At 65.5% G+C, this 55,116-nt stretch carries 54 protein-coding genes and 1 tRNA gene (1 of these 55 only partly in view); 27 read left to right on the forward strand and 28 right to left on the reverse strand.

All coding sequences use genetic code 11. From position 1 onward, the window contains the following. The 7 genes from AC6LJ2_RS06755 to AC6LJ2_RS06785 all read left to right on the forward strand — a co-directional run. A partial coding sequence (locus tag AC6LJ2_RS06755; protein WP_498151058.1) for a type III secretion system chaperone family protein occupies positions 1-248 on the forward strand: 248 nt, incomplete at its 5' end. Between the two features lie 20 nt (positions 249-268). Beyond that, complete coding sequence (gene sctX / locus AC6LJ2_RS06760) at positions 269-676, forward strand: type III secretion apparatus assembly protein SctX (protein WP_263914231.1); 408 nt, start codon at positions 269-271, stop codon at positions 674-676. An 8-nt stretch (positions 677-684) separates the two neighbouring features. Next, complete coding sequence (gene sctY, locus AC6LJ2_RS06765) at positions 685-1,044, forward strand: type III secretion apparatus assembly chaperone SctY (protein ID WP_498151059.1); 360 nt, start codon at positions 685-687, stop codon at positions 1,042-1,044. Positions 1,045-1,052: 8 nt separating this feature from the next. Next, positions 1,053-3,146 (forward strand): type III secretion system export apparatus subunit SctV, encoded by a 2,094-nt coding sequence (gene sctV / locus AC6LJ2_RS06770; RefSeq protein WP_025137561.1) that lies wholly within the window; start codon positions 1,053-1,055, stop codon positions 3,144-3,146. A 25-nt stretch (positions 3,147-3,171) separates the two neighbouring features. Beyond that, on the forward strand, positions 3,172-4,539 hold the full coding sequence (gene sctD, locus AC6LJ2_RS06775) for a type III secretion system inner membrane ring subunit SctD (protein ID WP_445658153.1): 1,368 nt from the start codon (positions 3,172-3,174) through the stop codon (positions 4,537-4,539). Between the two features lie 17 nt (positions 4,540-4,556). Further along, the gene (locus tag AC6LJ2_RS06780) at positions 4,557-4,826 is read left to right on the forward strand and encodes a hypothetical protein (protein WP_445658152.1); all 270 of its coding nucleotides are present in this window, start codon (positions 4,557-4,559) and stop codon (positions 4,824-4,826) included. A gap of 10 nt (positions 4,827-4,836) precedes the next feature. Then, positions 4,837-5,103: an EscF/YscF/HrpA family type III secretion system needle major subunit gene (locus AC6LJ2_RS06785; RefSeq protein WP_025137564.1), complete on the forward strand. Its 267-nt coding sequence runs from the start codon at positions 4,837-4,839 to the stop codon at positions 5,101-5,103. Positions 5,104-5,134: 31 nt separating this feature from the next. Here AC6LJ2_RS06785 and AC6LJ2_RS06790 read toward each other — a convergent pair whose 3' ends face one another. From AC6LJ2_RS06790 to AC6LJ2_RS06800, 3 genes are all read right to left on the reverse strand, one after another. Then, a complete protein-coding gene (locus tag AC6LJ2_RS06790) occupies positions 5,135-5,578 on the reverse strand; it encodes a type III secretion system chaperone (RefSeq protein WP_263914234.1) in 444 nt (147 codons plus the stop codon). Positions 5,579-5,747: 169 nt separating this feature from the next. Then, positions 5,748-7,223 (reverse strand): glutamate-cysteine ligase family protein, encoded by a 1,476-nt coding sequence (locus tag AC6LJ2_RS06795; RefSeq protein WP_498151060.1) that lies wholly within the window; start codon positions 7,221-7,223, stop codon positions 5,748-5,750. Positions 7,224-7,325: 102 nt separating this feature from the next. Beyond that, entirely contained in the window at positions 7,326-8,231 is a 906-nt protein-coding gene (locus AC6LJ2_RS06800) for a LysR substrate-binding domain-containing protein (RefSeq protein ID WP_263914235.1), read from the reverse strand. A gap of 142 nt (positions 8,232-8,373) precedes the next feature. Here AC6LJ2_RS06800 and AC6LJ2_RS06805 point away from each other — a divergent pair, with 142 nt between their 5' ends. Further along, complete coding sequence (locus tag AC6LJ2_RS06805; protein ID WP_498151061.1) at positions 8,374-9,366, forward strand: Bug family tripartite tricarboxylate transporter substrate binding protein; 993 nt, start codon at positions 8,374-8,376, stop codon at positions 9,364-9,366. Between the two features lie 21 nt (positions 9,367-9,387). After that, a complete protein-coding gene (locus AC6LJ2_RS06810; RefSeq protein ID WP_498151062.1) occupies positions 9,388-10,662 on the forward strand; it encodes a hypothetical protein in 1,275 nt (424 codons plus the stop codon). An 88-nt stretch (positions 10,663-10,750) separates the two neighbouring features. Here the strand turns inward: AC6LJ2_RS06810 and AC6LJ2_RS06815 are convergent, their stop codons facing one another. Together AC6LJ2_RS06815 and AC6LJ2_RS06820 are read right to left on the reverse strand one after the other, a co-directional pair. Then, a complete protein-coding gene (locus AC6LJ2_RS06815) occupies positions 10,751-11,401 on the reverse strand; it encodes a DsbA family oxidoreductase (RefSeq protein ID WP_498151063.1) in 651 nt (216 codons plus the stop codon). Positions 11,402-11,499: 98 nt separating this feature from the next. Then, positions 11,500-12,393 carry a LysR family transcriptional regulator gene (locus AC6LJ2_RS06820; RefSeq protein ID WP_263914240.1) on the reverse strand — a complete coding sequence of 298 codons (894 nt, stop codon included), beginning with the start codon at positions 12,391-12,393 and terminating at the stop codon, positions 11,500-11,502. Positions 12,394-12,539: 146 nt separating this feature from the next. Between AC6LJ2_RS06820 and AC6LJ2_RS06825 the strand changes: the two genes are divergently transcribed. From AC6LJ2_RS06825 to AC6LJ2_RS06850, 6 genes are all read left to right on the forward strand, one after another. Next, a complete protein-coding gene (locus AC6LJ2_RS06825) occupies positions 12,540-13,484 on the forward strand; it encodes a 3-hydroxyacyl-CoA dehydrogenase family protein (protein WP_498151064.1) in 945 nt (314 codons plus the stop codon). Positions 13,485-13,650: 166 nt separating this feature from the next. After that, positions 13,651-14,190 carry a TRAP transporter small permease gene (locus tag AC6LJ2_RS06830; protein ID WP_263914243.1) on the forward strand — a complete coding sequence of 180 codons (540 nt, stop codon included), beginning with the start codon at positions 13,651-13,653 and terminating at the stop codon, positions 14,188-14,190. Next, positions 14,187-15,458: a TRAP transporter large permease gene (locus AC6LJ2_RS06835; protein ID WP_263914244.1), complete on the forward strand. Its 1,272-nt coding sequence runs from the start codon at positions 14,187-14,189 to the stop codon at positions 15,456-15,458. Before AC6LJ2_RS06830 ends, AC6LJ2_RS06835 begins: the two co-directional genes overlap by 4 nt. 73 nt (positions 15,459-15,531) lie before the next feature. Further along, on the forward strand, positions 15,532-16,524 hold the full coding sequence (locus AC6LJ2_RS06840; protein ID WP_263914246.1) for a TRAP transporter substrate-binding protein: 993 nt from the start codon (positions 15,532-15,534) through the stop codon (positions 16,522-16,524). A gap of 38 nt (positions 16,525-16,562) precedes the next feature. Continuing rightward, positions 16,563-17,396, forward strand: a complete 834-nt coding sequence (locus tag AC6LJ2_RS06845; RefSeq protein ID WP_498151065.1) for an NAD-dependent epimerase/dehydratase family protein — start codon at positions 16,563-16,565, stop codon at positions 17,394-17,396. Between the two features lie 59 nt (positions 17,397-17,455). Continuing rightward, complete coding sequence (locus tag AC6LJ2_RS06850) at positions 17,456-18,370, forward strand: SMP-30/gluconolactonase/LRE family protein (protein WP_498151066.1); 915 nt, start codon at positions 17,456-17,458, stop codon at positions 18,368-18,370. Here the strand turns inward: AC6LJ2_RS06850 and AC6LJ2_RS06855 are convergent. From AC6LJ2_RS06855 to AC6LJ2_RS06875, 5 genes are all read right to left on the reverse strand, one after another. Further along, positions 18,351-19,151, reverse strand: a complete 801-nt coding sequence (locus AC6LJ2_RS06855; RefSeq protein WP_263914251.1) for a putative nucleotide-diphospho-sugar transferase — start codon at positions 19,149-19,151, stop codon at positions 18,351-18,353. The two genes, AC6LJ2_RS06850 and AC6LJ2_RS06855, sit on opposite strands and share 20 nt — an antisense overlap. A gap of 200 nt (positions 19,152-19,351) precedes the next feature. Further along, a tRNA-Ser gene (locus AC6LJ2_RS06860) sits at positions 19,352-19,442 on the reverse strand. Positions 19,443-19,600: 158 nt separating this feature from the next. Next, positions 19,601-21,154, reverse strand: coding sequence for a SpoVR family protein (locus tag AC6LJ2_RS06865; RefSeq protein ID WP_498151067.1), 1,554 nt, complete (start codon positions 21,152-21,154; stop codon positions 19,601-19,603). Then, complete coding sequence (locus AC6LJ2_RS06870) at positions 21,151-22,410, reverse strand: YeaH/YhbH family protein (protein ID WP_263914307.1); 1,260 nt, start codon at positions 22,408-22,410, stop codon at positions 21,151-21,153. The genes AC6LJ2_RS06865 and AC6LJ2_RS06870 overlap by 4 nt, the downstream gene beginning before the upstream one ends. Positions 22,411-22,422: 12 nt before the next feature. After that, on the reverse strand, positions 22,423-24,339 hold the full coding sequence (locus AC6LJ2_RS06875) for a PrkA family serine protein kinase (RefSeq protein ID WP_498151084.1): 1,917 nt from the start codon (positions 24,337-24,339) through the stop codon (positions 22,423-22,425). Between the two features lie 839 nt (positions 24,340-25,178). Between AC6LJ2_RS06875 and AC6LJ2_RS06880 the strand changes: the two genes are divergently transcribed. Then, the gene (locus AC6LJ2_RS06880; protein WP_498151068.1) at positions 25,179-26,441 is read left to right on the forward strand and encodes a DUF3142 domain-containing protein; all 1,263 of its coding nucleotides are present in this window, start codon (positions 25,179-25,181) and stop codon (positions 26,439-26,441) included. Continuing rightward, positions 26,428-28,944, forward strand: coding sequence for a hypothetical protein (locus tag AC6LJ2_RS06885; RefSeq protein ID WP_498151069.1), 2,517 nt, complete (start codon positions 26,428-26,430; stop codon positions 28,942-28,944). The genes AC6LJ2_RS06880 and AC6LJ2_RS06885 overlap by 14 nt, the downstream gene beginning before the upstream one ends. A 63-nt stretch (positions 28,945-29,007) precedes the next feature. Here AC6LJ2_RS06885 and ribD read toward each other — a convergent pair whose 3' ends face one another. Beyond that, positions 29,008-30,159: a bifunctional diaminohydroxyphosphoribosylaminopyrimidine deaminase/5-amino-6-(5-phosphoribosylamino)uracil reductase RibD gene (ribD, locus tag AC6LJ2_RS06890; RefSeq protein WP_498151070.1), complete on the reverse strand. Its 1,152-nt coding sequence runs from the start codon at positions 30,157-30,159 to the stop codon at positions 29,008-29,010. Positions 30,160-30,373: 214 nt separating this feature from the next. Here ribD and AC6LJ2_RS06895 point away from each other — a divergent pair, with 214 nt between their 5' ends. Next, positions 30,374-30,940, forward strand: a complete 567-nt coding sequence (locus tag AC6LJ2_RS06895) for a cysteine hydrolase family protein (RefSeq protein WP_445658141.1) — start codon at positions 30,374-30,376, stop codon at positions 30,938-30,940. 28 nt (positions 30,941-30,968) lie between these two features. Continuing rightward, positions 30,969-31,928 carry a GlxA family transcriptional regulator gene (locus AC6LJ2_RS06900; protein ID WP_445658140.1) on the forward strand — a complete coding sequence of 320 codons (960 nt, stop codon included), beginning with the start codon at positions 30,969-30,971 and terminating at the stop codon, positions 31,926-31,928. 42 nt (positions 31,929-31,970) lie between these two features. Here the strand turns inward: AC6LJ2_RS06900 and nrdR are convergent, their stop codons facing one another. Both nrdR and glyA read right to left on the reverse strand, forming a co-directional pair. Then, entirely contained in the window at positions 31,971-32,450 is a 480-nt protein-coding gene (gene nrdR / locus AC6LJ2_RS06905; protein ID WP_263914316.1) for a transcriptional regulator NrdR, read from the reverse strand. Between the two features lie 127 nt (positions 32,451-32,577). After that, positions 32,578-33,828, reverse strand: a complete 1,251-nt coding sequence (glyA, locus tag AC6LJ2_RS06910) for a serine hydroxymethyltransferase (RefSeq protein ID WP_263914317.1) — start codon at positions 33,826-33,828, stop codon at positions 32,578-32,580. 206 nt (positions 33,829-34,034) lie between these two features. On the opposite strand from glyA, the gene AC6LJ2_RS06915 reads away from it, so the two are divergent. Beyond that, complete coding sequence (locus tag AC6LJ2_RS06915) at positions 34,035-34,673, forward strand: LysE family translocator (RefSeq protein WP_445658139.1); 639 nt, start codon at positions 34,035-34,037, stop codon at positions 34,671-34,673. Positions 34,674-34,742: 69 nt separating this feature from the next. Here AC6LJ2_RS06915 and AC6LJ2_RS06920 read toward each other — a convergent pair whose 3' ends face one another. Next, the gene (locus AC6LJ2_RS06920; RefSeq protein ID WP_263914319.1) at positions 34,743-35,399 is read right to left on the reverse strand and encodes a YbhB/YbcL family Raf kinase inhibitor-like protein; all 657 of its coding nucleotides are present in this window, start codon (positions 35,397-35,399) and stop codon (positions 34,743-34,745) included. 96 nt (positions 35,400-35,495) lie between these two features. Then, entirely contained in the window at positions 35,496-36,725 is a 1,230-nt protein-coding gene (gene tyrS / locus AC6LJ2_RS06925; RefSeq protein ID WP_445658138.1) for a tyrosine--tRNA ligase, read from the reverse strand. A 259-nt stretch (positions 36,726-36,984) separates the two neighbouring features. Here tyrS and AC6LJ2_RS06930 point away from each other — a divergent pair, with 259 nt between their 5' ends. Together AC6LJ2_RS06930 and AC6LJ2_RS06935 are read left to right on the forward strand one after the other, a co-directional pair. Continuing rightward, positions 36,985-38,394 (forward strand): M23 family metallopeptidase, encoded by a 1,410-nt coding sequence (locus AC6LJ2_RS06930; protein ID WP_498151071.1) that lies wholly within the window; start codon positions 36,985-36,987, stop codon positions 38,392-38,394. 82 nt (positions 38,395-38,476) lie between these two features. Beyond that, positions 38,477-39,595, forward strand: a complete 1,119-nt coding sequence (locus AC6LJ2_RS06935; RefSeq protein ID WP_498151072.1) for an anhydro-N-acetylmuramic acid kinase — start codon at positions 38,477-38,479, stop codon at positions 39,593-39,595. Positions 39,596-39,796: 201 nt separating this feature from the next. Here AC6LJ2_RS06935 and erpA read toward each other — a convergent pair whose 3' ends face one another. The 13 genes from erpA to pmbA form a co-directional block, all read right to left on the reverse strand. Further along, entirely contained in the window at positions 39,797-40,168 is a 372-nt protein-coding gene (gene erpA / locus AC6LJ2_RS06940) for an iron-sulfur cluster insertion protein ErpA (protein ID WP_006388644.1), read from the reverse strand. An 86-nt stretch (positions 40,169-40,254) separates the two neighbouring features. After that, a complete protein-coding gene (locus AC6LJ2_RS06945; RefSeq protein WP_498151073.1) occupies positions 40,255-41,001 on the reverse strand; it encodes a DUF6776 family protein in 747 nt (248 codons plus the stop codon). A 40-nt stretch (positions 41,002-41,041) separates the two neighbouring features. Next, complete coding sequence (argC, locus tag AC6LJ2_RS06950; RefSeq protein WP_498151074.1) at positions 41,042-42,106, reverse strand: N-acetyl-gamma-glutamyl-phosphate reductase; 1,065 nt, start codon at positions 42,104-42,106, stop codon at positions 41,042-41,044. Positions 42,107-42,276: 170 nt separating this feature from the next. Next, entirely contained in the window at positions 42,277-42,489 is a 213-nt protein-coding gene (locus AC6LJ2_RS06955) for a hypothetical protein (protein WP_263914323.1), read from the reverse strand. A gap of 269 nt (positions 42,490-42,758) precedes the next feature. Continuing rightward, positions 42,759-43,151 (reverse strand): 30S ribosomal protein S9, encoded by a 393-nt coding sequence (gene rpsI / locus AC6LJ2_RS06960; protein WP_006388641.1) that lies wholly within the window; start codon positions 43,149-43,151, stop codon positions 42,759-42,761. Between the two features lie 9 nt (positions 43,152-43,160). Further along, on the reverse strand, positions 43,161-43,589 hold the full coding sequence (gene rplM, locus AC6LJ2_RS06965; protein ID WP_006217309.1) for a 50S ribosomal protein L13: 429 nt from the start codon (positions 43,587-43,589) through the stop codon (positions 43,161-43,163). A gap of 323 nt (positions 43,590-43,912) precedes the next feature. Beyond that, the gene (locus tag AC6LJ2_RS06970; protein ID WP_025137591.1) at positions 43,913-44,626 is read right to left on the reverse strand and encodes an ABC transporter ATP-binding protein; all 714 of its coding nucleotides are present in this window, start codon (positions 44,624-44,626) and stop codon (positions 43,913-43,915) included. Continuing rightward, positions 44,623-45,411, reverse strand: coding sequence for an ABC transporter ATP-binding protein (locus AC6LJ2_RS06975; protein ID WP_263914325.1), 789 nt, complete (start codon positions 45,409-45,411; stop codon positions 44,623-44,625). Before AC6LJ2_RS06975 ends, AC6LJ2_RS06970 begins: the two co-directional genes overlap by 4 nt. Next, complete coding sequence (locus tag AC6LJ2_RS06980; protein WP_175193386.1) at positions 45,404-46,279, reverse strand: branched-chain amino acid ABC transporter permease; 876 nt, start codon at positions 46,277-46,279, stop codon at positions 45,404-45,406. Before AC6LJ2_RS06980 ends, AC6LJ2_RS06975 begins: the two co-directional genes overlap by 8 nt. Before the next feature lie 3 nt (positions 46,280-46,282). After that, entirely contained in the window at positions 46,283-47,164 is an 882-nt protein-coding gene (locus AC6LJ2_RS06985; protein WP_025137594.1) for a branched-chain amino acid ABC transporter permease, read from the reverse strand. Positions 47,165-47,248: 84 nt separating this feature from the next. Beyond that, on the reverse strand, positions 47,249-48,403 hold the full coding sequence (locus tag AC6LJ2_RS06990) for an ABC transporter substrate-binding protein (RefSeq protein WP_263914326.1): 1,155 nt from the start codon (positions 48,401-48,403) through the stop codon (positions 47,249-47,251). Positions 48,404-48,669: 266 nt separating this feature from the next. Beyond that, positions 48,670-49,767, reverse strand: coding sequence for a twin-arginine translocation signal domain-containing protein (locus AC6LJ2_RS06995; protein ID WP_445658135.1), 1,098 nt, complete (start codon positions 49,765-49,767; stop codon positions 48,670-48,672). 185 nt (positions 49,768-49,952) lie between these two features. Beyond that, entirely contained in the window at positions 49,953-51,317 is a 1,365-nt protein-coding gene (gene pmbA, locus AC6LJ2_RS07000) for a metalloprotease PmbA (protein ID WP_263914328.1), read from the reverse strand. 58 nt (positions 51,318-51,375) lie between these two features. Here pmbA and yjgA point away from each other — a divergent pair, with 58 nt between their 5' ends. From yjgA to AC6LJ2_RS07025, 5 genes are all read left to right on the forward strand, one after another. After that, positions 51,376-51,927 carry a ribosome biogenesis factor YjgA gene (gene yjgA, locus AC6LJ2_RS07005; RefSeq protein WP_445658134.1) on the forward strand — a complete coding sequence of 184 codons (552 nt, stop codon included), beginning with the start codon at positions 51,376-51,378 and terminating at the stop codon, positions 51,925-51,927. A 16-nt stretch (positions 51,928-51,943) separates the two neighbouring features. After that, positions 51,944-52,627: an alpha/beta hydrolase gene (locus tag AC6LJ2_RS07010; RefSeq protein ID WP_263914332.1), complete on the forward strand. Its 684-nt coding sequence runs from the start codon at positions 51,944-51,946 to the stop codon at positions 52,625-52,627. A 304-nt stretch (positions 52,628-52,931) separates the two neighbouring features. Further along, positions 52,932-53,948: an ABC transporter substrate-binding protein gene (locus AC6LJ2_RS07015; RefSeq protein WP_263914333.1), complete on the forward strand. Its 1,017-nt coding sequence runs from the start codon at positions 52,932-52,934 to the stop codon at positions 53,946-53,948. After that, positions 53,948-54,760 (forward strand): ABC transporter ATP-binding protein, encoded by an 813-nt coding sequence (locus AC6LJ2_RS07020; protein WP_263914335.1) that lies wholly within the window; start codon positions 53,948-53,950, stop codon positions 54,758-54,760. Before AC6LJ2_RS07015 ends, AC6LJ2_RS07020 begins: the two co-directional genes overlap by 1 nt. A 3-nt stretch (positions 54,761-54,763) precedes the next feature. Then, positions 54,764-55,116, forward strand: the beginning of a protein-coding gene (locus AC6LJ2_RS07025; RefSeq protein WP_263914336.1) for an ABC transporter permease. It continues 484 nt past the right edge of the window; the window shows 353 of its 837 coding nt (coding positions 1-353); the start codon lies at positions 54,764-54,766; its stop codon lies beyond the right edge, outside the window.

A 55,116-nucleotide genomic window follows, 5' to 3' on the forward strand; every position in this document is an offset into this window, starting at 1 on the left:
ACGAGGTGCTGGTGTACGTGTCCGAACCGGTGCCCTACGACGCACCGCAACGCCTGCTGCAAGCCTGGAAGCGGGCCCACCATTCGCGCCTGGAAGGTTATGCCGTACAGGCCGCGCTGCGCGAACAGGACGGCTTGCCGCGCCTGCTGGCCGTCACACGGTTGCCGGCCGCCCAGGCCAGCGCCCCGGCGCTCAAGCAGGCGGTCCAGGCGCTGTCGCGTTGGCTTGACGACGCGCGCGCCGACTGACCAGGACGGAGACCCACACCATGTCCGACATGCGCATCAACGGCTACGCCTTCGACCGGGGGCTGGACGGCATTTCCTACACCAGCCGCGAAGCCACCGGCCAGCATCTGCCCGATCGCCAGGAACTGGCGCCGCCCACCGACGGCGTCAAGGCGCAACTGGCCCAACTGCTGGACACCCCCGGCACCGATCGCTACCTGGACAGCCAGTTGCGCCCGCCGCTGGCCAACCGCGACCTGCTGCTGCCCGGCAAGTTCGGCCAGGCGTTGCAGGCGGCGCTGGACGGGCTGGCCACGGCGGCCGAACAGGCACAGGGCAGCAGCCCGGAAGACGCCCGCGCGTTGAACCGCGCCGTGCGGCTGCTGAAGGACGAAGCCGGCCTGCGCGACCTGGTGGCCATGTACCGCAGCGCGTTGTACCAGGGATGAACACCGCCATGCCCCTGACGCCCGAAGCCCGCGAACTGCTCAGCCTGCTGGCGTACGTGTACCTGGAGAACAACCGGCCCGAGAAGACCGCCGTCGTGCTGCGTGCCTTGCAGACCCTGGGGCTGGCCGACGCGCGCCAGCTTGCCACCCTGGCGCTGGCGCAACTGCGCGCCGGCAAGGCCGACGCGGCGCTGTCGACGCTGGACCTGCTGGCCATGCAAGGCGGCGTCGATGCGCCGTTCCACCTGATTCGCGCCCAGGCCCTGCTGGCCCTGGCGCGCCGCGACGAGGCCGCCGCGGCCATGCGCGCCTATGTTGCCCTGCGCCCCGCCCCGGCGCCCGCGACCACCGAGACGGAAACGCTTTGAGCCGCCCCATGCAAGCCCTGAACCGCGCCGTCGCCGTCGCCACCAGCCGCAACGATATCGTCCTGGCGATCTTGATCGTCTCGATCATCTTCATGATGATCCTGCCGTTGCCCACCACCCTGGTCGACGTGCTGATCGGCGCCAACATGACGCTGTCGGCGATCCTGCTGATGGTGGCCATGTACCTGCCGTCCCCGCTGGCGTTCTCGTCGTTTCCGTCGGTGCTGCTGGTCACCACGCTGTTCCGGCTGGGCATCTCCATCGCCACCACCCGCCTGATCCTGCTGCAGGGCGATGCCGGCCACATCATCGAGACCTTCGGCAACTTCGTGGTGGGCGGCAACCTGATCGTGGGCCTGGTGGTGTTCCTCATCCTCACCATCGTGCAGTTCGTCGTCATCACCAAGGGCGCCGAGCGGGTGGCCGAAGTGGCGGCGCGCTTCTCGCTGGACGCCATGCCGGGCAAGCAGATGTCGATCGACGCCGACCTGCGCGCCGGCACCATCGACATGGACGAGGCCCGCAAGCGCCGCTCGGTGGTGGAAAAGGAAAGCCAGCTGTACGGCGCCATGGACGGCGCGATGAAGTTCGTCAAGGGCGACGCCATCGCCGGGCTGATCATCGTAGCGGTCAACCTGCTGGGCGGCATTCTGATCGGCACCATGCAGCGCGGCCTGACCGCCGGCGAAGCGGTGCAGGTGTATTCCATCCTGACCATCGGCGACGGCCTGATCGCGCAGATCCCGGCGCTGTTCATCGCCATCTGCGCCGGCATCATCGTGACCCGCGTGCAGACCGGCGACGGCCCCTCCAACGTCGGCAAGGACATCGGCGCGCAGGTGCTGGCGCAGCCGCGCGCGCTGCTGATCGCCGCCGCCATCGCCGTCGGCATGGGCCTGATCCCCGGCATGCCCACCCTGACCTTCCTGGCGCTGGCCGCCGTGGTGGGCACCATCGGCTTCGTGCTGCTACGGGGCACCCGCAAGGTGGTGGACGAAAAGACCGGCGAGATCACCGAAATCCCCGCCCTGGCCGCCGACGGCCAGAAGCCCCAGGCCAAGCCGCGGGCCGATGGCAGCGCCGAATTCGCGCCGACCCTGCCGCTGATGATCGACGTGGCCGCCGCGCTGCAACGCAGCTTCAATGCCGACGAGCTGAACGACGAACTGCTCAAGATCCGCCGCGCGCTGTATTTCGACCTGGGCGTACCGTTCCCCGGCATCCAGCTGCGCTTCAACGACGCGCTGGCGCCGGACACCTACAACATCCTCCTGTCCGAAGTGCCGGTGTCGCAAGGCAAGCTGCGGCCCGGCGCGGTGCTGGTGCGCGACACCGAGCAGAACCTGCAGGCGCTGCAAGTGCCGTACGACACCGACAAGCGCTTCCTGCCCAACATCCCCACTCTTTGGGTCGACGCCGCGCTGGCGCCCACCTTGTCCGCGGCCGGCATTCCGTTCCTGGACCCGCACCAGGTGCTGACCTGGCACCTGGCCTTCGTGCTGAAGAAGTATTCGTCGGACTTCATCGGCATCCAGGAAACCCGCTTCCTGCTGACCGCGATGGAAGACCGCTTCCCCGACCTGGTCAAGGAGGCGCTGCGCGTGATGCCAGTGCAGAAGATCGCCGAGATCCTGCAGCGGCTGGTGTCCGAAGACATCTCGGTGCGCAACCTGCGCGCCGTGCTGGAAGCGCTGATCGAATGGGGCCAGAAGGAAAAGGATTCGGTGCTGCTGACCGAATACGTGCGGGTCTCGCTCAAGCGCCACATCAGCTACAAATATTCCAGCGGCCAGAACATTTTGCCCGCCTACCTGCTGGCGCCGAACGTCGAAGAAACCGTGCGCGGCGCCATCCGCCAGACCTCGGCCGGCAGCTACCTGGCCCTGGACCCGGGTGCTTCGAAGAAGCTGGTCGACAACATCAAGCGCGCCACCGGCGATCTGACGGCCGCGGCGCAGAAACCCGTGCTGCTGACGTCGATGGACATTCGCCGCTACCTGCGCAAGATGATCGAGCAGGACCTGTACGAGCTGCCGGTGCTGTCCTACCAGGAACTGACGCAGGAAATCAACGTGCAGCCGCTGGCCCGGGTGGACCTGTGACCCTGCGCGCAACCGGAGCCCCGACATGAGCGAAGCGCTGGAACTGCGGGTCCTGTCCGGGCTGCACCGCGACGCCCGCTGCCTGGTCGAAGACGGCTCGGTGCTGGGCGCCGACCCGGCCTGCGACATCGTGCTGGCCGACGACGGCATGGGCCCGCGCGCCGCACGCGTGCGCATCGGCGCGGGCGGCTGGGACCTGGCGGTGGACGACGGCCAGGCCGGCGCGCAAGCCGATGCCCCGCCCGGCACGCCCTTCAATCGCCCGGTACCGCTGGGTCCGGTGTGGATCACCGTGGCGCGACGCGGCGACCCCTGGGCCAACGTGCCGGACGCCGCCAACGATGCCGTGGCGCCGGCAGCGGAACCGGCGGCGGGCCTGGCCGCCGCCGCGGTGTCGGCCACCGACGCCACGCCATCCCCGTCGGCCGCCCCCAACGACGAAGATCGCCAACTGGAACAGCGCCTGCCCCTGCCGCCCACGCAAGGGCGGCGCCGCAAACGCGATTCGTGGCCCATGGTGCTGGGCCTGGCTGCCGTGGTGCTGACCATACTCGTGGCCATCGGCCTGGCGCTGATGCCCACGTCCACCGCCACCCGCGCGCCGCAGGTCGACCCGCGCCTGGCCGCCGCGGAAAAATCGGTGGGCCAGATTTCCGCCGTGTTCGACCGCATGGGCCTGGCCTCGCGGCTGCACGTGTCGATGTCGCGCGACGGCACGGTGACGGTCTCGGGCTGGGTGCGCAACGCCGCCGAACAGGACGCGGTGGCGTCGGCCTTGTCGCAGATCTGGCCAATGCCGGCCATGCGCGTCAGCAACGAAGACGAGGTCGTGCGCACGGCCCGCGGCGCGCTGCGCGCCTTCAACGTGCGCTACGAGCCGCGCTACGAAGGCGATGGCCGCCTGAACATCGCCGGCATCGCCAGCAGCGCCCGCGAACGCGCCTCCGCCCTGGATGCGCTGCGGGCGCAACTGCCCGGCATGACGGTGCTGGGCAACGACATCGCGCTGACGCAGCAACTGAGCGACACGCTGTCCAGTCAACTGGTCGACGCCGGCCTGTCGGGCGTGACATTGGCCTGGAAACCCGATCACCTGGAAATCGCGCCCGGCGCGCTGGACGACGACCAGCAATCGCGGTTGCAGGAACTGGTGGACGACTTCAACAAGCATTACCTGGGCGTGGCCAGGCTGGCCGCCGCCAGCGCCGCACCGGCCGCCGACAGCGTGCCGTTCGTGATCCGCAGCGTAGTGGGCGGCCCCCAGCCCTTTGTGGTGCTGGAAGATGGCAGTAAGCTCCTGGTGGGCGGCGTCTACCGCAAGTACCGCCTGATCTCCGTGGAGAACACCCGCATCATCTTCGAAGGCCCCCGCTCGGCCATCGTCACCCGTTGACACCCCCCCTCGCCCGCATGAACGCCTCGACCGCCCTCACCGAACTGGAACAACGCCTGGCCGCCCCCGGTGGCGCAGACCTGCGCGCCAGCCTGATGCAGCAGCTTGCCACGCTGGAACAATCCGCGCGCACGCGACTCGATTCCGGCCTGGTGCCGGTGGCGTTCCAGCAATGCCAGGCCGTCGCGCAAGCGGCCGCCGCCGCGCGCGAGGTGCTGGCAGAGATTGCGCTTGACCCCCAGGCCGACGCCCCGGCGGCGCCGGCCTTCTCTCCCTTGACCCGCTAGGAGACGCACCATGGCACTGAACGGTTTGACCGGCTCGTCCGGCCTGAATTTCAACAGCGTGAACAACACCATCTACGACAGCATCCGCTCGCAGGAAAGCAATCTGCAGACGACGCTGTCGAACATGCGCACCAACGCCGACGGCAGCGTGTCGCAGGCGGACATGCTGAAGATGCAGCAGCAGGTCCAGCAATGGACCATGCTGATCGAAATCCAGAGCACGATCACCAAGCAGATCGCGGATTCGCTCAAGGGCGTGATCCAGAAGGCCAGCTAAGGCCCTGGCATCCAGGGTGTGGGGCGGCCGGCTAGACCGACCGCATCATGAAGGCGGGATCGCGCCGCAGCGCGTTGACGTCGGGTTCGGCGCGCGCGCTGCGTTTTTCCCAGGCCTCGACCTGGCCCAGCAGCGCGTCGATGGCGGCCAGCAACGCCGGCGCGCCGCACTGTTCGCGCGGCACGCCCAGTTGCAGATGCAGGCGTCCATCGGGGGCCGCGCAGGCCACCACGCCGCCGCCGGCCTGCAGGAAATTGCTTTGCGCCGCGTGCAGCGCCTGGGCGCCATCCATCTTGCCCCCCGCCACCGCGCACGACAGCAGCACTTGCCCGCGCGCCCCGTGCAGCATCAACTGCACCAGGTGGCGCCCGTCGAACGCCAACTGACACAGGCCGCCATCGGCCGGCGCCAAGGCGGGAATGCCCAGCGCAATGCCGAGTTCGGAGAGTATCCGGGCGAAATGGGGATCTGACACGATTGAGGTTCTGCAAGGCCGGGCACCGCCTGGGCGGCCCGGCATGCGGGAGATGAACGAGCCGGCATTATGGCATTCGTTGCCCACCCCGCCCAAGCCCCGCAACGTAACCGACGGGCCGGGCCGCGCTCGTGGCCACCGCGCCCCGGCCCGATATCCACACCGCCGTTCAGAGCGGCACGGCCGCGCGTTGCCGGCCGACCTTGGCCAGGCGCTGCGCATCCCCTTCCAGGCTGCGCCAGAGCCGCAGCAGACGGTCCGCGCCCGTGCTGCGCGACTCGATCGCGTAGCGCGCATACGCCAGCCAGTGCCGTTCGTCCGGCGCCAGGCCGCCTTCTGCCACCGCCAACACCTCGCCAGCCAAGGCCCGCACGGCATCGTCGTCCAGGGCATCGCGCATCGCGTCGGCGCGCATGGCGCGCAGCCGCAGCCAGCCCCACGATCGCAACAGGTCTTCAGCCTGCGCCAGATTGCGCATCAGGCCCAGTTGCAAGGCCGACGGCGCCATCACCAGCGTCGCGGCAATGGCCGGGCCGGCCTCATCGATCAACTGCGCGTCGGCAAAACCCGCCCCCGGGCCACGGCCTTCGATGTAGCCGCTGGCCCCCAGGCCTGCGTAGAGTTCTTCAATGCCGCCGGGCCGCCGCCAGGCCGCGCGCAGCGCCTCCAGCGAGGGCGGCTCGGCCAGGCGATAGCGCCAGCGCGCGTCAAGGAAATGCGCAAACTGCGAATATTCGAAATGGCCGCCTTCGGGCGCAATCGTCACGGCCTCGCCGGTATCCGTGCGCCGGCCCGGCCAACCGCCCGACGCCAGGAATTCGGACAGCGACGGCGAACCCGCCAGGCGCACGCCCGTGGCCGACTTGTAGCCGTCGTCCATCGCCAGCGGCAGGTAGCGGCTGGCGGTGCCCGGCGCGAACATCCAGCGGAAATAATCGCCCAGGTCCACGAACGGCCGTTCGGGCAAGCGTTGCAGGTAATGGTCGCCCGCATAGCGTGCATGGCGGAACATGCGGTCCCAGACCGTCAGCCGGTTTTCCTTCAGGCCGGTGACGCGGCCGCCTTCCAGCGGGCTGTTCGCGAAGATCGCGATGCCGGCCGGCGCCAGCGCCAGCACCACGTTCAACGCGCGCGCCGCCTGCGACACCTGCACCGACGTGCACGGGCTGTTCTGCGCCTTCGCGTCGATGCCCACGCGGTGCAGCCATTCACGGTGGCCCACCAGTTCGCGGTAGATCGGCCGCGGCACGTGCACCGAGGCATACCAGGACGGGTCCAGCGTGCATTGCGGATGCTCGGAGGCGTTCAGCACCATCGCGTCTTCGGCGGCCAGCGCCGTGCTGGCGTCGTGCAGCTCGCGCGATACGCGCCGCGCCAGCTCGTTCAGGCCGCCTTCGGCATCGGACACCGGCGCAAACGCGGTCTCGAGCAGATTGAAGCCGTTGTCCAAGCCGCTTTCGCCAGCCGCGACCGATACCCCCACCGCCCGCGTGCCGATGCACACCCGCTCCGGCGCCTCGCCACGCGCTGCCTTGATGGCGGCCAGCGCATCGAAATAGCCGGCCACGGGGTGGCTCGCGCCGGTCGCGCGGTGCGCCACCGCCATCTCCATTTCCAGCCCCAGCGTCTGCCCCGCCACCGTCACTGCCGTCTCCTTGTTCTTGTGCGCCGTGCGCGCCGGGCGCGAACCGCGCCCGCCCCCTGCTTGGTAACCGCCATGCCGCCCCGCGTTCCCTGCGACAGGGCGTCAGGCAAATTCCGCCACGCCCTGGAAGCGCCGCGTCAGGATACCGACGAACGCTTCCGTCACCACCGACGGCGCCGTCTGCGCCGGATACGCCATGCACACCCGCACCGGCAACCTGGGTTTGAAAGGCCGTATCGCCAGCTGCTGCGAGAACACGTCCGCGATGTACGGGTTGACGATGCCCAGCCCCGTGCCCGCCGCGGCCAGCGCGCAGATCGTCGACGAATACGTGGTTTCGATCTCGGACACCGGCTGCACCTGGTGCGCCAGCATCGCGCCCCGCAATTGCAGGTAGACGTCATCGTCGGCGTTCAGCACCAGCAGCCGGCGCTCGTTCAGGTCGGCAATGCCGATGGACGCCAGTTCGGCCAGCGGATGGTCCGGCCGCATCACGCACACCGCCGCGCTTTCATGCAGGCTGGTCAAGGACAGGTGCGCGCCTTCCAGCGGCACCGTCGTCACCACCACGTCGTAGGTGCCGTGCAGCAGCCCTTCACGCAGATACTGGCTGCCCACGGTCTGCATGTTGATGTGCACGTCGGGGTAGCGCTGAGCGAATTCCTCGACCGCGCCCGGCAGCATGCCCAGGCCCAGCGCTGGCGTGCACGCCAGCCGCAGCACGCCGCTGCCGCTGCGGCGCATGGCGGCCACGCGGTCTTCGATGCGTTCCAGGCCGACGAAATGCCGCTTGACGGTATCGAACAGGTCCTTCGCCTCGCGCGTGGGCCGCAGCCGGCCGCGCTCCATATCGAACAGCTTCAGGCCGCTGGCCTGCTGCGCCTGCGACAGCAGCCGGCTGATCGACGGTTGCGTGGTGCGCAGCATCTGCGCGGCGCCGGTCGTGGTGCCGGTCAGCATTACCGCGTGGAAGGCTTCGATCTGACGGAAATTCAGCGGTCGGCTCATGGGCTCACAGGGTATGGCAAATCTGCATAGCCTATGCCTAAAAAAGAATTTTTTCAAATACTTGGCGACTCCTACACTCGTGGCTCCCAAGGTGCCGTGCTCCAGCACCGCCCTTGAAATCCAACCGCTGTAGGGAAACACCATGAATGCATGCCGTCCCTGGCGCCGCCGCGTCCTGCAAGCCCTTTGCCTGACCCTGGCCGGCTCCGCCCTGCCGTTTGCCGCCCAAGCCCAAGCCAATTATCCGGACCGTCCGTTACGGATCATCGTGCCCTTCACCGCCGGCGGCAGCTCGGATATCCAGGGGCGCCTGCTGGCCGAACACCTGGGCAAACTCTACGGCCAATCCGTCGTGGTGGAAAACCGCCCCGGCGCCGGTGGCCACATCGGCGGCAAATACGTGGCCGACTCCGGGCCCGACGGCTACACCCTGTTGCTCGGCTCCATCGGCCTGCACGCCACCTACGGCGTCTACAAGACCCTGAACTACCGCCCCGCCGACGACCTGAAACTGATCACCATCGTCGCCGAAATGCCGCACGTGGTGGTCGCCAACCCGGAACTGTCGGCCAACACCCTGGGCGAACTGACCGCCCTGGCCCGCGCCAATCCGGACACCGTCCACTTCGGCTCGGCCGGCGTGGGCTCGTCGGTGCATATGGTAGGCGAACTGTACAAGATGGCGGCCCAGGCGCCGATCGTGCACATTCCGTACCGCGGCAGCTCGGCGGCCACCAACGACCTGCTCGGCGGCCAGATCCAGCTGCTGTTCGAGAACGTGCCCACCACCATCGGCTACATCCAGACCGGCAAGCTTCGTGCCCTGGCCATCACCGGCGCCACCCGTTCGCCCGCCCTGCCCAACGTGCCCACCGCCGCCGAGGCCGGCCTGCCCGGCCTGACGGTCACCTCGTGGACCACGCTGGCCGCCAGCAAGGACGTGCCCGACGCCCTGATCCAGAAGATCAGCGCCGACCTGCGCCGCGTCTACGCCGACCCCGCGTTTCGGGCCGGTCTCGAACGCCTGGGCATGACGCCCGTGGGCAACAGCCCCACCGAAGCGCGCGAATTCGTCGAACGCGAGCGCGCCCGCTGGAACAAGGTCATCGAAACCGAGCACATCAGCGCAGGCTGATCCTTTCCCTCTTTACGATTGATGATTCGCATGACGCAATCCGACATCCCCTGCCGCCGCCTGGGGGCCCCGCCGGGCCACCACTTCTTCGGCTACTACAACAAGACCGTCTGGCACCGCGGCGGCCGCTATCTGCTGGCCAACCGCACGCCGGTCAAGGACGCCGTGCTGACGCCCGCGCTGCGCGCCGAGGTCGGCTACTTCGACCTGCAGGATGGCGAGCGCTACCACCCCGTCGGCGCCACCACGGCGTGGAACTGGCAGATGGGCTGCCAGCTGCAATGGCTGGACGGCAAGGCCGAACCGCAACTGATCTACAACTGCCGCCGCGACGACGACAGCGGCTTCTATCCCGGTTTCCGCTCGGCGGTGCACAACGTCATCACCGGTGAAACCCGCTATCTGCCGCTGCCCATCTACGTCGCCGCGCCCAGCAGCCGCTACGCGCTGTGCGTGGACTACCGGCGCCTGTACATCACCCATCAGACCATCGGCTACAGCGAACATGCGCCCGGCCCCGTTGCCAATGCGCCCGCCGACGACGGCATCCACACGCTGGACCTGAACAGCGGCGAACACCGCCTGCTGGTCAGCTACGCGGACCTGGCCGCCTTTCACCCGCGCACCTCGATGCAACGCGCCATCCATTGGGTCAGCCACATCGAGGTCAACCCGTCGTCCACCCGCATCCTGTTCCTGCACCGCTGGACCGAACGCGTCAAGGACGAAACCTGCTTCCTGCACCGGCTCATCACCATGAACCCGGACGGCAGCGACATGCGCCTGCTGGAATGTTCCGACCACCCGCTGCCGCAACTGGCCGACGACTTCGACCCCAACGCCGTCGGCACCTTCGACTACGAAAAGTCCGAATACCAGATCTCGCATCCGCTCTGGCGTGACGACCGCTCGATCATTGTCTGGGGTCCGCACGACGGCAGCATCCACTACCACCTCTATGAAGACGCCCCCGGCGGCGCAGTGCAGGTGGTGGGCGATGGCGTACTGACCGAGAACGGCCACATGACCTTCTCGCCCGTCGACACCCGCTGGCTGCTCAGCGACACCTATCCCGACCCCGTCACGCACGAACGCATCCTGTTCCTGTACGACATGCAGACGGGCCGGCGCCACGACCTGGGCAGCTTCTACGCCGACCCCACGCTGTCCAAGGAAAACCGCTGCGACCTGCACCCGCGCTGGAGCCGTGACGGCACGCAAGTCTGCATCGACTCGGTGCACGAAGGCGAACGCCAGATGTACGTGCTGGACGTCGGGCCGATCGTGAAGGGATAAAAGAACAGGGCCGCTCTGGGCGGCCCCGCTTCTCTTCGACAGGTGATGCGTAACGCGCACGCAGGACCCGGGCCGGACCGCCCCGAGGTCAGCCCTCTTGCGCCACTTGCCGCAACGCCTGCTCGAACACGTCCGCCGGCTGTCCGCCCGACACCAGGTACTTGCCGTTCAGGATCACCGACGGCACCGAGGTGATGCCGCGGTCGCGCCATTCGGCCTCTTCCTTGCGCACCTCGTCGGCATAGCGGCCCGAGGCCAGCACCTCGCGGGCCTCGGTTTCGTCCAGCCCCGCATCCGCGGCCGCGCGCGCCAGCACGTCGGCTTCCGCCGTGTCCTGGTTGTCGTAGTGATAGGTTTCCAGCAGGCGCTTCTTCAGCGCCGTCTGGCTGGCCTGGCCCTGCAATCCAGCCCAGTGCAGCAGGCGATGGGCGTCGAAGGTATTGAACGAGCGGTTGTCCTCGGCCATGCGCATGCGCATGCCGACCGTCGCCGCACGCTCGGTAATGACCTTGCGGTTGGCCTGCACCTGCTCGCGATCGTAGCCATACTTGGCCATCAGGCGCTCGATGGTGTTCTGCCCGCCCTTGGGCATGTCGGGATTCAACTCGAACGGCCGGAACCGCAGCTCGACGTCGGCCTCGCCTTTCACCCGCTCCATCGCGGCCAGCAGGCCGCCCAGGCCCACCGCACACCAGGGGCAGGCAACGTCGGACACGAAATCGATAGTGACTTTGGACATGGAAATCTCCGGAGATCAGGCGTCCAGCGTAGACCAAAGCGGCACGGTGGCGCACAAAAGCCCTGAATGCGGCAAGGATTCCCCGTCGAGGCTGACCCTCAATCCGCGCTGGCGACTTCCCGCAGGGCATCGATGAACAGCTCGGCCGGCCGGGACAACGAGCGCCCCGACCGCCGCAAGATACCGATGAATCGAGACAGCGAAGGATTCTCGATCGAAATGCGCCGCAACCGGCTCGTGTCACCTCCCCGCACGACCAGTTCGGAAAGAACGGCCACCCCGAGGCCCTGGGCCGCCATCGCCATGATGGTCGAGTTATAGACCGCCTCGTAGGCCGCGGGCAGCGAGATCTTGTTCTTGTCGGCCGCGGCCTCGATGTGCATGCGGATACTGCTTTCCCTGACGGGCAGGATGAGCGGCGGGCCGGCCAGGTCCTTCAGCGTCACCGAACCGCGTTTCGTCCACGGGAAGTCCGGCGCGACGAAGGCGTAAAAACGGTCGGTCATCAATTTTTCCCAGACCAGCTCCTGGTCGCGTTTGACCGGACTGCCCACGCCCAGATCCACCTCTCCGTTTCGGATCATGTAGGTCAGGCGAGCGGCCACGGTGTCCCGGATGCGGACCGTGATGCGCGGATAGTCTCGATTCAAGCGATGGATGGCGCGGGGCAACAGGCCCGCCGCCACCGACGGCAAGGCCGCCACGGTCACCGTACCGCGGTCCGGATCGTTTGCCTCTCGGGCATGGGTGACCAGGTCTTCGATTTCACCGACCAGGCGTTCGATTCGGGGGAACAGCTCCTGGCCTTGCGGTGTCAGCGTCACGCTTCTGCGATTGCGATCGAACAGTTGCGTGCGCAGATGGGTTTCGAGTTGCTGAATCTGGATGGTCAGCGCTGACTGAGAGATGTTCAGCTCGTACGCAGCCCGGGTGAAGTTCCCCAGACGAGCGATCGCAAGGAAGGCACGCAACTGCTTCAGATCGCCCAGCATTACCGCTCCCCTTTTTCTTCGATGCAGCAATAGACGAGCTATTGATATTTTTGAAAACTCTATTCGTTTATTTGAATTTTACCAATCGCAACCACCTGAGTAAATTGTGATGCGGCACTTGACCAGGCCTCTAACCGGGAAAAAAGATGAGCAGCATCAACAAGGTAGTGGTAGTGGGCGGCGGAACCATGGGATGCGCGGTCGCCGCCATGTTCAATGTGGCGGGGTGGCGCGTCGACGTGGTCGAATCGGAAGCCTCGGCGCGGCTTGGCGTGCTTGACAGGGTAGGCGCGGCCGCCCAGGCACTGGGCGCGGACGGACACCGATCTTCGCTTGCCATTCATGGCGCGTTGGCCGATGTCGACTGGGCCGGCGTCGAGATCGTCATCGAGTGCATATTCGAGAACCTCGCCCTCAAGCAGGCGCTGTTTGCCGAACTCGAAGCACTGTGTCCGGCATCCATTCCTTTGACCAGCAATTCATCGAGCTTTCCGATAAGCCAGATCGCAAAGGGCTTGGCGACGCAGCATCGAATGCTTGGGCTGCACTTTTTCATGCCGGCTCATCTGGTGCCGGCGGTAGAGGTGGTCTGCAGCGCGGTGTCGCTGGAGTCGACCGCCGATCACGTCAGCGCCATCATGAGAGCCGTCGGCAAAAAGCCGATCCGGGTCAAGCGCGATATTCCTGGCTTTCTCGCCAATCGCATTCAGCATGCCTTGATGCGCGAGGCGATCGCCCTGGTCGAAGAAGGTTTCGCCTCGGCGCAAGACGTGGACGCCGCCGTGCGCTATGGGTTCGGGTTCCGCTACATCGCGGCCGGCCCGCTGCTGCAAAAAGACCTGGCCGGCATCGACATCCATTGCGCGGCCGCCACGACGATGTATCCGTATCTGCGCACAGACCAGCAACCCAGCGCCTACATGCGCGAACTGGTCGCCAACGGCGATATCGGCGTCAAATCGCCCACGCTACGCGGCTTCTATCAATGGACGCCCGAGCAGGTGGCGCTTGAACAAAAGCGATATGAGACGGCACTCCTGAAGGCCGCACGAATTCTGTCGGACGAAGAGGCCGCCACGAGCCCCCGATAGCACGCAAGCCCGGCACCCAAAACAAGAAACCAATCATTCAAATCTGCAATGCAGATTCCTGGCAAGGACCAAGGGGAGATTTGATGAAGCGAGACACCACGCACCGGGAGGCGCCATGAACGGACATTGCGCCTCTCATAGAAAGTTCCTGGCGCTGCAACGGGCCATGGATTCCATCAACAATGCCGCGGAAAAGTGTGCCGGACTTTTTCTTCTCGGCATGATCGTCGCCATTTCGGTTTCCGTCTTTGCCCGGATTCTCTCTACCTACACCGGCATCCCCCTGTCCGCGCCCTGGGCAGAAGAGCTCGCGCGCTACCTGATGGTCGGAAGCGTCTTCATCGGTGGCGCGGTTGCCGCCTATCACCTGCGCCTGATCGGGGTCGATGTCTTCGCCAGCCTGGTCCCCGAGCGGCTTGCCCGTTGGCTGCGGCTGCTATCCCATGTCCTGACCCTGGCGCTGGCGGTCCTGCTGGTCTGGAAGTCCGTCCGGCTGATCGAGCTGGGCCTGAAGCAATGGTCGCCCGCCATGGAAATGCCGATGGCCTATGTCTATTCATTGATGGCCATCGGCTGCCTGCTCATGTGTGCGAACACCCTCACGAATGCGGCAAAAGAGCTGTTGAAGGTGGACACGCCCCAGCGCGAATCCGCGGAAATGGAAGAAGCGATGGAAATAAAGAACAGCGTCGAGGGGGCAATATGATTCTGGTACTTGGCTTGTCGTTCTTTCTGATCATGCTGATCGGTGCGCCGATCATGACGGCGCTGGGCCTGTCCGCCGCCATGGCACTGCAATCGGGGGACCGGTCGCTGCTCATCGTAGTGCAGATGGCCTTCCAGTCGCTGGACTCATTCAGCCTGATGGCCGTGCCGTTCTTCATCCTCGCCGGTCATCTCATGCAGTCAGGCGGCGTCGCGCGCAGGCTGGTCCAGCTGGCCAACGCCTTCGTCGGCTGGATTCGGGGCGGCCTGGGCGCCGTTGCGGTCCTGACATCCCTGTTGTTCGCCACCGTGTCCGGATCATCGTCGGCGACAACCGCCGCGATCGGCTCCGTGCTGATTCCTGAAATGGAGAAAAAGGGCTATCCGCGATCCTTCGCCGCGTCGATTGCGGCGTCGTCCGGCGAGCTGGGGGCCATCATTCCCCCTTCCATTCCCATGGTGGTCTATGCGCTGACGGCCAATGTCTCGGTCGGCGCGCTGTTCATCGCGGGCATACTCCCCGGCCTGCTGATCGCCCTGTCGCTGATCCTGACGGTTTGCGTGATTGCCAGCATCCAGGGCTTTGACGAGGTGCGGGTGCTGAGCCTGAAGGATTGGACCAAAGGCGTGCTGGTGGCGTTGCGGGACGCCATGCTGGCCTTGATGATGCCGATCATCATTCTTGGCGGCATCTATGGCGGCCTGTTCACCCCCACCGAAGCATCCTGCGTCGCGGTGCTCTATGGCCTGGCGCTGGGGATGTTCGTCTACAAGGAAATCACGCTCAGGAACCTGCTCGGAATCTTCGGACGGGCCGCGGTGATGTCCGCGATCATATTGCTGATCGTCGCCTTCGCCGCGGTCTTTGCCTATCTGCTGACCATCAACCAGGTTCCGCAACGCGTCGCTGCCATGCTCGGATCGGTGACCACCAATCCCATCGTATTCCTGCTGCTGGTGAACGGCATGCTGTTCATCGTCGGCATGTTCATCGAAGCGTTGGCGGCGATCCTGATCATTGTGCCGATCCTGGCTCCGATCAGCGTGACGTTCGGCATCGATCCCATCCATTTCGGCATGATCGTCATCACCAATCTGGCCGTCGGCATGGTAACGCCGCCGGTGGGGGTGAATCTGTTCGTGGTGTGCGAGGTGGCCCAATTGAAGATGCATCAATTGGCTCGCTACCTCGTCGTCTTCCTGGCGGTCCTGATCGTGGACATCCTCATCATCTCGTACGTACCCAGCCTCAGCACGGCGTTTCTCTAGCGGGCGGCGCCGGGCTGCGGCCCAGAATCAAGTGAAAAAAAACCAGATCCAGAAATCACCGAGGAGACAAGAAATGCGCATTCTCAAGAAGATCATCGGCGTCGGAGCCGCCAGCCTGTTGCTGCTGTCGGCCCCCTCCCACGCGTTGAACATGGAGGTCGGGCACACGCTGACCACGGACAGCCCGTTTCACGTCGGCACGCAGAAATTTGCCGACATCCTCAAAGAAAAATCAAACGGCAAGATCAGCATTACGGTGTTTCCTCATTCGCAGTTGGGCGGTGAGCTCACGATGATCCAGGGCGCCGTCGCTGGCGCCACGGATCTGTTCGTCACCGGCCAGCCGGCCCTGAACAATGTGGTGAAGGAATTCCTGGTCTTCGACACGCCATTTCTGTTTGACAGCGTGCAGCAGGCCAATGAAATCCTGGCCGGGCCGGTCGGCGACAAATTCCTCGACATCCTTCCCAAGTATGGCCTGGTCGGGCTGGGCTGGTTTTCCGCCATCGAACGCAATGTCTTCGGCAACCGGGCCGTCAATTCCGCCGGCGACCTCAAGGGCATGAAGATTCGCGTCATCCAGTCGCCGGGATATGTCGAAAGCTACAAGACCCTGGGCGCGCAGGCGACCCCGATGGCGTATTCCGAGCTGTACCTGGCACTGCAGCAGAAGGTCATCGACGGCGGCGAGACCACGCCGGACCAATTCGTGTCCGACAAGTTCATCGAAGTGTCCAAGTACTTCAACATGACCCACATCAATATCCATCCGGCGCTGCTGATCATGTCCAAGACGCGCTGGGACTCCCTCTCCGACAGCGAGCGGAAAATGGTGAAAGAGGCCGCCGATGAAGCGATGGCCTATGCCCGCGACTATTACCAGAAGGTCTATGACGAAGGGATGAAGACCATGACGGAAAAGGGCGTCACGGTGGTCTACCCGAGCGACCTCGACTCGCTGGTGCTGGCCACCCGGCCGGTCGTGAAGAAACTGGTGGGTGATGCGCCCAACGGCCAGGCACTGTACGACGCCGTGATTGCCGCCAAGGCCAAAGCCAACAAATGACCCATGACCGCACCGCCCCGCAACAGACAGGAAGCTCCATGAATCGCTTCACCAACGCCAGCAACCTGCGGGTACTGATCACCGGCGCGGCCGGGAACATCGGCAAATGCCTGCGCACGCATCTGCGGGGCCGCTATGCCTTGCTGCGCCTGGCCGATATCGCTGAACAGGAGCCCGCGCAAGCGGGCGAGGAAATCTGCACAATCGACGTGCGCGACATGGACTCCATCGCGCGTTGCATGGAAGGCATCGATTGCGTCATTCATCTTGCCGGCATCCCGGGCGTGGACACCTGGGAGAAGATCCTGCCGATGAATATCGACGGCTGCTACAACGTATTCGAGGCCGCTCGCCGCCAGAACGTGCCCCGCGTCATCTTCGCCAGCTCGAACCATGCCGTGGGCTACCATCGACGGGAGAAATTCCTGGACAACACCGTCGAACCCCGGCCCGACTCGCTCTATGGCGTATCAAAGGTATTTGGCGAAGCCTTGGGCCGGATGTATGCCGACAAGTACGGCATGTCGGTTGCCTGCCTGCGCATCGGCACCTTCCGCACGCCCGACCGTCCCAGCGAAGCGCGCCAACTCCTGACCTGGCTCAGTCACCGGGACATGGCACAGCTGGCGCGCCGCTGCATCGAGCACGAGTCGTACCACTTCGTCGTGGTCTATGGCGTATCGAACAATCTGCGCAATCGCTGGGACAACTCGAACGTGAAATTCCTTGGCTATCGACCGCAAGACGACTCCGAGGTGTTCGCCGCGGAGATACTCGCCCAGGGCATAGCCGAAGACCCGATCGCCGCCGAGTTTCACGGGGGCTTCTATTGCCCCCTGGAGTTTGTCGGCACCACCGACAGGATCTCCTGAAACGCCCGGGTGGGCGCGTTGGCGCCCACCCGCAGACAACTCCTTGCCACCGGGAAACCATGTACGCCGCACCGCCCGCCATTCAAGCCGAAGTCTTTGCCCGCCTGCCCGACGCCTTCCGCAAGCCGGAAGGCACGTCCGAATGGCATCGCTACCAACCGGGCAACCAGCCGCCGCACTCCCTGTTGGAGGGCCCCTCTTTCGATGCGCAAGGCCGTTTGTATTGCGTGGATGTCCCTTGGGGTCGCGTGTTCCGGGTCGACGCACAGGGTCGGTTCGAATTGATCGCCGAATACGACGGCGAGCCCAACGGCCTGAAGATCCACCGGGACGGGCGCATCTTCATCGCGGACTACGCGCGCGGCATCATGCAGCTCGATCCCGACACCGGCGAGGCCAGGCCCGTGCTCGAACGGGTCCACCTCGAGCGGCTCAAGGCGGTGAACGACCTGGTCTTTGCGTCCAACGGCGATCTGTATTTCACCGATCAGGGACTGACCGGCTGGCACGATCAGACCGGCCGGGTATTTCGACGCAGGGCAGACGGCCGTGTCGACTGCCTGTTGGACAACATCCCCAGCCCCAACGGTCTGGTGCTGGACCCGAGCGAATCGATTCTCTATGTCGCGGTCACGCGGGCCAACGCCATCTGGCGCGTGCCGCTCACCCGCGAGGGCGCCGTGACCAAAGTCGGCACCTTCATCCAGATGTCCGGCGGAGGCGGGCCCGATGGCCTGGCGATCGACGAGCACGGCAATCTGGCCGTGGCGCATGTCGGCCTGGGCGCGGTCTGGCTGTTCAGCCACCGCGGCGAACCCATGTTGCGCATCAATTCGCCAGCGGGGGCATTGACGACCAACATCGCCTTCGGCGGCCCGGACCGCAAAACGCTTTACATCACCGAATCGGAGTCCGGATCCATCCTGCGGGCACCGATGCCCGTCCCGGGCCGTGTCATGTATTCGGGCGTTTGACCGCCTGGCGGGCGTCGCTTTGAGCGAACAGGATTCGCTCTATCGCACGCACCCGGTCGCGGCGGCGTCTGACGGCACGCCCCACCCGGCCGAACGCACGCTTCTGTTGCCTGGCCTCGCGACTGGCTTGCAGGTGCTCGATATACACCGATTCGCCCAGCGCGTTGTCGGTCTTGTCGAAAACCCAGCAATACGCCACCGGCAGGATGCCCAGCCGAAAGCGCGGCGCAGCCGACGCGGCATCGTCAGCCAGAATGCGTTCCAGCACCAACTGGTCCCACTCGTCCGGCGACGCCGCGCAGGCATCCGCCCATTCCTGCAGCAGCGTGGCCGCGGCAGGCGTATGGTTGATGAACAGCGTGCCGCTCAGCAGATGCCCATCCGGCTCGAAGTACGCGCCGATGTCGCAATCCAGCCCCGCCAGCGCCGGCCACGGATCGCGGTGAAACACCGCATCCACGTCCACATACAGCATAGGCCCGACGTGCTTCTTGCGCATCGCAACCAGCACCCCGGCCTTCATGGACGCATTGCGCACCCACGACCCGGTGGAATCGATCGCCTCGGCATCCACCGGCAGCCCCAGCCGTTCGGCCGAGCGCACCAGGCGGTTCTTCTCGGCCTCGTAGACGCTGTCCTTCGTATAGAAAGCCACCGTCATGCCGGTAGCCATGGGGCGAATATCCGGCTCCGCACGCCCCTGCGCCCCGGGAAAGCGCGCCACCACGCGACGATGTTCCGGCGACCAGGCCGAAAACTTGCGTTGAAACCACTCGAACATGATGGGCCGCCTATCCAGACTGAAGAATCCAGGCGGAGTGTAGGAGCGGCGTTTCCAGGCGGGGAGCCGTTGCAACCGGCAGAAATACGGGTCACCGTGTTGCAACCGATCGAAATATGAATCCCGGCAAGAACGCGGCTGACGGACGTAAAAAAACCCGCAAGGCCATCGCGGCTTGCGGGTTCTTTCACGGAAATTCTTGGCGGACAGAGGGGGATTCGAACCCCCGATACGCTTTTGACGTATACACGCTTTCCAGGCGTGCGCCTTCAACCGCTCGGCCACCTGTCCTGATCTGGTACGCATTCCGAAAAATGCGAATCCGCGATTCTAGCAGATCGGAAAGAATGCTGCAGCGCCGGTCGGCAAAATAAAAAGGGGACGCAATTGCGCCCCCTCGGTCCTCCCCGGGCCTGCCCCCACAAGGCGTCCCGGGGTTGACGCGATCGTTACACCGGCGGCGGGTCCTGTTCGCGGTAGGAACTGACCGTGCCGTCCGGCTCGGTTTCCTCCAGCCGCACCCGGAAGCCCCACAGCCGCGCCAGGTGCTTCATGACCTGCTCGGCATCCTCGGCCGCCAACGGCCGGCCGCGGCTCTTCAGGTGGCGCAGCACCAGCGACCGGTCGGTATCGCGATTGAAACGCGTGACCTGGATGTCCGGCACCTGGTTGTCGCGGTTGTGCTGCGCGGCCAGCAGGCGGCGGATGTCGCGGTAGCCTTCGTCGTCGTGGATGGCGGCGACTTCCAGCTTGGGGTTGGCCTGGTGGTCCGAGATCGCAAAGAAGCGGAACTCGCGGATCAGGCGCGGCGACAAGTATTGCGAAATGAAGGACTCGTCCTTGAAGTTGCGCATGGCGAAGTCCAGCGTCTTCAGCCAGTCGCCGCCCGCGATGTCCGGGAACCAGCGGCGGTCTTCGGGGGTGGGCTTTTCGCAGATGCGGCGGATGTCCGACATCATCGCGAAACCCAGGGCGTACGGGTTGATGCCGCCGTAGCCACGTTCGTCAAAGCCGCGCTGGCTGACGACGTTGGTATGGCTTTGCAGGAACTCCATCATGAAGCCGTCGTTGACCAGGCCCTTTTCGTGCAGGCGGTTCAGGATGGTGTAGTGCCAGAACGTGGCCCAGCCCTCGTTCATGACCTTGGTCTGCGTCTGCGGGTAGAAGTACTGCGCCACCTTGCGCACGATGCGCACCAGTTCCTTCTGCCATGGCGCGAGCTTGGGCGAGTACTTCTCGATGAAGTACAGCAGGTTTTCCTCGGGCTCGGGCGGAAACACCACGGCGGCCGCACGCGGATCCTTGTCGGCTTCCAGCCGCGGCAGCGTGCGCCACAGGTCGTTGTATTGCAGGCGCGCGTGCTCCTGCCGTTCGGCCTGGCGGGCGGACTCTTCCTTGTACGAGATCGGGGCGGGCCGCTTGTAGCGGTCGACGCCGTGATGCGACAGTGCGTGGCAGGAATCCAGCAGCGCTTCCACCGCATCGATGCCGTAGCGGTCTTCGCAGTCCATCACGTACTTGCGGGCGAACACCAGGTAGTCCAGCACACCGTCGGCGTCGGTCCACTGGCGAAACAGGTAATTGCCCTTGAAGAACGAGTTGTGGCCGTAGCAGGCGTGCGCGATCACCAGCGCCTGCATCGTCATGGAGTTTTCTTCCATGAGATAGGCGATGCAGGGGTTGGAGTTGATCACGATCTCGTACGCCAGGCCTTGCATGCCGCGACGGTAGTACTGCTCGTTGCGGATGAATTCCTTGCCGTAGGACCAGTGCGGATAGCCGATAGGCAGGCCGGCCGACGCATACGCGTCCAGCATCTGTTCCGAGGTGATGACCTCGATCTGGTTCGGGTAGGTATCCAGCCCGTACTCACGCGCGACCTGCGAGATCGCGTCGTCATAGGACTGGATCAGCTCGAACGTCCATTCGGAACCTTGCGACAATGGCCGGGGGCTGCCGCCGACCGATTCCGGCTCTACGAGTGCGCCCACGATGGCATTCATGCGGTTTCCTTCTTGAACAGGTCATGGAACACGGGATAGATCTCGCCGCGTTCGCAGATGCGCCGCATGACGAAATGCGGCTCCAGTTTCTGTTCATATTCCGCCCACAGGCTGCTCTTGCGGGCTTCCTGCGAGTCGGGAATCTCGATATAGGCGAAGTAGCGCGAGGCCGGCAACAGGTGTTCGGCCAGGAAGCGTGCGCTCTTGCCGGCGTCGGCGCCGAACGAATCGCCGTCGCTGGCCTGCGCCGCGTACACGTTCCAGGCCGTAGGCGGATAGCGCTTCTCGACGATCTCGCGCATCAGTTCCAGCGCCGACAGCACGATGGTGCCGCCGCTCTTGGGATCGTAGAAGAAGGTCTGCTCGTCCACTTCCTCGGCATTGTCGGTGTGGCGGATGAAGACCAGGTCCACGTGCTCGTACTTGCGCGACAGGAACAGGTACAGCAGCGTGAAAAAGCGCTTGGCCAGGTCCTTCTTGCCTTCGTCCATGGAACCGGACACGTCCATCAGGCAGAACATGACCGCGCGCGCCATCGGTATGGAAACCGACACGCGGTTGCGGTAGCGCAGGTCCAGGTCGTCCAGGAACGGCACGCGGGCCAGGCGCTCGCGGCAGTCTTCGACGTCCTGCTCCAGCGTCCGGATCTGGTCGGCGGGCGCGCCCGCCGACAGGGCCTTGGCCAGGCGCTCTTCGGCGTCTTCGAGGTCGGCGCGCGCCTTCACGCTCAGCGCCACCCGCCGCGCCAGCGATGACTTCAGCGTGCGGCTGATGCTGAGCATGCTGGGCGAACCCGTGGTGGTGTAGCCCGCGCGCTGCCATTTCTTCTGGCTGACCTCGCCCAGCTGATTGCGTGCCAGGTGCGGCAGTTCCAGGTCTTCGAAGAACAGGTTCAGGAACTCGGCGCGCGACAGGCTGAAGGTGAACTGATCGACCGCCTCGCCTTCGCCGGGTTCATTGCCGCCCTGGCCCTCGCCTCCCTGGGGCCGGTCGATGGCGTCGCCCTTGGCGAATTCGCGGTTGCCCGGATGCACCATTTCCCGGTCGCCGCCCGCGCCGTGCCGGAACGTCGGCTCGGAAATATCGCGGGCGGGCAGGTTGATCTCGCCGCCCTGATCCATGTCCTGGATCGAGCGGTCGCGGATCATCCCATGGACCGCCTTGCGGATCTGGTCCTTGTAACGCCGGAGAAAGCGCTCCCGGTTGACAGCGCTTTTGTTGCGCCCGTTAAGACGGCGATCGATCAGTGAATTCATGATTCACCTCGCTCAGGAAGACTTCCTCACGCGGAGGTACCACTCGCACAGCAGCCTGACCTGCTTTTCCGTGTAGCCCTTTTCCACCATCCGGTCGACAAAGCTCTGGTGCTTCGACTTGTCCTCGGCCGAGGCCTTGGCGTTGAACGAAATCACCGGCAGCAGGTCTTCCGTGTTCGAGAACATCTTCTTCTCGATCACTTCGCGCAGCTTTTCATAGCTGGTCCAGGTCGGGTTGCGGCCGTTGTTGTTGGCGCGCGCCCGCAGCACGAAGTTCACGATCTCGTTGCGGAAGTCCTTCGGGTTGGCAATGCCGGCCGGCTTCTCGATCTTTTCCAGCTCATCGTTCAAGGCGCTGCGGTCGAAGCTTTCACCGGTTTCCGGGTCGCGGAATTCCTCGTCCTGGATCCAGCAGTCGGCAAACGTGACGTAGCGGTCAAAGATGTTCTGGCCGTACTCGGAGTACGACTCGAGATAGGCGGTCTGGATTTCCTTGCCGATGAATTCCGCATAGCGCGGCGCCAGGAAGCCCTTGATGAACTCCAGGTAGCGGCGGCGGATTTCCTCGGGGTAGTCCTCGCGGCCGATGCGCTGCTCGAGCACGTACATCAAGTGCACCGGGTTGGCGGCGACTTCGGTCTGGTCGTAGTTGAAGACGCTGGACAGGATCTTGTACGCGAAACGCGTGGAGACCCCGTTCATGCCTTCGTCGGTGCCGGCGTAGTCCTTGTATTCCTGCAGCGCCTTGGCCTTCGGGTCGACGTCCTTCAGGCTTTCGCCGTCGTAGACGCGCAGCTTGGAATAGATGCTGGAATTCTCGGGCTCTTTCAGGCGGGTCAGCACCGAGAACTGCGCCATCATGTCCAGCGTTCCGGGCGCGCACGGCGCCTTGGACAGCGAGCTGTGATGCAGCAGCTTTTCGTAGATGCGGACTTCTTCCGAAACCTGCAGGCAGTAAGGCACCTTGACGATATAGATACGGTCAAGGAAAGCCTCGTTGTGCTTGTTGTTGCGGAAGGTCTGCCATTCCGACTCGTTCGAGTGCGCCAGGATGCTGCCGTTGAACGGAATCGCCGAGAACCCCTCGGTACCCTTGAAGTTACCTTCCTGGGTGGCCGTGAGCAGCGGGTGCAGCATCTTGATCGGCGCCTTGAACATTTCGACGAACTCGAGCAAGCCCTGGTTGGCCAGGCACAGGCCGCCGGAATAGCTGTAGGCATCCGGATCATCCTGCGAGTGGCGGTCGAGCTTGCGGATGTCGACCTTGCCCACCAGCGACGAGATGTCCTGGTTGTTCTCGTCGCCCGGCTCGGTCTTGGCGATGGCCACCTGGCGCAGCACCGACGGATTCAGGCGCACCACGCGAAATTGCGAGATGTCGCCGTCGAATTCCTTCAGCCGCTTGACCGCCCACGGCGACATGATGCCCGACAGGTAGCGGCGCGGAATGCCGTATTCCTTTTCGAGGGTGTCACCGAAGCGTTCGGGATGGAACAGGCCCAGCGGCGACTCGTTCACGGGCGAACCCTTGAGCGCGTAGATGGGATAGCTCTCCATCAGGACCTTCAGGCGTTCTGCGATGGACGACTTGCCGCCGCCCACAGGCCCCAGCAGATAGAGGATTTGCTTGCGCTCTTCCAGTCCCTGCGCGGCATGCTTGAAGAACGCCACGATCTGCCCGATGACGTCCTCCATGCCGTAGAACTCCTGAAACGCTGGATAGCGCCGGATGGTCCGGTTGGAAAACAAACGGGAAAGACGTGGGTCGTTGCGCGTATCCACGATTTCAGGTTCACCAATCGCCGCCAGCATGCGCTCAGCGGGGCTGGCGTATGCCATCGGATCGCGTTTGGCGAGATTCAGATATTCCTCAAGGGAAAGCTCTGACTCCTGCTCTCTTGCATACTGCGACTTGAAGCCTTCGACGATGTTTTGCACGGAAACCTCCTACAACACGCGAAAAAGCCATGACGTCCCTACGTGTCCCCATTGTGTGCCTCAGTGCTTGTGCGTGACTAGACAATCTCGCCATAAGCAATCTCGGCACGGTCGTATGTTGCTTTCGCCACACATCAACCAAGAGCACGATCGGGCCCTTTCCGTTTAGGCTGCACCCTTCGGACACAAGTTCCGTCAGGGATTGCAACTAACGTGAATAAGTTCACTCGTACGCCTTCAGCATATCGCTGTAGAACGGGCGCATGATGCGGCCGCATATGAAATGGTCAGCAATGATTTGAAGGGATGAGCGATATCCCGGTGGATTCTTATGATCCGGGGCGTAAGGCCCGGTGCGTTCGCTGAACGATGGCAGCGAACGGTCTGAACGGCGCGATGTGCGACCGGGTTCAGCGACGAGTCGGTCCGGTTGTTGAAAGCGCCGGTACGCAACACTGGAATCCGTGGTGACGAGGGCGCGTTGCGGGCGGTGGAGCAAGCCATGCGCGCGTAGCGCCAAGTCATGGTCTTAGCTTAAGCCGATTTGACGCTTTTGTGGCAATTCATTTGCGCCGATGCGCAAAAAATGCAGCAGGAAATGTTAGGGACAACGCGAACGGCGTTCACGCAAGAATCGCTCCCAAACTTGCTGCGATCCGGCTGCAAGCCGCGCCGGCAAACGCTATGCCGGCGATGGTCTGCGACTATCGGCTGCATTTCCTGGCAGCCGCATGCGCAGAGTGCTAATACCCCTTGCGACATCAAGGATAGAATCACGCATCTTTTCAGCCGCGCGCAGCCCTTTTCTTTTCACTGTCTTTCACCGCATCATGCCGACCCGCCCGCGACCCGCCACCCCAGGGTTTCGCATCGCCAACGCGCCGCGGCGCCGGCCCCTGCTTGCGGCGATCTGCGGCCTGCTGCTGCTGGCCGGCTGCGAACCCGCCCGCGCGCCGCACGCAGGCGCCCCCCTTCCCAACGATGCCTATGTCTGGCAAAGGCGCTGGACGCCCGCCGTGACCGGCGCGCTGGCAGACGGCGCCGCATCCGTGCGGTCCTGGCGCGTGCTGGCCGCGGAAATGCGCGCCGACGGCGTCTGGTTCGATGCCGCGCCGGATCTCGCCGCGCTGGCCGCAACCCAGCGGCCGGTGGTCGCGGTGCTGCGGCTGGACGGTCGCGTGGGCGCGCTGCGGTCCGACGACATCATCGCTCGCGCCACCGCCACGCTGGCCGCGTGGCGCGATGCCGGCGTCGTGCCTGCCGCGCTTGAAATCGACTACGACTGCGCCACCTCGCAACTGCCGGCCTACACCGCCTTGCTGATCGACCTGAAGCACCGGCTGGTGCCCGGCGTGGCGCTGTCGATCACCGCATTGCCGACCTGGCTGGACAGCGCCGCGCTGGCCGCGCTGCTGGCGGTCCCGGACGAAACCGTGCTGCAGGTCCATGCCGTGCAGGATCCCGCGCTGGGTCTGTTCAACGCCAAGCGCGCACACGCCTGGCTGGATGCCTATGCGCGCCAGACCCATCGGCCGTGGCGCGTGGCCCTGCCCACTTACGGCAGCCGCGTCGCCTGGGACGACAGCGGCCGCATTGCCGCCGTCGAAAGCGAGCGCCCCGCCCTGATGCCTGGCGGCCGCTCGGCCGAGCTGCTGGTCGCACCCGCCGACATGGCGGCGTTTGTGGCCCAGCTGGACCGCGAACCGCCATCGGGCCTGGCGGGCATCGTCTGGTTCCGCCTGCCAACCGCCGCCGATACGCGCGCCTGGAGCCTGCCGACCTGGCGCGCGGTGCTCGCCCGCCAGCCCCTGACCGCCAACATGACCGTCGCGGCGCAAACCGCCGGCCCCGGCGGCGCGCGCAACGTGCTGTTGGCCAACCGCGGCAACAGCGATGCCCCGCTGCCCTTTGCCGTCCGCCTGGACGCCGCCTGCCGCGCGGCCGACGGCATCAACGGCTACACCCTTGAATACGACCGCCAGGGCCTGTATCTTCGCCGCGCGCAAGATGGCCTGTTGCGTGCCGGCGCCGAACGCGCCATTGGATGGATACGCTGTGAATCCGCAACCCCGAGCCTTCATGTACAACCGTAAATCGCTTGTCGCCGCCCTGCTGCTGGCCTGCGCCGCGGGCGCCGGCATCGTCATCGCCTGCGGTCCGGAGTTCCCGCCGCAACTGCTCGATGACCGCGCCGGCACGCTGCAAGGCACGCCCGCCAATTCCTTCGCCTACGAGGCCGCGCGGCTGGCGCCGGCCACCGACGCGCTGCGCGCCAGCGAATCGGCCCTGCTACCTGACGGGACTTACCGGTCCGACGCCATGCCGGAAGACTACGACCCGGCGCTCAGCGCGGCGCAACGCGACCAGATCCGCGCCATGCGCGCCAAGCCCGACGGCGATCAGGCCTATGCCGCTGGCGCGGGCCTGCCCGAGGCGGTACGCCTGTATGTCGCCGCCGCGGTGGACTACCGGACGGCCCCGCAAGGCCAGGGCGACGAGCGCCGGCACCGCGCCCGCAAACGCCTGCTCTCTATATTGGAGTTACCGGCCGAACAAGCCGCGACGCGCAGCGTCTGGGCGGCCTACCTGTTGGCGGAAATGGGGGACGTCGAAGCCGCCTACGCGCCGCTGGACGAGCATTCCCACGAAGCCAGCCACGATGCCGACGCCTGGCGCACGCACGACGCCGACGCCTACGCGCGCGTCCGCACCCTGGCGCTGCGCGGCGACGCCGATCCGCTCGGCCTGGCGGTGGCCAGCTACGGCCAGCAGGCCCGGCTATACCTGACCGGCGCGCAAGGCCCCTGCGTCTACGAAGACGGCGCCCCCGCCACCGAGTGCACCGACGCCATTGCGCCCGCCGACCTGAAACAGGCCATTCACCTGTACGCAGACCAGGCCGCCCGCGGTTCGGTCAGCGGACGAGAATCGCTTCGTATTCTCGCCCAGTGGGGGTTGAGCTCGCCCGCTCGCGCATCCCGCCTGATCGACGATCCGATCAGCCAGCGGCTGCTGGTAGCCTACGGGCTGGCCCGCGTGGGCGACATCGTCGACGGCAACCCGGACAGCGCCAACGACCTGTGGGCCACCTTCGACGCCACCGGCCGCCTGGCCCTGGCCGATGCCGCCACCGGCCGACCCGACCTCACGCCCAATCCCACGCTGCAGTCGCTGGTGACCGCCTTGCAGACGCAGGACCCGCAGCGCATCGCCGATGCCGACCGGGTGGCCGCGCTGGCGTATCGCGTGGGCCGCTACGACCTGGCGCAGGCGCTGGCCGAGCGGCTCGATACGGCGCTGGCCTGGTGGGTGCGCGCCAAGCTTGCCGTGCGCCAGGGCGACAACGAACGCGCCGCGCGCGCCTACACGCGGGCCTTGGCCGCGTTTCCGCGGGCCGACGGCAGCCTGGAACCCAACGCGGGTGCGCTGCTGAAAGCCGAGCAAGGCGTGCTGTCGCTGTCGCGCGGCCAATATGTCGAAGCGCTGGACCAGCTCTATCGCGCCGCCGCCCACCGGGATGGCGAAGCGCCGCCCGACGAAGGCTGGCCGCTGTCGCCGTACTGGAACGACGCGGCCTACGTGGCCGAACGCGTGCTGACGACCGATGAGCTCAAGGCCTACGTGGACCGCCAGGCCCCGGTGTCGCCGCCGCCCTCGCGGCCGCCTGGCTTCAACCGCTACACCACCGAGCAGTTCTACGAATGGAGCCGCCTGCACCAGCCCCCCGTGCACGACCGCCTGCGCCAGTTGCTGGCGCGCCGGTTGGTGCGCGAGGGCCGGGCGGACGAAGCGCTGGCCTATTTCCCCGCCGACGGCGATCCCCGCTTTGCCTCGCTGCAATACCAGGACGGCGACTGGAAGATCGTGGACTCCAACGTGCGCCAGCGCGCCGCCGAGTACAGCGACGCGCTGCAAGCCGCCGGCACCGCCTGGGGCCGCACCTCGCGCGCGCAGGCCTGGTACGCCGCCGCTACCTTGGCGCGTCGCGACGGCATGCGGATCATGGGTTACGAACAGGGCCCCGACTACGCCGTGTACGACGGCAGCTACGCAGCCGGCGCCGGCCGCGACGCCAATCCGTGGTGGCGCGAGGCCCGCGCCGACGCCGGCCAGCCGCTGGATACGCCACTGCAACGCGCCGAAGCCGACCTGCCCGGCCCCTTCGTGACGCAGGAAGAACGGGTGCGCTACGCCGCCAGCGAAGCCAAACCCGACGTGCGCTACCACTATCGCCAGATCGCCGCCGACTACGCGCTGAAGGCTGCCGACCAGTTGCCCACCCGCTCTCAGGCGTTCGCCGCCGTGCTGTGCCGCGGCGCGCGCTACGTCATCGACGACACGCCGGAACGCGCCACCGCCATCTACCTGCGCTATGTGGATCAGGGCGCGCAGGTGCCGTTCAGCGCCACCTTTGGCCGCGAATGCCCTGAACCCGACTTCCAGTCGGCCTCGCGCTTTCACTACATCCAGGCCTGGAAGGCATGGGAACGCGTGCGCCATCAGCATCCGGGGCTGCTCTTGGCCGGCGGCCTGCTGGCGCTGGCAGCGCTGGGTGCGGGTGTCCGGGCCTGGCGGCCGCGAGGCAGCAAACCCTGAGCGGGGCCTGCTGGGAAGCGGGGCTGCTGATAAAGAAGAGCGAAGCGCGCTCGGGCGCAGCCCCTAGGACAGCGCCGGCAGCTCGACCCGGCGCATCAGCTCGCGCCAGTGATCCGCCACCCGCGCGCGCACGCGCAGGTCGGCGCCCAGGCGCTCGGCGTCGATGAATTCGTAACGTGGGGCGGCCTCCAGCCGCTCCAGCAGCGGCAGCTTGACCAGACCGGCGGCATCGCCCACCAGCATCGGCGCCAGGTAGACCAGCAGTTCGTCGATGCAACCCGCCGCCACCAGCGCACCGCTCAGGCCCGCACCGGCCTCGACATGGACTTCGTTGAACTGCTCTGCGGCGAACCAGCGCATCATGGCGGGCAGGTCGACCCGGTCGGGTTCCTGCCCCGGCAGCGCCACCACCCGTACGTTCCTGGCCGCCAGCCGGGCTTCTTTTGCCGCATCGGCGCGAGCGGTGAAGACGATGACTTCGCCGCCATCGATCAGGCGCGCATCTTCCGGCAGTTCAAGACGGCCGTCGACCACCGCCCGGCGCGGCTGGCCCGGCGTGGCCACGCTGCGCGCGGTCAGTTGCGGGTCGTCCTTCAGTACGGTGCCGATGCCGGTCAGCACCACGCAGCTGCGTGCGCGCCAATGGTGCCCGTCGGCGCGCGCCTCTGGGCCGGTGATCCATTGGGACACCCCGTTATGCAGCGCGCTGCGGCCATCCAGCGACGTGGCCATCTTCAGCCAGGTCCAGGGCAGCCCGCGGCTCATGCGCGACATGAAGCCCGCGTTGATGGCCAGCGCTTCTTCGCGGCACACGCCGGTGGTAACGGCAATGCCGGCCTCGCGCAGCCGCGCCAGGCCGCGGCCGTTGACCAGCGGATTGGGGTCGCCCAGCGCCACCACCACCCGGGCCGGCTTGGCGGCCAGCAGCGCGTCCACGCAGGGCGGCGTGCGGCCGAAATGGCTGCACGGTTCCAGCGTGACATATACCGTGGCGCCGGCCACCGATTCGCCGCGAGCCTGGGCATCGCGCAGTGCGCCGACTTCGGCATGCGGGCCGCCCGGCGGCTGGGTCGCGCCTTCGCCCAGCACCCGGCCGTCGCGCACGATCACGCAGCCCACCCGGGGGTTGGGCGCCGTGGTGTACATGACGGTCTGCGCCAGCGCCAGGGCGCGCCGCATCCAGGTAAGGTCGTCGGAGTCATAAGGGTGCGTCATGCCTGCGATTGTATGTCCGCCGCCCGCGATGGGCACGGGAAGCGGCCGGCCGGCGGGCCTTGCGCTCCGTGCCGCGCTATGATCTTCGACAGGGCCCGGCCAGCATGTCCGTTTCGGGCCGATGCTGGTCTGGAGCCGGCCTCGCCCAAGGGGCATGCCAGGGCGACAATGCCTGCCATACCCCTTGAAATTCCACGGCACGGAGCCCGGAACCATGAAACAAGCACTGATAGTCATCGACGTCCAGGATTCCTTCCGGCAGCGTCCGTTTTGGGACGAGTCCGAATACCCCGCGTTTGTCTCGCAGCTCCAGGGCCTGATCGATTCGGCCGCGGCGCGCGGCATTCCGGTGCTGCAGGTGTTCCACATCAGCGCCGCCAACGACCCCGCCAATCCGTTTTCCCTGGCGTCCGGCCACGTCAGGACCCTGGACGAAATCCGCATTTCGCCCGACGCGGTGTTCCACAAGACGGTGCATTCCTCGCTGTACGGCAAGGCCGCCGACGGTTCGACGTTGCACGACTGGCTGGCCGCGAACGGCATCGAAGGCGTGATCGTCAGCGGCATCCGCACCGAACAGTGCTGCGAAACCACCACCCGGCATGCCAGCGACGCCGGCTACAAGGTCGTGTTCCCGACCGACGCCACTCTGACGTTTGCCATGCAGAGCCCGTCGGGCCAGCACTACACCTCGGCGGAAATTCGCGACCGCACCGAACTCGTGCTGCAAGGGCGCTTTGCCCGCATCGCGCGCGCCGCCGACGCCTTCGCCAGCGCCTGACCGGACCCACCAGGACAGGACGCCCCCGATGATTCCCGTGCACTTCATACTGCCCCGGGGCATCGTGCTGCTGGACGTGGCGGGCCCGGCCGAGGCCTTTCGCGTGGCCAACAAGCTGTGCCCCGACGCGTTCACGCAGCATTTCTGCGGCCCGTCCACGGAAATCGAAAGCGGCATTCCCGGCCTGCACCTGGCGCGCATCCAGCCGCTGCCCGACCAATTGCCGCCCGAGGCGCTGGTGATCGTCTCGGGCGTCGTGGGCAAGCCCACCCGCCTGGACGAACCCGAGGCGCGCCGCATCATCGAGTGGCTGGCGGTACGGCATCCGGCCGACGGCTTCACGCTGATGACCGTCTGCGCCGGCGCCTTATTCGCCGCCGCGGCCGGCCTCACCCGCCAACGCGAATGCACCACGCACCATAGCTGCCTGGCCCAGCTTGCCGCCATGGACCCGACGGCCCGGCTGCACGACAACCGCATCTTCGTCGAAGACGGCAACCTGGTCAGCAGCGCCGGCATCACCGCCGGCATCGACCTGGCGCTGCACATGGTGTCGCGCCATTGCGGGCCGCGCGTGGCCAGCGAGGTGGCGCGCGACATGGTGGTCTACCAGCGCCGCGCCGGCACCGATTCGGCGCTGTCGCCGTGGCTGGAACATCGCAATCACATGCATCCCGGCGTGCATCGCGTCCAGGACGCCGTGGTACGCAACCCGGCCGCGGACTGGTCGGCGCAATCGCTGGCCGAGCAGGCCCACACCAGCGCGCGGCACCTGACGCGGCTGTTCCGCGAGCACGCGGGCTGCACGCCCATGGACTATCTGTATCAGATCCGCGTCGCGCTGGCGCGCGACATGCTGCGCGAAACGCGCTTGAACCTGGAATTGGTGGCGGAAAAGTCGGGCTTCGGTTCGGCCCAGCACCTGCGCCGCGTGTGGCGCCGCTTCCAGCCGCAGACGCCAAGCATGGCGCGGGCGGAACCGCGGTAAACGGCGTTCGCCGTCATTCCTGCGCCGTCATTGCGCGCGGCGTTATTCCTTGCGCAGCTTGCCCGGCAGCAGCGGCCCCTGCATTTCGCGGATGGCCTCGACGAATTCGCCGATGTCTTCGAAGCTCTTGTAGACCGATGCGAACCGCACATAGGCCACCTTGTCGAGCTTGCGCAGCTCGTTCATGACCAGTTCGCCGATGTGCTCGGACGGCACTTCCCGCAGGCCGCTGGCCAACAGCTGTTCTTCGATGCGGGCCACGGCCCCGTCCACGTCTTCGGTGCTGACCGGCCGCTTGCGCAGCGCCAGGCTCAGGCTGGCGCGCAGCTTGGCCGGATCGTACTCGCTGCGGCTGCCGTTGCGCTTGACGACGGACGGCAGGGCAAGTTCCACCCGCTCGTACGTGGTGAATCGCTTGTCACAGGACTGGCAGCGGCGCCGGCGGCGGATGGCGTCGCCCTCTTCCGAGACACGGCTGTCGACGACCTGCGTTTCGGAATTGCCGCAAAATGGACACCGCATGTGTGATCCCTGAAAACACGGAAAGGCAATAATTCGTCGACATTGTAACGATGAAACAAACAAAAGGACGGCCCTTGCGGAGCCGTCCTTTTCGCAGGCTGGGCGGCTGACGCCGCCAGCGGCCGTCTTACTTCTTGCCGTAGACCGGCAGGCGCGAGGTCAGCTCGTTGACGCGGGCGCGAACGGCGGCGATGTTGGCCTCGTCACGCGGGTTGTCCAGCACGTCGGCGATCAGGTTGGCGGTCAGTTCCGCTTCGGCTTCGGTGAAGCCGCGGGTGGTCATGGCCGGGGTGCCCAGGCGGATGCCACTGGTCACGAAGGGCTTTTCCGGATCGTTCGGAATGGCGTTCTTGTTGACCGTGATGTGGGCCTGGCCCAGCACCGCTTCGGCTTCCTTGCCCGTGATGCCCTTGGAACGCAGGTCCACCAGCATGACGTGGCTTTCGGTGCGGCCCGACACGATGCGCAGGCCACGCTTGACCAGCGTATCGGCCAGCACCTTGGCGTTCTTGACCACTTGCTGGGCGTAAGCCTTGAATTCGGGTTCCAGCGCTTCCTTGAAGGCCACGGCCTTGCCGGCGATGACGTGCATCAGCGGACCGCCCTGGATGCCGGGGAAGATCGCCGAGTTGACGACCTTTTCGAACTCGGCCTTCATCATGATGACGCCGCCGCGCGGGCCGCGCAGCGACTTGTGCGTGGTCGAGGTGACGAAGTCGGCATGCGGCACCGGGTTGGGGTAGGCGCCGCCCGCCACCAGGCCGGCGTAGTGGGCGATGTCGACCATGAACAGCGCGCCGTTTTCATGGGCGATGCGGGCCATGCGTTCGAAGTCGATGTGCAGGGCGTAGGCGGACGCGCCGGCCACGATCAGCTTGGGCTTGTGTTCGCGGGCCAGTTGCTCGACCTGGGCGTAGTTCAGGACTTCGTTTTCGTCCAGGCCATACGAGATGAAGTTGTACAGCTTGCCCGAAGCGTTGACCGACGCGCCGTGGGTCAGGTGGCCGCCTTCGGCCAGGCTCATGCCCAGCACGGTGTCGCCCGGCTTCAGGACGGCCATGTACACGCCCTGGTTGGCCTGCGAGCCCGAGTTGGGCTGCACGTTGGCGGCTTCGGCGCCGAAAATCTGCTTCAGGCGGTCGATGGCCAGTTGCTCGACCACGTCGACGTATTCGCAACCGCCGTAGTAGCGCTTGCCCGGATAACCTTCGGCGTACTTGTTCGTGAGCTGCGTGCCCTGGGCTTCCATGACGGCCGGGCTGGCGTAGTTTTCCGAGGCGATCAGCTCGATGTGCTGCTCTTGGCGTACGTCTTCCTTCTGGATGGCGGCCCAGACGTCCGGGTCAGCCTTGGAGAGGGTGAGGTTGCGGTCAAACATGACGGGAGGTTCCTGAAGCGGGTAAGAGAGGGGGAAACTGCGCCCGGGCGGGTAAACCCGGATAATGACGAATAGTTTACCGCGTCACGCCAATTCCCTTGTCGCCAAAATGCCCCGAATGACGGCAAAATTCCCGGCAAGGGCGCGAAATTCCGGCCATTCCCCCGCCGCCGGAAAACGGGCTCAACCCGACTTGAGAAACTTTCATGCAAACCCAGACCTTGATCGCCTACACCCTGGTCGCCGCCGTCAGCGTCGTCACCCCCGGCCCCGCCAGCATCCTGGCCATGCGCAACGGCGCGGCCGGCGGCCTGCGCGCCGTGCTGCCGTCGTCGCTGGGCAATGTCACCGGCCTGTTCCTGCTGTCGGCCGCCGCCATGCTGGGCCTGGGCGTGGTGCTGCAATCGTCGGCGCTGCTGTTCGCGGCGCTCAAGATCGCCGGCGCCGCCTACCTGATCTACCTGGGCCTGCGGCACCTGCTGGGCAAAAGCAGCGTGGCCGCACCGCCACCCGACACCCAGGGGCGCGCACCTCGCGGCGCCTGGGCGCTCTACCTGGAAGCCACCTTCGTGGCAGGCCTGAATCCCAAGCCCATCCTGTTCTTCACGGCGCTGTTCCCGCAATTCCTGAACGCCGCCGAACCGCTGCTGCCGCAGTTCTTCATCCTGACCGGCATCTTCATGGGCATGTCGCTGCCCTCGCTGCTGGCCTACGGCCTCCTGGCGCGGCGCGCCCGGCGCCTCTTCCAGCAACCGCGCGCCGTGCTGTGGATCAACCGCGCGGTGGGATCGGTGTTCGTCGCCTTCGGCGTAGCGCTGCTGCGCTTGAAACGCGCGACCGGCTGATGGACACGCCTGCCGTCACCCAATAAAAAGGGCCGCATCAAAGCGGCCCTTTTTCACGCCCGGCGACGATCAGGACGCCGACGTCGCACCGATCTGCTTGGGTGCCAGCTTCGGATTGAGCGTGTAGGTACCCGTCACCGACGCCTGGGCCAGCACGTGCTTCTGCAGGGCCCGCAGCGCATCTTCACCCGTGAAGGCGCCCTGCAGGTTCAGCGTATGCACGTCCAGCGCGTACAGCGTGAACACGTAGCGGTGCACCAGCGCGTCGTTCCAGGGCGGGCACGGGCCGTCGTAGCCGAAATAGTCGCCGCTCATGTCGTGGTCGTTGGCGAACCAGGACGAATACGAGTTGATGCCCTGGCGGGCATCCAGCGGCGCCAGCGGGCCGCCCTTGCCACGCGGCGTGATGCCGTTGGAAAAGGTGCCCTCTTCGATTTCGCGCATGTCGGCGGACAGGTCCACCAGCACCCAGTGGAAGAAATCCACCCGCGGCAGGTCGGCCGGCACCTCGCGGCCTTCCTGGTTGACGTCGTCGGGCTTGGACGGCACGTCCGGATCGTGGCAGATCAGGGCGAACGACTGCGTCCCCGCCGGGACGTCGTCCCAGGAAAACTGCGGGTTGTAGTTGTCTGCCAGCGCGACGTGCGATTGCGCATCGATCTTGCCGAAGGCATAGCGCTCCGGAATCGACTCGTTATCGGAAAAAGACAAACTCGAGAGTTTCATGTCGTGCTCCTTGAAGTGCCGCAAAGGCGTCCCTGCCCCTGACCATGCCTCCAGCGTATCAAAAACTTTGCGATGATGGGTTCACAAAACTCGCAATCATGCATTCACGGTTACACGCGCGAATTTGCGCTTGCCCACCTGCACCACGTAGGTGCCCGCCGGCAGCTGCAACGATTTGTCTTCCACCCGGTCGCCGTTGACCCGCACGCCGCCTTGTTCGACGTTGCGCTGGGCTTCCGACCCGGACGCCACCAGGCCGGCCTCGCGCAGCAGCTTCAGGATGCCGACCGGCGCGCCGCCCAGGGTCACCTCGGGCATGTCTTCCGGAATGGCGCCGTCGCGGAACCGCGCCTCGAACGACGCCAGGGCGTCTTCGGCCGCCTTGGCCGAATGGAAGCGCGTGATGATTTCCTGGGCCAGCATGACCTTGGCGTCGCGCGGATTGCGGCCTTCGTCGATCGACTGCCTGAGCGCCGCAATGTCTTCCAGCGACCGGAACGACAGCAGCTCGAAATAGCGCCACATCAGCGTGTCGGAAATCGACATCAGCTTGCCGAACATCGAGTCCGGCGCCTCCGAGATGCCGATGTAGTTGCCCTTGGACTTGGACATCTTCTCGACGCCGTCGGTGCCCACCAGCAGCGGCATCGTCAGGATGCACTGCGGCTCTTGCCCATATTCCTTCTGCAGCTCGCGGCCGACCAGCAGGTTGAACTTCTGATCGGTGCCCCCCAGCTCCAGATCGGACTTCAGCGCCACCGAGTCATAGCCCTGCATCAGCGGATACAGGAATTCGTGCACCGAGATCGGGATGCCACCCTTGAAACGCTTGGTGAAGTCCTCGCGCTCCATCATGCGGGCCACCGTATAGCGCGAGGCCAGCTGGATCATGCCGCGCGCGCCCAGCGGATCGCACCACTCGGAGTTGTAACGGATCTCGGTGCGGGCCGGGTCCAGCACCAGGCTGGCCTGCGCATAGTAGGTCTTGGCGTTGGCCTCGATCTGCTCGCGGGTCAGGGGCGGCCGGGTGCTGTTGCGGCCGCTGGGATCGCCGATGGTCGAGGTGAAGTCCCCGATCAGGAAGATGACCTCGTGACCCAGGTCCTGCAACTGGCGCATCTTGTTGAGCACCACGGTGTGGCCCAGGTGGATGTCCGGTGCCGTCGGATCCAGCCCCAGCTTGATGCGCAGCGGCACGCCGGTGGCGCGGCTTCGGGCCAGCTTGCGGGCGAATTCGGATTCGACCAGCAGCTCATCGCATCCGCGTTTGGCAATACGCAGATCGGCTTCGACTTCAGGGGTAATGGGGGCTTCGGAGGGAGACATTTTTGGGGCGCCGCGACGGCTTCAGCCGATAAAAAGGTGTAAAAAGTGACGAAAACTATCGAAAATTCTAGCCGAATCAGCTAGGATACCGCCCTAATCATACGCAACTGTCATATATACGCAGTTGTGCTCCGGTCTACCACCCGTTTGTTCACAAGTTGCGCCCCGCGCCAGCCCTTGCCCCGGAAACCGTGGCGCGCGAGGGCCGTTCGTGTCACGCACCCTGCGAGCTCAAGCCACCTGAGAGGGTATCTTCACGATGAATCGTGGCCTCCACGACCTGGCGAGTAGCATCAAGCGCAAAGTTGCTGCCGTGTTTGCGCCCGTCGAGCCCAAGCCCCACCGCTCGGGACTTTTCCGCCGCACTCTCCTTGTCACCGCCATCGGCCTGTTTGCCGGCGCCGCCGCCCTGGGCATGGTGCAGCAACCCGACCGCAGCGAAATCCCCCCGTCCCGCATCATCCAGAGCGTTCTGCCACTGACCACCGAACAGGTCGAAGTCAGCACGCCCAGCGCCGCGCCGTACATCAGCGAAACCCGCATCCGTGCGGGTGACACGCTGGCCGCCGTGCTGCAACGCCTGGAACTCGATTCGCCCGATCTGCAAACCTTCCTGACCCACGACGCCAGCGCGCGCAGCATCTACAAGCTGTACCCGGGCCGTTCCGTGCAGGCCGCGACCGATGCGGAAGGCAACCTGATCTGGCTGCGCTACATCCACACCCCCGGCAACGAGGCTGACGGCCAGGTCGTCACCCGCATGCTGCACGTGGCGCGCACCGGCGACGGCTACAAGGCCGAAGAAATCACCGAGAACACCGATCGCCAGACCCGCGTCGCCGTGGGCACGATCCGTTCGTCGCTGTTCGGCGCCACCGATGCCGCCGGCATCCCGGATTCGGTCACCATGCAGATGGCCGACATCCTCAGTTCCAAGATCGACTTCCTGCGCGACCTGCGCCAGGGCGACCAGTTCCGCGTGGTCTACGAAGTGCGCTCGCACGACGGCCGCTACGCCGGCGCCGGCCGCGTGCTGGCCCTGGAATTCATCAACGGCGGCAAGACCCACACCGCCGTCTGGTTCAGCGCCGACAACAAGACCGGCTCGTACTACGACTTCGACGGCACCAGCCTGCGCGGCGCGTTCCTGCGCACCGCCCTGAAGTTCAGCCGCATCAGCTCCACCTTTGGCATGCGCATGCACCCCATCCACAAGACGTGGACGGGACACAAGGGCGTGGACTACGCGGCCCCCTCGGGCACGCCGATCCACTCCACGGCCGACGGCACGGTGGAATTCTCCGGCTGGCAGAACGGCTACGGCAACGTGGTCATCGTCAAGCACTACGGCAAGTATTCGACGCTGTACGCGCACCAGAGCCGCATCGCCGAGGGCATCACCAAGGGCACCAAGATCTCCCAGGGCCAGTTGCTGGGTTACGTTGGCGCCACCGGCTGGGCCACCGGCCCGCACCTGCACTACGAATTCCGTGTCGACAACCAGCCCATCGACCCGTTGTCGGTGGACCTGCCGGTCGCCCGCGCCCTCGAGCCTGCCGAAATCCGCGCGTTCAACCAGGCCGTGGGCCCGTACAAGCAGCAGATCCAGCTGCTGACCGAGTTCCAGCAGACCCTGCCCGACGCGCTGACGAACGTGGCCAGCCGCTAGGCAGCCCCGTCCGCATGACGCACCCGCAAGGCGGCCCGCGCATCTCGATGCCGGGCCGTTTTTTACTCAGGCGGACCTACTCATGACTGCTTCCACAAACACCCAGCTCTACATCGGATTGATGTCTGGCACCAGTGTCGATGGTGTCGATGGCGTGCTGGTTCGCCTGCCCGACGGCCAGCCGCCGCAGGTGCTGGCCAGCGTCAGCCTGCCCATGCCTGCCGCCCTGCGCGCCGAACTGCTGGCACTGAACCTGCCCGGCGACGACGAGCTGGCCCGCGCCGCGCTGGCCGCCAACGCACTGGCGCGCCTGTACGCGCAGGCCGTGACCGACCTGCTCGCGCAATCCGGCTTGCAAGCACAGGACATCGCCGCCATCGGCGCCCATGGACAGACCGTGCGCCACCGGCCCGACAGCGGCTATACGCTGCAGTTGAACGCGCCCGCCCTTCTGGCCGAACTGACGGGCATCGACGTGATCGCGGACTTTCGCAGCCGCGACGTGGCCGCCGGCGGCCAGGGCGCACCACTGGTACCGCCCTTCCACGCGGCCATCTTCGGCGCCACGCAGGGCCGCGCGGTGCTGAACCTGGGCGGCATCGCCAACGTGACCCTGCTGAACCCGGGCCAGCCGCCCCGCGGCTTCGATACCGGGCCCGCCAACGTGTTCCTGGATGCCTGGTGCCAGCGCCACCTGGGCCAGGCCTACGACAAGGACGGCCGCTGGGCCGCCACGGGCCAGGTGCTGGCGCCCTTGCTTGAACAATTGATCGCCAGCGAACCCTGGTTCGCCTTGCCGCCGCCCAAATCGACCGGCCGCGACCTCTTCAATCTACGTTGGCTGGACGACAGGCTGGCCGCCTATGACGGCCCTGCCCCCGCTGCGCAAGACGTGCAGGCGACGCTGCAACGGCTGACGGCTCGCACGGTCGCCAATGCCATCGATGCGGCCGCGGCCGATACCCGCGAGGTCTACGTCTGCGGCGGCGGCGCGCACAACACCGGCTTGATGCGTGAGTTGGCGTATTGCCTGCAACGCCCGGTGCAAGCGACCGACGCCCTGGGCGTGCCGGCGCAGCAGGTCGAGGCGCTGGCCTTTGCCTGGCTGGCGCAGGCGTTCCTGATGGGCAAGCCGGCTGGCGTGCCCGAGGTCACGGGCGCACGCGGTCCGCGCCGCCTGGGCGCGCTGTACCCGGCCTGACGGCCCGGGCGCGCAGCGCGCAAGCGAACGGGCCCGGGCGGCAACCCAAGGCCTGGGATAGCCCCACCTGGAAAATCGGCCCAAACCAATTGCCCAAACAAAAAGCCCTTCGGTATGCCGAAGGGCTTTTTTATCGCACGGGCACAAGCACCCGGCATCGCGGCGGCCCGACAGCGCGGGCCCGACGCCATCGCTACCGGCTTACACCGAGAACGACGAACCGCAGCCGCAGGTGGTGCTGGCGTTGGGATTGCGGATGACGAACTGGGCGCCTTCCAGGTCTTCCTTGTAGTCAATCTCGGCGCCCACCAGGTACTGGAAGCTCATCGGGTCGACCAGCAATTGCACGCCAGCCTTGTCCAGCACGGTGTCGTCTTCGTTGACGACTTCGTCAAACGTGAAACCGTACTGGAAACCCGAACAGCCCCCGCCCTGCACGAAGACGCGCAGCTTCAATTCGGGGTTGCCTTCTTCGGCCAGCAGGTCCTTGACCTTGGCGGCAGCCGAGTCGGTGAACACCAGGGGAGCAGGCGGGGCGGCCTGCAGGTCGACGGTTTCGGTCACTGCATTCATGATTCACTCCTGGCCGGTTCGGCCGTATTCCGGTGAGCGGCCTCGCCGCTCGTATACATCCACTATAGCGCAGCCGTTGCCCAGACTCAAAGTTCAAGCTTGACACTGCGCGAGGCGCGGACGGTGTCGCCTTCAAGGACGCTGATGGTCACGCTTTCGGGGACAAATCCCTCGGGCACGGCCAGCATTCCCTGGCTGCGCTGGTATTGGTCGAACTGCAGCGCCAGGGACGCTGCAGTGGTGGTTTCGCCGGTGGCGGGCACGGGGCCGCTTTCGGCCTTGACCTGCATCGGGGACAGATCAACCGTGACGGTTTCGCCCTTGAGCGTACCCGTTGCCTGGAAGCGGAGCGTGCCGGCAAACGCAGCCGCGCCATTGCGACCGCTGCGCATCAGCAGCACCTTGTAGCGCAGGCCGGCGCCATCGCGCTCGATCTGGGCGCCGCGGATATCCACCGAACCTTCGGGGCCCGGGGGCAGCAATTGCTCGTAGAAAGCCAGCTGGTCGCGCACCCGGCCGACTTCGGCCTGAGCAGCGTGCAGCTGGGTTTCGAGTTCCTGGCGGGCGGACCGCTCGATGACCAGTTCGCCGTCGGCGGTGTCGAGCTGGCCACGGATGTAGCGCAATTGCACCGCCTGCTGGCGCATGGCCTCGTCGCGCGCCTCGACCTGCTCGGCGCTGAGCACCACCGCGTCCTTGGGCTGGTACAGGCCGCGGGCGTAGAAGTAGCCCGCCACCACGCCCAGCACGACGCCCGCCACCAAGCCGGCCGCGACGCGCAGGCCGGAACCGGCACGGGAAGATCTAGGGGGTGCGGACGTTTCGTGGGACATGAGGAGCGGGCCGGCGGCTAGCCGCCGGCCCGGCAAGGCATCACGGCAGGATCGCGACCTGGTCCAGGCCCGTGGTTTCGGCGATGCCGAACATCAGGTTCATGTTCTGCACGGCCTGGCCGGCCGCGCCCTTCACGAGGTTGTCCTGCACGACCATGATGATGAGCTGGTCGCCGCCGCCCGGGCGCGACAGGGCAATGCGCAGGTTGTTCGAGGCACGCACCGACCGCGTTTCAGGCAGGCTGCCGGCCGGCATGACGTCAACGAAGGCTTCGTCGGCGTAGCGCGCTTCGAACAGTGCCTGGAAGTCGGTATCGCGGGCCTCCGGCAGGATGCGGGCGTAGATGGTCGAGAACATGCCGCGGATCATCGGCACCAGGTGCGGCACAAAGGTCAGGCCAACCTTGCCGCCCGAGATTTTCTCGAGCTGGGCAACGATTTCGGGGTGGTGGCGATGGCCGGCCACGCCATAGGCCTTGAAGTTGTCGGACGCTTCAGAGAACAGCGAGCTGACTTCGGCTTTGCGCCCGGCGCCCGAGACGCCCGACTTGCAGTCGGCGATCAGGGTTTGCGCATCGACCAGTTGCTTGCCGCCTTCGAGCAGCGGGGCGAGACCCAGCAGCACGGTGGTGGGGTAGCAGCCGGGGTTGCCGATGACGCGCGCCTTGGAGATGGCTTCGCGGTTCAGCTCGACCAGGCCGTACTCGGATTCGGCCAGGATGTCCGGGCAGGTGTGGGGAATCTTGTACCAGCGCTCGAACGTGGGGATGTCCTGCAGGCGGAAGTCGGCGGCCAGGTCGATGACGCGGGTGCCGGCGGCGATGAGTTCCTGCGCCTGGGCCATGGCCACGCCGTGGGGCGTGGCGAAGAACACCACGTCGCAGTCGGTCAGCGTGGCTTTTTCAGGCGCGGAAAACGCGATCTTCACGCGGCCGCGCAGGTTCGGATACATGTCGGCCACCGGCAGCCCGTCTTCCTTGCGGGAGGTGATGGCGGTCAGTTCCACGTCGGGATGTTGCGACAACAGACGCAGCAGTTCGACGCCGGTATAACCGGTGCCGCCGACGATGCCAACCTTGATACGGGTGTTCGATGCTTGGGCCATGATAGGTATGAACTCTTCGTAGAACGAAAATGGATTGTATCGCTCGGAGAATACTAGACTGCGTCGGGGCCTCGTGAGACAACGCAATCGCCAAGTAACGTCCGACCGTGCGAAGAACGCGGAGTTCCGCGCTCGAATAATCGGGACCCGTGGGCCCCCGTGCTGCCTGATCACGCCGAAATGGCAGATAGGACTCTCAACTCTTCCATCAGGCCCGGTCTGGACCGGTACAACACCTTGCCCTGGATATCCAGGACGACGGACTTGCTCAGGTCTGTCGTGTTGAGCGCCGTACTGCCCTCCATCCGGCGCAGGGCGTCGCCTTGCTGTTGACGAACGTGGATCGTGCGGGAAGCGACGCTGTACGCCCGCAGCAGTCGCATACGCCAACCAGGATATTCCTTGCCAACCCGGAGCCATCGCTAAACGGCACATCGCGGTACAGAAATGTTGTCGTCACCAGTGCGATGCAACCATGGCAGACCACACTACCCCTAGCGCCTTCCCGAAAGATTTTCATGACGCTCTCAACGATGATCGCTGATGAACATCGTATAAATCTAAGCGCGAAAGCGTCAACGGCGTAGTTGCCGCAGAATGAAATTGCCGGATAAAAAAAAGCCCGCTCGAAAGCGGGCTTTTTTCGCAGCGATTAACGCTTGCTGAACTGCTTGCGACGACGTGCCTTGCGGAAGCCGACCTTCTTGCGTTCGACTTCGCGGGCATCGCGGGTCACAAAACCAGCTTGCGACAGTGCGGGCTTCAGGGTCGCGTCGTAGTCGATCAGGGCACGCGTGATGCCGTGACGAACTGCGCCGGCCTGGCCGGTTTCACCGCCGCCGTGCACGTTGACCTTGATGTCGAACGATTCCAGGTGGCCGGTCAGTTCCAGCGGCTGGCGCACGACCATGCGGCCGGTTTCACGAGCGAAGAACTCGTCGACGGGCTTGCCGTTGACGACGATCTTGCCGGTGCCCTTCTTGATGAAAACGCGAGCCACCGAAGTTTTGCGACGGCCGGTTCCGTAATTCCAGTTACCGATCATGGCGTTTCCTTAGATATCCAGCGTCTTGGGCTGCTGGGCGGTGTGCGGGTGCTCGGCACCAGCATAGACCTTCAGCTTCTTGATCATGGCGTAGCCCAGAGGACCCTTGGGCAGCATGCCCTTGACGGCCTTCTGAATGGCGCGACCGGGAAAACGCTCTTGCATTTTCTCGAAGTTCGTTTCGCGGATACCGCCCGGGTACGTGGTGTGGCGGAAGTACTTCTTGTCCTTCGCCTTGGTACCGGTAACGACGATATCGGAAGCGTTGATGATGACGATGTAATCGCCCGTATCAACGTGCGGCGTGAATTCAGGTTTGTGCTTGCCACGCAGACGACGTGCGACTTCGCTGGCCACACGACCGAGGACTTTGCCCTTGGCGTCGATCACAAACCAGTCACGTTGGACTTCATGCGGCTTGGCCACAAAGGTCTTCATGATGGTTCCTAGATAAAAATGGTATCTGGCAGGACTATCCGGCCAGGCTTTTTTCCCCAACTAGGCCGCAAAAAATCCGAGTCGAACCCGAACTTGTCGCACCCATATCGACGTCCCGCCTAAGCGTTATTACCCGCCCGTGCAATGGTCAAAATGAGGGAAAGCCTGAAATTCTACCACGGATGCTCAAAAAGTGGGCACGTGGCCAGTGATCCAGGCTGGGAGACGCCCGCGCCCCAGGGAACGGCTGTTGCGTAAATAAAAAGGGACACGAGAGGAGCCATGGCGGCCCCGTCTCATGCCCCCTTTTCCCGAGGCCCGGGTCAGGCGCCCAGGTAGGCTTCCAGGACGCGCGGGTGACCGAGCAGGCCGCGGCCGGTGCCGGCCAGCGCCATGGCACCGTTTTCCAGTACGTAACCGTGCTGGGCGATCTTCAGCGCCTGGCGCACGTTCTGTTCGACCAGGAACAGGGTCAGGCCGTCGGCATTGATGGCGCGCAGCGAGCGGAAGATTTCCTGCACCACGATGGGCGCCAGGCCCATCGACGGCTCGTCCAGCAGCAACAGGCGTGGCTTGGCCATCAAGGCCCGGCCGATCGCCAGCATCTGCTGTTCGCCGCCTGACAGGTTGCCGGCGATGCCGGTGATGCGTTCTTTCAGGCGCGGGAACAGGTTGAACACGTATTCCAGATCGTTGCCGACGTTCTTCAAGCCGCGGCGGTAGGCGCCCAGCTCGAGGTTTTCCAGCACGGTCATGGTGGTGAGGATGGCCCGGCCTTCGGGCACCTGGACGATACCGCGTGCAACCAGTTGGTGCGGCGCCAGGTTGGTGATGTCTTCGCCTTCGAAGAGGATCTTGCCGCGCGCCTTGGGCAACAGGCCCGACAACGCCAGCAGCGTGGTCGACTTGCCGGCGCCGTTGGCGCCGACCAGGGCGGTGATTTCCTTGGCTTCCAGGTCCAGGTCGATGCCGCGGACAGCTTCGATGTGGCCGTAGTTGACCTCGAGTCCGCGGACTTCCAGCATGGCGCTGCTCATTTTGCGGCCTCCGCTTGTTCGGTGTCGTCTTCGTCTTCGCGGCCCAGGTAGGCCTCGATGACCTGCTCGTTGTTGCGGATCTCTTCAGGTCCGCCGCAGGCGATGATCTTGCCGAAGTTGAGCACCGCGATGCGCTCGCACAGCCCCATGACGAAGCGCATGTCGTGCTCGATCATGAGGATGGTGTAGCCGCGGTCGCGAATGGCCAGGATTTCGCGCATGAGCTCGGCGCGTTCGCCGGTGTTCATGCCCGCCACGGGTTCGTCCAGCAGGAGCAGCTTGGGCTCGGTGGCCAGCGCGCGCGCCAGCTCCAGGCGGCGCTGCTCGCCATAGGACAGGTTGTCGGCCAGGTCGTTGGCCTTGTGGTCCAGGCGCATCCAGGTCAGGAGCTCGTGGGCGCGCTCGCGGGCGCGCTTTTCGTGCTCGCGGAACCCCGGCAGGCCCAGCAGCAGGCTGGGGAAACCGTAGTTCATGTGGCGGTAGGCGCCCACCACCACGTTTTCCAGCAGCGTCATTTCCTTGAAAAGACGGATGTTCTGGAAGGTACGGGCGATGCCCATGCGCGTAATGGCATGCGGCTTCTTGTTCAGAACGCTTTCGCCGTTGAACGTGATGGTGCCGCCGCTGGGCGGCAGCAGCCCGGTAATCAGGTTGAACACCGTGGTCTTGCCGGCACCGTTCGGGCCGATCAGGCCGAAGATGGAGCCTTCGGGCACGGACAGGCTGACGTCATGCAGCACATGCAGGCCGCCAAAGCTCTTGGAGACGGAGGAAAGTTCAAGCATGGCGCTTGCCTCCTTGGCGGCCTTGACGCATCCAGCGCTTGAAGCGCGCCGGATCCCAGATGCCTTGCGGCAGGAACAACACAATCACCACCAGGATCACTCCGTTCGCGATCAAGCGCAAATCCGCAAAACCGCGCAGCAATTCAGGCAGCACGGTAATGATGAAACTGCCCAGCACGGGACCGGCCAAGCCGCCGATACCGCCCAGGATGGCCATGGTCAGGATTTCAACGCCACGATCAAAACCGTATTCGTTAGGGCCGATGAAGAAGGTCAGGTGCGCATTCAAGGCGCCGGCCAGGCCCGCGATCATCGCGCCGGCCACGAAGGCCAGCATCTTGTTGGCGCGCACGTCGATGCCCATCAGGCCGGCTGCCGTTTCGTCGCCGCGAATGGCGTCGAACGAGCGACCGATCTTGGAGGCGCGGACACGCCACAGCACGAACAGGACGATGACGACCGCCAGCACCACGTGCCACCACTGCGTCAGTTGCGGGATGCCGTTAAGGCCCAGCGCGCCGCCGGTGAGGGACTCGGTGTTCAGGATGGTCACGCGCACGACTTCGCCAAAGCCCAGCGTGGCCATGGCCAGGTAGACCCCCGACAGGCGCAAGGTCGGCAGGCCGATCAGCGCCGCCACCAGGGCGGGCGCCGCCATGCCGCCGGCGATCGCGACCGGGAACGAGACGTCGTAGTTCATGGTGAGCAGCGCGGCGGTGTACGCCCCGATGCCCATGAAGGCGGCGTTGGCCATGGCCAGCATGCCGCAGGCCAGCGTCAGCCAGATGGAGAGGGCCAGCAAGGCGTTGGTGCCCAGCGTGAGCACCAGGTTGCCGTAGATGGCCCAGAAGTTTTCGAATCCGCTCATTCTTTAAGCCTTGCGTTGAACCACTTTGCCGAACAGACCTTGCGGGCGCACCAGCAGGATCAGGAACAGCAGGCCGAAAGCCACCGCATCGCGCATGGTGGAGCCGATGTAGGCCACCGACAGCACTTCCGCGAACCCCAGGAAGAGACCGCCCAGCATGGCGCCGCGAATGTCGCCCATGCCGCCCAGGATGATGACCGCGATGCCCTTGTGCAGCATCGGCTGGCCCATCAGCGGGAACAGCGCGTTCGAGTACAGGCCGATCAGCACGCCGGCAACGCCCCCCAGGGCGGCGGCGGCGAACGAGGTCGTGACGAACAGCTTTTCGACGTTGATCCCCAGCAGCCAGGCGGCCTTGGGCGATTCGGCGATGGCGCGCAGGGCGCGGCCGAACTGCGTGCGGCGCATGACGAACATCAGCACGGCCATCAGCGCGAACGACAGGAAGATGATGCCCAGTTCGATGACGGTCAGATGCAACCCGGCGATTTCGATGACGTCTTCAGGCACGGTGCCGTGCGGGAAGCGCAGGTTGCTGGCGCCGAAGATGCTCTGGGCGCCGTTGTTCAGGATGATGCCCACGCCAATCGTGGCGATCATGGGAATCAAGTGGGGCGCGTTGCGCTTGCGCAGCGGCTTGAGCACCAGGTAGTCGATGATGACCCCGGTAAAGCCGGCCACGAAAAAGGCGACCATCAGCGCCGCCCACAGGGGCAGGCCGAATTGCTGGACGACGAACAGTGCCGCGTAGGCGCCAACCATGAACACGGCGCCATGCGCCAGGTTGATCACCCCGAGCACGCCGAAGATCAGCGTGAAGCCCAGCGCGAACAGTGCATACACACAGCCCAGCGACAAGGCATTGACGAATTGTTGTTCGAACATGATGGGACTTTCCAAATCAAAAGCGCCCTGCGGACGGCCGGGCCGTCCGCAAGGCGCATCCCCCCGCGCGGGGATGCGTAGCGCTTACTTCTCGATGACGTACTTGCCGTCTTTGGTCACGCTGACGATCGGCGCCTGGTCGGCGTCGTAGCCGGCGGGCTTGCCGGCACGGTCGGTGGCTTGACGGAACTTGAAGGCGCCGGTGGCGCCGGTCCACGTCACGGCGGGCAAGGCGTCGCGCAGGGCAGCGCGGTCCTTGGCGAGTTCGCCGGTGAGCTTGGTGTTCTTCAGGCCCTGGGCCACGATGTACATGGCGTCGTAGGACTGGGCGGCGAACTGGTCGGGCGAGCCGTTGAACTTGGCCTTGTAGGCATCGATGAACTTGACGTTCTCGGGGGCCTTGTTCTCGATCGACCACGGGCTGCCGATCCAGAGATTGTTCGACGCGCCGCCGGGGGCCAGGTCGAAAATCTTGACCGAGTTCATGCCGTTGCCGCCGATGACGGGCACGTTGATGCCCAGCTGGCGAGCCTGCACCATGATCGGGGCGCCTTCGGCCAAGAGTGCGGACAGCACGATGGCGTCGGGGTTGGTGCCCTTGATCTTGGTCAGCTGGGCCTTGAAGTCGACGTCGCCCTTGGCGAAGGTTTCCGTGGTGGTGACCGGGATCTTCTGGTCTTCCAGGGCCTTCTTGAAGTTGTCGTAGCCGCTCTTGGTGAAGACGTCGTCGTTGCCGTAGAGCACCGCCACGTTCTTCAGGCCGGTCTTGGCCTTGACGGTGGAGATGGTGGCCGGCAGCACGTCGGCTTCGGTGACCGAGTTGCGGAACACGTAGTTGCCGATGGACGTGATGCCGTCAGCGGTGTTGGACGTGCCGAAGGCGACCGTCTTGGCAGCCTGGGCGATCGGGTCGGCGGCCTGGGCCGAGTTCGACAGCGTCGGGCCGAAGACCATCAGGACATTGTCCTTGAAGATCAGCTTCTTGAAGACATTGATCGCTTCTTCTTTCTTGCCTTGTTCGTCCTCGACCACCAGCACGATCTTGTTGCCGTTGATCCCGCCCGCGGCGTTGATCTCGTCGGCGGCCAGCTGGAAGCCGTTGCGGATCGAGACACCGTACTGGGCGGCGCCGCCGGACAGGGCTTCAGCCACGCCCAGCTTGATGTCAGCCGCGTGCGCAGCCGGGACGATGCCGGCAGCGATCAGCGCGGCCAGCAGCTTCTTGGTCTTGGATTGCATGGTTGATACCACCTTAAAGTCTGTCTCGGAATGTTGGTTATCCGGGCTGGAGTGATCCCGCCGGATTGACGTCCAATGCCGCCTGAAGGCGTCATGTTTGCGCGTCAAGACCCGGGATATTACTCCTTTGTATCAGGCGGAAACTCGAATGCCGTTCAACAAAAGGATCAAAACCGCCCACTTTTTTGTAAAAAAACCGGGGTAATCAGCGAAAACCCCACCTCCTGCCGAATGCCATTCGGCATCCGGATCCTGCCTTTCGGTGGCTAGCTGCGGGCGGACAACGCCACGCCCAGATACTGGTCATAGGCGCCTTCGGTCAGGCGGAACCACGGCATGCCGCTGTCGCGAAAGCCCATATAGCTGTCGTAGATGGCCTTGAACTTGGCGTCTTTGTCGTTCAATTCCTTGTAGACCTGCTGGGCGGCCTCGAAGGCGGCGTCCATGACCGAGCGGGGAAAGGCGCGCACCTGCGCACCGGCGGCCGCCAGCTGGGCCAGCGCGGCGGGGTTGCGCGCATCGAAGGCCGCCGTGGTCTTGACGTGGACGGCCAGGGCGGCGGCCTCGACCACCGCCTGGTAGGGCTTGGGCAGCTTGGCCCAGGCTTCTTCGTTGATATAGAGCGACAGCTGTTCGCTGGCGGCCCACCAGCTGGGGCCATAGTAGAACTTGCCGACCTTGTTCAGGCCCAGCTTGGCGTCCTCGACGGCCCCCGTGCCGGCAATGGCTTCCAGCCCGTCTTTCTCGACGGCCTCTGCCAGCTTGGCCAGGTCGGCCTGCTGCGGCGCCACGCCCAGGTGGGCCAGCACCTGGCCGGCCAGGCCGTCGACCCGCATCTTCAGGTCTTTCAGGTCGGTGACGCGCTTGATTTCACGCTTGGACCAGCCGCCCATCTGCGGACCGGTGTTGCCCAGCGGAAAGTTGACGATCTTCTGCGCCTTGAACAGCTCGCGCGTCAGGCGCAGACCGTCGCCTTCGAGCATCCAGGCGTTCATGCGGCTGGCATCCAGCCCGAACGGCACGGCCGAATCGAAGCAGAAGGCGGGATTCTTGGCGAAAAACAGGCTGGACGAGACGTGGGCGCATTCCACCTTGGCGGCGCCGACGGCGTCCATCAGGTCGGCCGCGGGCGCGATCTCGCCGTCGGCCTGCTGGCGGATGGTGAACTTGCCGCCGGTGGCGTCGGACACGAATTTGCAGAACGCCGCGCCGGCGCCGACCCGCAGGTCGAGCGCGCCCGGGAAGCCGGACGCCAGGCGCCAGCTGAGAGAGGGCGAGTCCTGCGCGAGGGCAGGCGCGCTGACCGCCGCGCCCGCTGCCACGGCGCCCAGGCCGGCCTGCTTCAAGAATGAACGTCGTTGCATCTCTTTGCTCCTCTGCCGCGATACTCGATTGAGCAATACCCGCCGGATATTACACGTTGGCATGAGCCTCGGCGGCTAGAGGAAATCCCCAGCGATCAAGGATTGCAAAGACGCAAACGGCAACGCCCGCCGGCCAGGGCCCCACAGGCCCCGCCCCGACGGGCGTCGCAAGGCGCCGCGGCGGATCAGGTGCCGGCGATCGCCATTTGCTCGATCAGGATCGAGCCGGTGGTCTTGGTGCCGCGCGAGATGGTGTCCGCGCCCACCGCGACGATCTGGCGGAACATGTCCGCCAGGTTGCCGGCGATGGTGATTTCCTGCACCGCGTGCTGGATCTGGCCGTTTTCGACCCAGTAACCGAACGCGCCGCGGGAATAATCGCCGGTGACGTAGTTCACGCCCTGGCCGATGAGCTCGGTGACCAGGAAGCCGGTGCCCATCTTTTTGAGCATGGCTTCGAAGTCGTCGCCGCGGCGGGTGAGCGTGGACGAGAAGGTCAGGTTGTGCGAACCGCCGGCGTTGCCGGTGGTCTGCATGCCCAGCTTGCGGGCGGTGTACGAAGACAGGAAGTAGCCTTCGAGCACGCCCGCGGTGACCACGCTGCGCTTGCGGGTGCGCACGCCTTCGTCGTCGAACGGCGAGCTGCCCATGCCGCCGCGGATGTGCGGGTCTTCGGCCAGGTTGATGTGGTCCGGGAAAATGGGCTTGCCCAGGGCGTCGACCAGGAAACTGGCCTTGCGGTACAGCGCGCCGCCGTTGGCGGCCTGCGTCAGGGCGCCGACCAGGCCCAGGGCCAGCGGGGCCTCGAACAGCACCGGGAACTTGCCGGTACGGATGCGGCGGGCCGACAGTCGCGACAGGGTGCGTTCGGCGGCGTAGCGGCCCACGGCCTCGGGCGAGGCCATCTTGGCCGGATCGCGTTCGGACGTGTACCAGTAGTCGCGCTGCATGCCGTTGCCGCGGCCGGCGATGGGCGCCACCGACAGGCTGTGGCGCGAATACGGGTAGCCGCCCAGGAAGCCGCGGGTGTTGCCCATGACGAACTGGCCTTCGTAGGTACCCACCGTGGCGCCATCGGTATTGGTGATGCGCGCGTCCACCTCGCGGGCCGCGCGCTCGGCGCGCAGGGCCAGCTCGGCGGCTTCTTCGGTGGAGACCGTCCAGGCCCGGTGCAGGTCCAGGTCGGGGAATTCGGTGGCCAACTGGTCGGCGTCGGGCAGGCCGGCGGCCGGATCGGCGGCGGTGTGGCGCGCGATGTGCCAAGCCGCCTCGACGGTCTGGCGCAGGGCCGCCTCAGAAAAGTCGGAGGTGGAGGCGGACCCGCGGCTCTGGCCGGCGTAGACCGTGAGGTCCAGCGAGCGGTCGCGGGTCTGTTCGACGGTTTCGATGTCGTTCTTGCGCACCGACACCGACAGGCCCAGGCTTTCAGAGACTTCGGCCGCGGCGTCCGAGGCGCCAATCTGGCGGGCGTACGCCAGGGTTTGCTCGACCAATTCGGAAAAACGCGCGTGATTGGCCGCCAGCGGCAAGGAGGAGGAGGATTTGACCATTGCTGTCCAATTTGCAGAGACGGTTATCATAGCCAAGTCTGTCATTGCGCAGTTTTCCATGAATTCCCATACCGAAGAAGAATCCGTCGACGAAGGCTACGACGAGAACGGCTACGACCGCCCCAGCAAGTCCCAGATCAAGCGTGAAATGCATGCGCTGCTGGACCTGGGCAAGCAGTTGATCGCCCTGTCTCCCGAACGCCTCAAGCAGTTGCCCCTGGCCGAACGCCTGTACGAGGCCATCCGCATGGCGCAGCGCACCACCGGCCGCGAAGGCCTGCGCCGCCAGGTGCACTTCGTGGGCAAGCTGATGCGCGACGCCCCCGCGGACGAAATCCGCGCCCAGCTCGATGTCTGGGAAAACGGCTCGCGCGAAGAAACCGCCGCCATGCACCGCCTGGAGACCCTGCGCGATCGCCTGCTGGACGACGACGACGCCCTGACCAAGCTGCTGCACGACAACCCGCAGGCCGATGTGCAGCAATTGCGCGCCCTGATCCGCGCCGCCCGCAAGGAAAAAGCGGCCAACGCCGCCCTGCTGCAAGGCCAGGACCCGCAAAAGAAGCACTACCGCGCGCTGTTCCAGGCGCTCAAGACCCTAACCCTCTGATTTCCCCCCGCCGTCCATGAACGCACCGACCGACCTGCTCGATTGCATCGAGATCGAAACCGCCCCCACTCCCACGCACGCCGTCATCTGGCTGCACGGCCTGGGCGCGGACGGCAACGATTTCGCGCCCATCGTGCCCGAACTGGACCTGCCGGCCGGCGCCGCGGTGCGCTTCGTGTTCCCGAACGCCCCGGTGCAGCGCGTCACCATCAACAACGGCATGGCGATGCGGTCGTGGTACGACATCCTGGTGATGGATCTGGTGCGGGTCGAAGACGCCAAGGGCATCCGCGCGTCCGAAGCCGCCATCAAGAAGCTCATCGCCCGCGAAAACGCGCGTGGCATTCCCACGTCGAACATCGTGCTGGCGGGGTTTTCGCAAGGCTGCGCCATGACCCTGCACACAGGCCTGCGCCTGCAGGAAAAGCTGGCCGGCATGATGGGGCTGTCGGGTTACCTGCCGCTGCTGGACACCGCCGAAGCCGAACGCGCCCCGGCCAACCAGCACACGCCCATTTTCCTGGCCCATGGCCAGTACGACCCGGTCGTGTCGCTGCCGCGCGCCCAGGCCTCGCTGGCCGAATTGCAGCGCCTGGGTTACGACGTACGCTGGCACACCTACCCGATGCCACATTCGGTCTGCGCTGAAGAAGTGGCGGACATCTCGCGCTTTCTGAACGACGTCCTCCTGGCCGGGTAACACCACGCGCCGCGGGCGATCCGCACGGGCCGCCCGACCGCCATCCCATCGGCGCCTCCCCCTTTCTGTATACCAAGTGGTATTCCAGCGCCGGTTCTTCGGAGGCTGACAGGCGCCCTCTCCTAGGGAAAAACGCCAATCCCAAAATCCTTGTCGCCCCTTGGTATTGAATATAGTATTCAAACCACGTCGTATCGGCCCGGGCGACGCAGGTTCGGGCTTCCCTGTTGTTGCAGTCGATCCATCCCATTGGCCGTGTCGCGCCGGGTTTTCGGCGAGGCATTCAGACGCAGGAGAAAGTCCCGTGAAGCCCTTGCCATTGCCCCGCCTGGCAGCCGCGGCGCTGCTTGCCGCGCTTGCACCCGCGCTCATCCCTTTCGCCGCCCACGGCGAAGCGCTCAATCCCCCCGTGAAGGTGCGCTACGAAGAGGTGGTGCGCTCCATTCTCTACGTGCCCAAATACGTGGCCCTGTCGCAGGGCTACTTCAAGGACGCCGGGCTGGACGTATCGATGAAGACCTCGCAGGGCACCGACAAGGGCATGACCGCCCTGCTGTCGGGCAGCGCCGACATCGTGCTGATCGGCCCCGAGGCGTCCATCTACGTGCAGAACAGCGAATCGCCGGTCAAGCCGAAGATCTTTGCCGGGCTGACGGCCACCGACGGCTTTTTCCTGCTGGCGCGCAAGCCGGTCGAGAAATTCGACTGGAGCATGCTCAAAGGCAAGGAGGTGATCGGCTTTCGGCCCGGATCCAATCCCATCGTGTTCCTGGAAACCGCGCTGCGCAAGCACGGACTGGACCCGCAAAAGGACGTCAAGCTGCTGAACAATATCGGCATTCCGGCGCGAGCCGGGGCCTGGATGGCCGGCCAGGGCGAATACGGCATTTTCCTGGAGCCCGAGGCGGGCGAGCTGGTGCGCAACGGCAAGGGCTATATCGTGGCCTCGGTGGGCCATGAAGTGGGCCAGGTGGACTACACGGTATTCACCGCCACCGACAAATACATTCGCGACAACCCCAAGGTGATCCAGGCCTGGACCAACGTGGTGGCGCGGGCCGAGAAGTACGTGAAGGACACGCCGGCCGCCACGCTGGCGCCGCAGATCATGACGTATTTCCCCGGGATGGACGCCGCGGCCGTGACGGACGCGATCGACCGCTACAAGCAATACCAGATCTGGAAGACCTCGCCCCTGGTGACGGCCGACGCCATGAACCAGTTGCAGGACATGCTGATCGCCAGCGCGGTCATGAAGGAAAGCGGCCGCGTCAAATACGAAGACGTGGTGGTGGCTGACTTTGCCAAAAAGGTCCCGTGATGAGCGCCGTCGTCCATAACCTGAAACCGGAAGCGGCCACGGCGAAGATCGAGCTGCGCGATGTCTGTCTCAGCTATTTCACGCCGGAAGGCGAGACCGAGGCCCTGTCGCAGGTGTCGTTCGCGCTGGCGCCGGGTGAGTTCGTCAGCCTGATCGGGCAGAGCGGTTGCGGCAAGAGCACGCTGCTGTCGTTGATTGCCGGCCTGATCACGCCTACGTCCGGCGCCGTGATGATCGATGGCCAGGCGGTCACCGAGCCCAATCCGCGCATCGGCTACATGCTGCAGCAGGACTACCTGTTTGAATGGCGCACGATTCTGGACAACGTGATGCTGGGCGCCGAGATCCAGGGCCGGCGCGACGCCCGCAGCGAGGCGCGCGCCGTGCATCTGCTGGAAAAATGCGGGCTGGGCGCCTTTCTGACACACACGCCGCGCCAGCTGTCCGGCGGCATGCGCCAACGCGCCGCGCTGGCGCGCACGCTGGTCACCGAACCCGACGTGATCCTGCTGGACGAACCCTTTTCGGCACTGGATTCGCAGACCCGGCTGGCCATCTCCGACGAGGTGGTCGACATCCTGCGGCGCGAGGGCAAGACCGTGGTGCTGGTGACGCACGACATCGGCGAGGCCATCGCAATGACCGACCGCGTGATCGTGCTGTCGCGCCGCCCCGGCCGCCTGAAGAGCCAGTACCGCATCCATTACGGCGACGGTGCACGCCCCACGCCGTTCCAGGCGCGCTCGCGGCCGGAATTCAATACCTATTTCAAGCAGCTCTGGGACGAGCTTGACGTCCACGTGGAGGGTTGAGCCGTGAATGCACCCATCGCCAACACCGTGCCGCTGCGCGCCGTGCCCGCGCCCAGCCAGAAATACCTGGACTATCTGCGGCGCGACCGCGCCCGCCGCCGCAACATCCGCCTGGCCCAGGTGCTGCTGCTGGTCGTGTTTCTATGCGCCTGGGAAATCCTGCCCCGGATGCACATCCTGAACCCGCTGTTGACCAGCTACCCCAGCGCGCTGTGGCCTACCTTCATCGATCTGTGGACCAACGGCAACCTGGCGCACCACATCATGACCACGCTGTCGGCCACGCTGGTCGGCTTCACGCTCAGCATGGTGATCGGCATCGTGGTGGCTGCGGCGCTGTGGTGGTCGGACTTTCT

It is taken from the genome of Achromobacter sp. 1014246743 (assembly GCF_059760725.1).

What these genes read in the sequence shown, in the direction of transcription:
- sctD (WP_445658153.1), top strand. Translation starts at nt 3,172, where the DNA reads ATGAGCGAAGCGCTGGAACTGCGGGTCCTGTCCGGGCTGCACCGCGAC.
- sctY (WP_498151059.1), top strand. Translation starts at nt 685, where the DNA reads ATGCCCCTGACGCCCGAAGCCCGCGAACTGCTCAGCCTGCTGGCGTAC.
- AC6LJ2_RS07020 (WP_263914335.1), top strand. Translation starts at nt 53,948, where the DNA reads ATGAGCGCCGTCGTCCATAACCTGAAACCGGAAGCGGCCACGGCGAAG.
- glyA (WP_263914317.1), bottom strand. Translation starts at nt 33,828, where the DNA reads ATGTTTGACCGCAACCTCACCCTCTCCAAGGCTGACCCGGACGTCTGG.
- AC6LJ2_RS06840 (WP_263914246.1), top strand. Translation starts at nt 15,532, where the DNA reads ATGCGCATTCTCAAGAAGATCATCGGCGTCGGAGCCGCCAGCCTGTTG.
- AC6LJ2_RS06870 (WP_263914307.1), bottom strand. Translation starts at nt 22,410, where the DNA reads ATGAATTCACTGATCGATCGCCGTCTTAACGGGCGCAACAAAAGCGCT.
- ribD (WP_498151070.1), bottom strand. Translation starts at nt 30,159, where the DNA reads ATGACGCACCCTTATGACTCCGACGACCTTACCTGGATGCGGCGCGCC.
- AC6LJ2_RS06945 (WP_498151073.1), bottom strand. Translation starts at nt 41,001, where the DNA reads ATGTCCCACGAAACGTCCGCACCCCCTAGATCTTCCCGTGCCGGTTCC.
- AC6LJ2_RS06935 (WP_498151072.1), top strand. Translation starts at nt 38,477, where the DNA reads ATGACTGCTTCCACAAACACCCAGCTCTACATCGGATTGATGTCTGGC.
- rpsI (WP_006388641.1), bottom strand. Translation starts at nt 43,151, where the DNA reads ATGATCGGTAACTGGAATTACGGAACCGGCCGTCGCAAAACTTCGGTG.
- AC6LJ2_RS06885 (WP_498151069.1), top strand. Translation starts at nt 26,428, where the DNA reads ATGTACAACCGTAAATCGCTTGTCGCCGCCCTGCTGCTGGCCTGCGCC.
- AC6LJ2_RS06955 (WP_263914323.1), bottom strand. Translation starts at nt 42,489, where the DNA reads ATGCGACTGCTGCGGGCGTACAGCGTCGCTTCCCGCACGATCCACGTT.
- sctX (WP_263914231.1), top strand. Translation starts at nt 269, where the DNA reads ATGTCCGACATGCGCATCAACGGCTACGCCTTCGACCGGGGGCTGGAC.
- AC6LJ2_RS06930 (WP_498151071.1), top strand. Translation starts at nt 36,985, where the DNA reads ATGAATCGTGGCCTCCACGACCTGGCGAGTAGCATCAAGCGCAAAGTT.
- AC6LJ2_RS06835 (WP_263914244.1), top strand. Translation starts at nt 14,187, where the DNA reads ATGATTCTGGTACTTGGCTTGTCGTTCTTTCTGATCATGCTGATCGGT.
- tyrS (WP_445658138.1), bottom strand. Translation starts at nt 36,725, where the DNA reads ATGTCTCCCTCCGAAGCCCCCATTACCCCTGAAGTCGAAGCCGATCTG.
- AC6LJ2_RS06900 (WP_445658140.1), top strand. Translation starts at nt 30,969, where the DNA reads ATGATTCCCGTGCACTTCATACTGCCCCGGGGCATCGTGCTGCTGGAC.
- AC6LJ2_RS06815 (WP_498151063.1), bottom strand. Translation starts at nt 11,401, where the DNA reads ATGTCCAAAGTCACTATCGATTTCGTGTCCGACGTTGCCTGCCCCTGG.
- AC6LJ2_RS06915 (WP_445658139.1), top strand. Translation starts at nt 34,035, where the DNA reads ATGCAAACCCAGACCTTGATCGCCTACACCCTGGTCGCCGCCGTCAGC.
- AC6LJ2_RS06895 (WP_445658141.1), top strand. Translation starts at nt 30,374, where the DNA reads ATGAAACAAGCACTGATAGTCATCGACGTCCAGGATTCCTTCCGGCAG.
- AC6LJ2_RS06850 (WP_498151066.1), top strand. Translation starts at nt 17,456, where the DNA reads ATGTACGCCGCACCGCCCGCCATTCAAGCCGAAGTCTTTGCCCGCCTG.
- AC6LJ2_RS06820 (WP_263914240.1), bottom strand. Translation starts at nt 12,393, where the DNA reads ATGCTGGGCGATCTGAAGCAGTTGCGTGCCTTCCTTGCGATCGCTCGT.
- AC6LJ2_RS06825 (WP_498151064.1), top strand. Translation starts at nt 12,540, where the DNA reads ATGAGCAGCATCAACAAGGTAGTGGTAGTGGGCGGCGGAACCATGGGA.
- AC6LJ2_RS06855 (WP_263914251.1), bottom strand. Translation starts at nt 19,151, where the DNA reads ATGTTCGAGTGGTTTCAACGCAAGTTTTCGGCCTGGTCGCCGGAACAT.
- AC6LJ2_RS06845 (WP_498151065.1), top strand. Translation starts at nt 16,563, where the DNA reads ATGAATCGCTTCACCAACGCCAGCAACCTGCGGGTACTGATCACCGGC.
- nrdR (WP_263914316.1), bottom strand. Translation starts at nt 32,450, where the DNA reads ATGCGGTGTCCATTTTGCGGCAATTCCGAAACGCAGGTCGTCGACAGC.
- AC6LJ2_RS07010 (WP_263914332.1), top strand. Translation starts at nt 51,944, where the DNA reads ATGAACGCACCGACCGACCTGCTCGATTGCATCGAGATCGAAACCGCC.
- AC6LJ2_RS06865 (WP_498151067.1), bottom strand. Translation starts at nt 21,154, where the DNA reads ATGAATGCCATCGTGGGCGCACTCGTAGAGCCGGAATCGGTCGGCGGC.
- AC6LJ2_RS06985 (WP_025137594.1), bottom strand. Translation starts at nt 47,164, where the DNA reads ATGTTCGAACAACAATTCGTCAATGCCTTGTCGCTGGGCTGTGTGTAT.
- AC6LJ2_RS06920 (WP_263914319.1), bottom strand. Translation starts at nt 35,399, where the DNA reads ATGAAACTCTCGAGTTTGTCTTTTTCCGATAACGAGTCGATTCCGGAG.
- argC (WP_498151074.1), bottom strand. Translation starts at nt 42,106, where the DNA reads ATGGCCCAAGCATCGAACACCCGTATCAAGGTTGGCATCGTCGGCGGC.
- pmbA (WP_263914328.1), bottom strand. Translation starts at nt 51,317, where the DNA reads ATGGTCAAATCCTCCTCCTCCTTGCCGCTGGCGGCCAATCACGCGCGT.
- AC6LJ2_RS06980 (WP_175193386.1), bottom strand. Translation starts at nt 46,279, where the DNA reads ATGAGCGGATTCGAAAACTTCTGGGCCATCTACGGCAACCTGGTGCTC.
- rplM (WP_006217309.1), bottom strand. Translation starts at nt 43,589, where the DNA reads ATGAAGACCTTTGTGGCCAAGCCGCATGAAGTCCAACGTGACTGGTTT.
- AC6LJ2_RS06785 (WP_025137564.1), top strand. Translation starts at nt 4,837, where the DNA reads ATGGCACTGAACGGTTTGACCGGCTCGTCCGGCCTGAATTTCAACAGC.
- AC6LJ2_RS06805 (WP_498151061.1), top strand. Translation starts at nt 8,374, where the DNA reads ATGAATGCATGCCGTCCCTGGCGCCGCCGCGTCCTGCAAGCCCTTTGC.
- sctV (WP_025137561.1), top strand. Translation starts at nt 1,053, where the DNA reads ATGCAAGCCCTGAACCGCGCCGTCGCCGTCGCCACCAGCCGCAACGAT.
- AC6LJ2_RS06880 (WP_498151068.1), top strand. Translation starts at nt 25,179, where the DNA reads ATGCCGACCCGCCCGCGACCCGCCACCCCAGGGTTTCGCATCGCCAAC.
- AC6LJ2_RS06975 (WP_263914325.1), bottom strand. Translation starts at nt 45,411, where the DNA reads ATGCTTGAACTTTCCTCCGTCTCCAAGAGCTTTGGCGGCCTGCATGTG.
- AC6LJ2_RS06780 (WP_445658152.1), top strand. Translation starts at nt 4,557, where the DNA reads ATGAACGCCTCGACCGCCCTCACCGAACTGGAACAACGCCTGGCCGCC.
- AC6LJ2_RS06970 (WP_025137591.1), bottom strand. Translation starts at nt 44,626, where the DNA reads ATGAGCAGCGCCATGCTGGAAGTCCGCGGACTCGAGGTCAACTACGGC.
- AC6LJ2_RS06995 (WP_445658135.1), bottom strand. Translation starts at nt 49,767, where the DNA reads ATGCAACGACGTTCATTCTTGAAGCAGGCCGGCCTGGGCGCCGTGGCA.
- AC6LJ2_RS06810 (WP_498151062.1), top strand. Translation starts at nt 9,388, where the DNA reads ATGATTCGCATGACGCAATCCGACATCCCCTGCCGCCGCCTGGGGGCC.
- yjgA (WP_445658134.1), top strand. Translation starts at nt 51,376, where the DNA reads ATGAATTCCCATACCGAAGAAGAATCCGTCGACGAAGGCTACGACGAG.
- AC6LJ2_RS06800 (WP_263914235.1), bottom strand. Translation starts at nt 8,231, where the DNA reads ATGAGCCGACCGCTGAATTTCCGTCAGATCGAAGCCTTCCACGCGGTA.
- AC6LJ2_RS06990 (WP_263914326.1), bottom strand. Translation starts at nt 48,403, where the DNA reads ATGCAATCCAAGACCAAGAAGCTGCTGGCCGCGCTGATCGCTGCCGGC.
- erpA (WP_006388644.1), bottom strand. Translation starts at nt 40,168, where the DNA reads ATGAATGCAGTGACCGAAACCGTCGACCTGCAGGCCGCCCCGCCTGCT.
- AC6LJ2_RS06830 (WP_263914243.1), top strand. Translation starts at nt 13,651, where the DNA reads ATGGATTCCATCAACAATGCCGCGGAAAAGTGTGCCGGACTTTTTCTT.